The sequence below is a fragment of the Finegoldia sp. P3-F-LR genome (assembly GCF_052932165.1).
The window spans coordinates 1-44,795 of record NZ_JBRFJE010000017.1; the positions used below are offsets into that span (position 1 = coordinate 1).

The 44,795-nt window shown below is 34.1% G+C and carries 38 protein-coding genes and 1 pseudogene; 36 read left to right on the forward strand and 3 right to left on the reverse strand.

Features of this window, described 5'->3' with window-relative positions; genetic code table 11:
- Positions 1–130 precede the first annotated feature (130 nt).
- From ACU68U_RS07050 to ACU68U_RS07120, 15 genes and pseudogenes are all read left to right on the forward strand, one after another.
- Positions 131–2,230: a DUF262 domain-containing protein gene (locus ACU68U_RS07050; protein WP_446763025.1), complete on the forward strand. Its 2,100-nt coding sequence runs from the start codon at positions 131–133 to the stop codon at positions 2,228–2,230.
- Between the two features lie 12 nt (positions 2,231–2,242).
- Positions 2,243–2,662, forward strand: a pseudogene (locus ACU68U_RS07055) (DUF4268 domain-containing protein); the annotation flags it as partial.
- A 208-nt stretch (positions 2,663–2,870) separates the two neighbouring features.
- On the forward strand, positions 2,871–3,542 hold the full coding sequence (locus ACU68U_RS07060) for an MgtC/SapB family protein (protein ID WP_446763026.1): 672 nt from the start codon (positions 2,871–2,873) through the stop codon (positions 3,540–3,542).
- A 5-nt stretch (positions 3,543–3,547) separates the two neighbouring features.
- Positions 3,548–3,856 (forward strand): hypothetical protein, encoded by a 309-nt coding sequence (locus ACU68U_RS07065; RefSeq protein ID WP_446763027.1) that lies wholly within the window; start codon positions 3,548–3,550, stop codon positions 3,854–3,856.
- Between the two features lie 14 nt (positions 3,857–3,870).
- A complete protein-coding gene (locus tag ACU68U_RS07070) occupies positions 3,871–4,773 on the forward strand; it encodes a carotenoid biosynthesis protein (protein WP_446763028.1) in 903 nt (300 codons plus the stop codon).
- Between the two features lie 97 nt (positions 4,774–4,870).
- Complete coding sequence (locus ACU68U_RS07075) at positions 4,871–5,845, forward strand: aromatic acid exporter family protein (RefSeq protein ID WP_446763029.1); 975 nt, start codon at positions 4,871–4,873, stop codon at positions 5,843–5,845.
- A gap of 4 nt (positions 5,846–5,849) precedes the next feature.
- Positions 5,850–6,329, forward strand: a complete 480-nt coding sequence (locus ACU68U_RS07080; protein ID WP_446763030.1) for an NADH-quinone oxidoreductase subunit NuoE family protein — start codon at positions 5,850–5,852, stop codon at positions 6,327–6,329.
- Positions 6,330–6,412: 83 nt separating this feature from the next.
- Positions 6,413–7,219, forward strand: coding sequence for a pyrroline-5-carboxylate reductase (gene proC, locus ACU68U_RS07085; protein WP_274983742.1), 807 nt, complete (start codon positions 6,413–6,415; stop codon positions 7,217–7,219).
- Between the two features lie 324 nt (positions 7,220–7,543).
- The gene (gene purC / locus ACU68U_RS07090; RefSeq protein ID WP_094206209.1) at positions 7,544–8,242 is read left to right on the forward strand and encodes a phosphoribosylaminoimidazolesuccinocarboxamide synthase; all 699 of its coding nucleotides are present in this window, start codon (positions 7,544–7,546) and stop codon (positions 8,240–8,242) included.
- A 1-nt stretch (position 8,243) separates the two neighbouring features.
- Positions 8,244–9,590 carry an amidophosphoribosyltransferase gene (purF, locus tag ACU68U_RS07095; protein WP_094225105.1) on the forward strand — a complete coding sequence of 449 codons (1,347 nt, stop codon included), beginning with the start codon at positions 8,244–8,246 and terminating at the stop codon, positions 9,588–9,590.
- 8 nt (positions 9,591–9,598) lie between these two features.
- Positions 9,599–10,153: a phosphoribosylglycinamide formyltransferase gene (gene purN / locus ACU68U_RS07100; protein WP_446763031.1), complete on the forward strand. Its 555-nt coding sequence runs from the start codon at positions 9,599–9,601 to the stop codon at positions 10,151–10,153.
- Positions 10,141–11,646 (forward strand): bifunctional phosphoribosylaminoimidazolecarboxamide formyltransferase/IMP cyclohydrolase, encoded by a 1,506-nt coding sequence (purH, locus tag ACU68U_RS07105; protein WP_446763032.1) that lies wholly within the window; start codon positions 10,141–10,143, stop codon positions 11,644–11,646. Before purN ends, purH begins: the two co-directional genes overlap by 13 nt.
- Positions 11,647–11,661: 15 nt before the next feature.
- A complete protein-coding gene (locus ACU68U_RS07110) occupies positions 11,662–16,554 on the forward strand; it encodes a phosphoribosylformylglycinamidine synthase (protein ID WP_446763033.1) in 4,893 nt (1,630 codons plus the stop codon).
- A complete protein-coding gene (gene purB, locus ACU68U_RS07115; RefSeq protein WP_446763034.1) occupies positions 16,554–17,981 on the forward strand; it encodes an adenylosuccinate lyase in 1,428 nt (475 codons plus the stop codon). The genes ACU68U_RS07110 and purB overlap by 1 nt, the downstream gene beginning before the upstream one ends.
- Before the next feature lie 104 nt (positions 17,982–18,085).
- A complete protein-coding gene (locus ACU68U_RS07120; protein ID WP_446763035.1) occupies positions 18,086–18,748 on the forward strand; it encodes a TVP38/TMEM64 family protein in 663 nt (220 codons plus the stop codon).
- 332 nt (positions 18,749–19,080) lie between these two features.
- Here ACU68U_RS07120 and ACU68U_RS07125 read toward each other — a convergent pair whose 3' ends face one another.
- Positions 19,081–19,980 (reverse strand): selenium metabolism-associated LysR family transcriptional regulator, encoded by a 900-nt coding sequence (locus ACU68U_RS07125; RefSeq protein ID WP_094204309.1) that lies wholly within the window; start codon positions 19,978–19,980, stop codon positions 19,081–19,083.
- A gap of 346 nt (positions 19,981–20,326) precedes the next feature.
- Between ACU68U_RS07125 and ACU68U_RS07130 the strand changes: the two genes are divergently transcribed.
- The 6 genes from ACU68U_RS07130 (at position 20,327) to ACU68U_RS07155 (ending at position 24,812) form a co-directional block, all read left to right on the forward strand.
- Positions 20,327–20,728, forward strand: a complete 402-nt coding sequence (locus ACU68U_RS07130) for a DUF4418 family protein (protein ID WP_316445732.1) — start codon at positions 20,327–20,329, stop codon at positions 20,726–20,728.
- Positions 20,718–21,905, forward strand: a complete 1,188-nt coding sequence (locus ACU68U_RS07135) for an ABC transporter permease (RefSeq protein ID WP_316445731.1) — start codon at positions 20,718–20,720, stop codon at positions 21,903–21,905. The genes ACU68U_RS07130 and ACU68U_RS07135 overlap by 11 nt, the downstream gene beginning before the upstream one ends.
- Complete coding sequence (locus ACU68U_RS07140) at positions 21,906–22,565, forward strand: ABC transporter ATP-binding protein (protein WP_446763036.1); 660 nt, start codon at positions 21,906–21,908, stop codon at positions 22,563–22,565.
- 288 nt (positions 22,566–22,853) lie between these two features.
- Complete coding sequence (locus ACU68U_RS07145; RefSeq protein ID WP_154271990.1) at positions 22,854–23,096, forward strand: DUF2700 domain-containing protein; 243 nt, start codon at positions 22,854–22,856, stop codon at positions 23,094–23,096.
- 174 nt (positions 23,097–23,270) lie between these two features.
- A complete protein-coding gene (locus tag ACU68U_RS07150) occupies positions 23,271–24,224 on the forward strand; it encodes a DUF3137 domain-containing protein (protein ID WP_446763037.1) in 954 nt (317 codons plus the stop codon).
- A 9-nt stretch (positions 24,225–24,233) separates the two neighbouring features.
- The gene (locus ACU68U_RS07155) at positions 24,234–24,812 is read left to right on the forward strand and encodes a LemA family protein (protein WP_446763038.1); all 579 of its coding nucleotides are present in this window, start codon (positions 24,234–24,236) and stop codon (positions 24,810–24,812) included.
- 297 nt (positions 24,813–25,109) lie between these two features.
- Here ACU68U_RS07155 and ACU68U_RS07160 read toward each other — a convergent pair whose 3' ends face one another.
- Positions 25,110–26,018, reverse strand: coding sequence for a diacylglycerol/lipid kinase family protein (locus tag ACU68U_RS07160; protein ID WP_446763039.1), 909 nt, complete (start codon positions 26,016–26,018; stop codon positions 25,110–25,112).
- Between the two features lie 70 nt (positions 26,019–26,088).
- Here ACU68U_RS07160 and ACU68U_RS07165 point away from each other — a divergent pair, with 70 nt between their 5' ends.
- From ACU68U_RS07165 to ACU68U_RS07190, 6 genes are all read left to right on the forward strand, one after another.
- The gene (locus ACU68U_RS07165) at positions 26,089–26,394 is read left to right on the forward strand and encodes a hypothetical protein (protein WP_154271987.1); all 306 of its coding nucleotides are present in this window, start codon (positions 26,089–26,091) and stop codon (positions 26,392–26,394) included.
- The gene (locus tag ACU68U_RS07170; RefSeq protein ID WP_446763040.1) at positions 26,381–27,058 is read left to right on the forward strand and encodes a DNA alkylation repair protein; all 678 of its coding nucleotides are present in this window, start codon (positions 26,381–26,383) and stop codon (positions 27,056–27,058) included. Before ACU68U_RS07165 ends, ACU68U_RS07170 begins: the two co-directional genes overlap by 14 nt.
- A gap of 1 nt (position 27,059) precedes the next feature.
- On the forward strand, positions 27,060–27,539 hold the full coding sequence (locus ACU68U_RS07175; protein ID WP_392434177.1) for a pyridoxamine 5'-phosphate oxidase family protein: 480 nt from the start codon (positions 27,060–27,062) through the stop codon (positions 27,537–27,539).
- 198 nt (positions 27,540–27,737) lie between these two features.
- A complete protein-coding gene (locus tag ACU68U_RS07180) occupies positions 27,738–27,938 on the forward strand; it encodes a cold-shock protein (RefSeq protein WP_035108999.1) in 201 nt (66 codons plus the stop codon).
- 107 nt (positions 27,939–28,045) lie between these two features.
- Complete coding sequence (locus ACU68U_RS07185) at positions 28,046–28,267, forward strand: hypothetical protein (RefSeq protein ID WP_446763041.1); 222 nt, start codon at positions 28,046–28,048, stop codon at positions 28,265–28,267.
- Between the two features lie 121 nt (positions 28,268–28,388).
- Positions 28,389–28,901, forward strand: a complete 513-nt coding sequence (locus tag ACU68U_RS07190; protein WP_281683165.1) for a nitroreductase family protein — start codon at positions 28,389–28,391, stop codon at positions 28,899–28,901.
- 29 nt (positions 28,902–28,930) lie between these two features.
- Here ACU68U_RS07190 and ACU68U_RS07195 read toward each other — a convergent pair whose 3' ends face one another.
- On the reverse strand, positions 28,931–29,476 hold the full coding sequence (locus tag ACU68U_RS07195; RefSeq protein ID WP_446763042.1) for a TetR/AcrR family transcriptional regulator: 546 nt from the start codon (positions 29,474–29,476) through the stop codon (positions 28,931–28,933).
- 111 nt (positions 29,477–29,587) lie between these two features.
- On the opposite strand from ACU68U_RS07195, the gene ACU68U_RS07200 reads away from it, so the two are divergent.
- The 9 genes from ACU68U_RS07200 to ACU68U_RS07240 form a co-directional block, all read left to right on the forward strand.
- On the forward strand, positions 29,588–30,289 hold the full coding sequence (locus ACU68U_RS07200) for an ABC transporter ATP-binding protein (RefSeq protein ID WP_446763043.1): 702 nt from the start codon (positions 29,588–29,590) through the stop codon (positions 30,287–30,289).
- Between the two features lies 1 nt (position 30,290).
- On the forward strand, positions 30,291–33,644 hold the full coding sequence (locus tag ACU68U_RS07205; protein WP_446763044.1) for an FtsX-like permease family protein: 3,354 nt from the start codon (positions 30,291–30,293) through the stop codon (positions 33,642–33,644).
- A gap of 661 nt (positions 33,645–34,305) precedes the next feature.
- The gene (locus ACU68U_RS07210; RefSeq protein WP_446763045.1) at positions 34,306–35,094 is read left to right on the forward strand and encodes a DnaJ domain-containing protein; all 789 of its coding nucleotides are present in this window, start codon (positions 34,306–34,308) and stop codon (positions 35,092–35,094) included.
- Position 35,095: 1 nt separating this feature from the next.
- Positions 35,096–35,494 (forward strand): HIRAN domain-containing protein, encoded by a 399-nt coding sequence (locus tag ACU68U_RS07215; protein WP_154254838.1) that lies wholly within the window; start codon positions 35,096–35,098, stop codon positions 35,492–35,494.
- 9 nt (positions 35,495–35,503) lie between these two features.
- Complete coding sequence (locus tag ACU68U_RS07220) at positions 35,504–36,223, forward strand: Type 1 glutamine amidotransferase-like domain-containing protein (protein ID WP_446763046.1); 720 nt, start codon at positions 35,504–35,506, stop codon at positions 36,221–36,223.
- Positions 36,223–36,921: a YwaF family protein gene (locus ACU68U_RS07225; RefSeq protein WP_446763047.1), complete on the forward strand. Its 699-nt coding sequence runs from the start codon at positions 36,223–36,225 to the stop codon at positions 36,919–36,921. Before ACU68U_RS07220 ends, ACU68U_RS07225 begins: the two co-directional genes overlap by 1 nt.
- A 23-nt stretch (positions 36,922–36,944) precedes the next feature.
- Positions 36,945–37,379: a GNAT family N-acetyltransferase gene (locus ACU68U_RS07230; RefSeq protein ID WP_446763048.1), complete on the forward strand. Its 435-nt coding sequence runs from the start codon at positions 36,945–36,947 to the stop codon at positions 37,377–37,379.
- A gap of 741 nt (positions 37,380–38,120) precedes the next feature.
- The gene (gene faf, locus ACU68U_RS07235) at positions 38,121–40,013 is read left to right on the forward strand and encodes an adhesion factor FAF (RefSeq protein WP_446763049.1); all 1,893 of its coding nucleotides are present in this window, start codon (positions 38,121–38,123) and stop codon (positions 40,011–40,013) included.
- A gap of 878 nt (positions 40,014–40,891) precedes the next feature.
- Positions 40,892–44,795 (forward strand): InlB B-repeat-containing protein (locus tag ACU68U_RS07240; protein WP_446763050.1); only part of this gene is annotated, 3,904 nt, incomplete at its 3' end.

Here is a 44,795-nt window from a genome sequence, read left to right on the forward strand (position 1 = left end):
TAAATAGGAAGACTAGCTTCAAGGAGGGAGACTACGACCTCTATCTATACAATTATTATCCCATAAGAAAGTGGGATTGAGAATAAAATGTAGTAGTTATTACTACAACTATATTATACGAGGAGGTAGCATGAAAGGTTCAGAATGTAGATTAATAGAGTATATGGAAGGTTCCAAAAAACGTTTCATAATTCCGATTTACCAGCGTAACTATGACTGGAAGATAGAGAACTGCAAACAGCTTTTTGACGACCTTGTTAAAGTGATAAAAAACAAAAGAAAAAGTCATTTCTTTGGGAGTTTGGTTTCTGTTTATGAACCATCTGGAAGAAATACGGAGTTTCTTGTAATCGATGGCCAGCAAAGGCTAACAACGGTGTCATTATTGCTCTTAGCTATGTATAATCTTATTAAGTCTGGGATAGTAATTCCGAGAGACGGTTTCTTAGACAAGCAGATTTATGAGGATTTTTTGGTTGATAAATATCAGCCAGAGGAAACTCGTATTAAGCTAAAACCTGTAAAAAACGATCAAAAGGCTTTTGGTAAGCTGTTTTATGATGTTAATGAATACATTATGGAGTCAAATCTTACCACTAACTACAATTATTTCTATGAAAGAATCCAAAAGCAGGAAATAACGATTGATGAATTGTTTGATGCAATATGCAGATTGGAGATTATTAACATAACGTTGAACAATGAGGATAACCCTCAGTTAATATTTGAAAGCTTGAACTCAACTGGTCTTGACTTGAGCGAGGGTGATAAAATCAGGAACTTTATATTGATGGGCCTACCTTCAAAAGAACAAGATGAGTACTATGATAAATATTGGAACAGAATTGAAGAATGTACTAAATATGATGTTAGCTCCTTTGTAAGGGATTATTTGAGCATCAAGCAGCTGGCAATACCATCACAGAGAAAGATTTATATCAGCTTTAAAGAGTACGTTGAGCAAAAATCGATCGAAACAGAAGAGCTTTTGAAAGATTTACTGGCATATGCTAAACGATATGAAAGTTTGCTATGTGGTAGCACAAAGAATAAGGCTTTAGATGCATGTATATACAGGCTAAACAGATTGGAGACAACAGTTACAAGACCATTCTTCCTTGAAGTATTAAGGCTTTATGATGAAAATAAACTGGATATGTCAGAGCTTTCCGAAACATTTTTGATTACAGAAAATTATGTATTCAGAAGAACAATATGTGATCTACCGGCAAATGCATTGAGTAAAATATTTTATACGCTTCATAGAGAAATCACGAGATATGAAGGTAATGATCAGGAATATGTTGAGAAATTTAAGTATGCACTTTTATCAAAGAAGGAAAGAGCGCGCTTTCCTAACGACGATGAATTTTCTGAAAAATTTACAGAGAGACCTGTTTACCAAATGAATAGCAAGAATAAGGTTTATATTATGGAACGTCTGGAAAATTATTCTACTGCAGAAGATAAAGATGTATATGGCCATTGTGATGATGGGACTTATTCCATCGAGCATATTATGCCGCAACATCTGACTCCAGCGTGGGTAAGGGCGCTTGGTGATGACTATGAAGAAATTCATGAGACATGGATTCATCGAATTGCAAATCTGACTTTGACTGCTTATAACTCAAAATATAGTAACAGTACATTTGAAGAGAAGAAATCAATGAAGAATGGATTTGAAGACAGTGGCATTCGAATGAACACTTATATTGCCAAGAAAGATAAATGGACTTTGACTGAACTCGAAGAACGTAGCAAATATTTGATGGGAAGGGCTCTCGAAATTTGGGCCGCGCCGACAAGCAAATTTAAGCCGGCAAAAAAACAGATGGATTCATTTACTTTGGACGACGATGCTTCATTAAGCGGAAGATTAATTACAAGCTTCAGTTATAAAAATACAGAACAACCAGTTTCAAGTTGGGTAGAAATGTTCCAGAAAGTATTGCAAATTCTATATGCAGAAGACAGGAGTATAATCATAAAACTTGCCGTTTCTACAGAGGATAATGTTGCAAGACATTTTACAACGAATGAATCAGATTTCAAAAAGAGCGTTGAAATAGGAGATGGCATTTTCGTATGGACTAATTCAAGTACACAAAGCAAAATTTCCGTATTGAATAGAGTGTTTGAATTATATGATGCCGATCCAAGTGATTTGGTTTTTTACTTACGTGATGAAAATGAAAGTGTAGATAAAGAAACAGGAACGCGATATTAATTACGAAGAAAGTACTGGGCATATGCATTAGAAAAAATAAAAGAAGCTCATGAAGAGGGCAACTCTTTTGCTAACGTAAATCCATCAAAATCAAACTGGATTAGCGGTTTTTTTGGAATTAGCGGTTTTAAAATTAACTGCGTGGCTAACTTTGATTTCGCAATGGTTGAATTGTACTTAGGAAAAGTTAAGAAAGAAGAGAATAAAAAAGCTTTTGATATGCTTATAAGATATAAAGATGATATTGAAAAAGCACTTGGAGTATCCCTCGTTTGGAGTCGCGAAGATGATATGAAGACATCAAAAATTTCATATAAACTAAATAATGTAAGTATAAAAAACGAAACTGATTGGTTGCAGATGGCAAAGTTTCATGCAGAGTGGAGCAAAAAATTCTATGATGTTATAGTGCCATATCTGAGAAATTTTTAGGTAGATATAGTAATTGAGCGGATATTCTCTTTGGAGAAAATTCCATCCGAGATTTCTATGTTTACTTAATAAATAGCAAATAAGATTTTTTGAATTTTATAAAATAATAATCCACAGGACGATAGAAATATCGTCTTTTTTATTTTGGTTTTCTGTAAAATGACTTATTAACAACAATTATTGGGTATAAATATATGAGGAGGAATTTATGGATATTTTTTTAGTGGCATTTAAGTTGATTTTAGCTGCTGTACTAGGCGCTATTATTGGTGTAGAAAGAGAAATAAAGAACAGAGCAGCGGGTTTTCGTACTCACATTATTGTCAGTGTTGGAGCGTGTTTGATTATGCTGATTGGAATTGATGCAATCGGCGATATTTCTAGTGATAGGGCAAGAGATACTGCAAGGCTTGCAGGTCAAGTTGTGAGTGGAATTGGGTTTTTGGGAGCAGGTACCATTCTTCAAAAAAAGAATGGTGTTTCAGGACTTACTACGGCTGCAACTTTGTGGCTATCAGGAGCGATTGGGCTTGCTGTAGGGATTGGATATTATGAAGGGGCAATTATTGCAACTGTTATTTGTCTGATAACTTTGGTTTCACTTAAAGGAATCAGTGATTTAATCAACAAGAAAACTACAAAATCCTACTCAATGATATTTAATAATAACAATTTTGATCAAAATAGCTTTTATGATTTTACTTCAGAACAAGGGGTAGAGGTGAGAAAACTCGACATAATTGATGAGGATATGGATGATAAATCTATGATTGAGACAACTTTATCTTTTCATAAAAACTATGATACGGGTATATTTTTCAAGAAATTGAAATCAGATTATAATTTGCAATCGTTCAAATCAATTGACGAAAATGATTAGATATTATGAATAGAATTAAAAAACTTTTGCCATATTTAATGGTTAATATAATCTGTTTTTATTTGTTGACATTGTTAATGAAAGATACAGGAAGTGCAATGTTTATTTTATTATTTGTAATTCCTGTTATAACTTTTGTAACTGCAATATCATGTGGAAAGAAGACCTCTTTTGATTTGCTTTATCCTATTTTAGTTATGGTGATTTTCGCTCCATCTATATTTATTTTTTACAATGAAAGCGCCACAATTTATATATTTATTTACGGTGCGATTTCGTTGATGGGATTAATTGTGGGTAGCAGATTGAGATAAGAGTGGGGAAAATTATGAACTGGATTAATAGTTTTGAGATTTTATGCTATTTTATCGTATTTATCTTGGTTGTCGATATTTTGAAAAGCAAAAACTACAGGGAGCTTGGTCTTTTGATTTCGGGAGCTTTGGCAGGGTTTTGCTTGGAACTTTTGGCAGTGAGATTTACAGATATTTATCATTATAGCAATGATTTTTTCATAAGTATTGGTTTCTACCCCTATCAGTTTCCCTTTTTCGGAGGTCTGATGTGGGGAGGAATCAGCGTGTGTGCACTTAGAATCGCAAACAAGTTTTCAATCAGCAATATAATGAAGGCTTTGTTGAGTGGTTGGTTGATTGTAAGCATGGATTTGCTTTTGGATGTAGTGGCCATAAGGTTAAACGGAGGTTTCTGGGTGTGGGATGGGCGCCCAATCACTCTTGCTATCAATCATCATATGTTCATGAGCGTAATTTGGGTTAATTTTTTGGGATATATGTTTGAAGTGCCAGCAATTATTTTTATGACTTTGAAACAATGGGACAAATCTTTCGAAAAATCAGATTTTAACATCGGTAAATCGCTGTTGATAGGAATTTGTGGAGTATTGTTCGTAGCAGTGGCAAGTGCGATTTCTCTTGTTTTAGATAAAATCACTGATGAATGGTTTTCATGCATTGCTTTTTCGGTGATTTGGATTTTTGTTTTTATAAAATTGATATCAATTTTAATTAGTCATCACAAATCAATTACGTTCAAAAACAAAAAGGATTGGCCGCTGTTTGTTTTTTGGTTTAGTATATATGCTTATTGCATTGCTGCGCTTTTCAAACTTAATATTATGAGTGCCAATTTTTTATACGCGTTTTTTACATTTTTCATTATGATAATGACGTTGGTTTTGAGTTTGATAGATATTGAAAATAATCATTAGGCATCTACATTTGTAGGTGCTTTTATTGTGGCTAAAATTACCATTTGAAACACAAATTGGGTATAAATAATACAACGAAAGTATATAGGAGTTTATTATGAAAAAATCAATCGTATCTAGAACGATTAAAACGGCTTTGGCTTCACTTTTGGCGATAATTGTTTCACAAGAATTATCACTTGAATTTGCAGCTGCGGCGGGAATTATTGCAATACTGAATGTGTTTGATACGAGAAAAGCTACGATAGAAGGTGGCTTGAAGAGGACTTTGTCCGCAATAATCGCTCTTTTAATCGGAGGATTTTTATTTGAAAAATTAGGATACAAAACTTGGGTTTTCGGATTGTATTTGCTATTATTTGTGCCTGTGTCTTTTTTGTTAAGGATCGAGCTGGGGTTGGGACCTTCAAGTGTAATTGTGACACATTTGTTGGCGTTTGGAAGAATTGACTCAGCGATTATTTTGAATGAAATGGCACTAGTGTTTATAGGAACTGGATTTGCGATGCTAACCAATTTCTACGCACCTACAAGCCAAGATAGATTAAACAAGTTAATCGATAATATTGACGAAGATATGACGTTCATTTTGAATTTGTTCGGACAATCTCTGGTAACAAATTTAGATGTGAAGTTATACAAAGACAAGATTTCAAAACTTGATGAAGACATCGACAAGGCGATTGAAATTGCGATAATTGAAAATGACAATTTAATTGAAAATAGCAGAGATATACTGGACAATTTGCGTTTGAGAAATAGAGAGATGGATTTATTAGAAGAGATGTATCATGATTTGAAGACGATTCCTGCTGAATATTCAGATGGAAAGTACATTTCAGATATTTTAATTGAAACTTCTGAAAATTTGACAAATGGTGAAGAAATCACGAAAGTGAAAAATAAAATTGATTTTCTGAAAAATCATTTCAATATGATGAAATTGCCAGAAAATCACGAAGATTTTGCTATTCGTTCTGCAATTTTTCAAGTGTTCAGAAGTTTGGATCAATTTGTGGATATAAGTAACTATATTAACAATAAACTTAATAAGAAAAAAGGTAAAAGGTGATTATATGTGTGAAGAAAAGAATGAGGAGCTGATTTTCAAGGAAAAGCTTGGCGAGACTGTGGAGAGTTTTGGCAAGGGTAGCCAAGAGGGAGCGAAGGTTTCTATTAGAAATTGCCAGGATTTTTTTGGTTGTGTTTCGATTAGTCACCAAAAGCAAATAGCAGACGCTTTTGATATTGATGAAAAATACATCAAGACGATTATTAAATTCATTCCATCTATCAAAGAATCAAAGGTTGAATACGAGATTGTGTGCTGTTCGGGACCGAGATGTGCGAAGAACGGTTCGATGGAAGTGTTGATGACGGTGAAAAAAGAGCTTGGAATGGATTTTAATGAAACATCTGCTGATGGAAAAATTCGACTCAGAACTCAAAATTGTTTCAAAAAATGTAAAGATGGCCCCAATATTATGATTAATGGCAAATTCTATCACCACATGAATGCGGATAAAACAAAAGAAGTTCTGGAAAAAATCAAATAAATTCTAATTGGAGCTAGTTGATTTCTAGCTCTTTTTTTATGAAATCTGATAGAATATAGTTAAGAAAATCAAGCGAGGTATTTATGAATAAATTATGTTTTATTGGCGCTGGGAATATGGGATCTGCGATGATTTCTGGCGTTGTGAAATCTAAGTTAATAGATAGAGATAAAATTTTTGTTTCAAATAAATCTGAGAAGAAATTAAACGATTTGAAAGAAGAATGGGGAGTGAACACAACTACTGACAATAAGAAAGCTTGTGAAAATTCTGATGTTGTGATTTTGGCAGTGAAGCCACATATTATTCCAACAGTTTTAGAAGAAATCAAAGATGTTATTAATAAGGAAGCTATTGTGATTTCCGTTGCAGCAGGGGTTAATATTTCAGATATTGAAAAAATTTTGGGAAAAGACTACAAGATTTTGCGTGTTATGCCGAACACGCCATGTCTTGTCGGGGAAGGAATGTCTGCGATTTGTCCGAATGAAAATATAAATGATGATGATTTGAAAATCGTGAGAGATATTTTCAATTCGCTTGGAAAAAGCGAAGTAATCGACGAAAGTTTGATGGACTGTGTGATTGGAGTTAGCGGCTCATCTCCTGCATATGTGTTTATGTTTATGGAAGCGATGGCTGATGCAGCTGTACAAACGGGAATGAAACGAGATATGGCATACAAATTCGTGGCACAATCGGTGCTTGGCGCTTCTAAAATGTTAATGGAAACTCACAAACATCCAGGAGAATTGAAGGACATGGTGTGTTCGCCAGCAGGAACGACTATTAAGGCTGTGGAAGTTTTAGAAAAATACGGGCTTAGAAATGCTGTCATTCAAGCTCAGCTTGCCTGTGTGGAAAAATCACGTCAAATGAGTGAAAAATAATTTACAATGATTTTTATGATAATGTAGTGTATGAAATTGTTTGTTATTTTTTAACATTTCATGGTGCAAATTATAGGTCTGTGTGATATAATATATTGTAAATTATTTTAGTGGGGGCAAAATGATGAGCGTTATTGATATTTCAATAAATTTCATAAAAAAGCTTTTTGATTTGAGATTTACAAATCACGATCTAAGCCTTATCAATAAATTGAGAGGCAAATTGATAGCTATTTTTGCGTCCAATAAAAAAGTGTATAATTGTCAAAAAATTTAGGAGAATTCTATCTAGAATTCTCTATTTTTTTATTTTAGGAGGGTATTATGGAAAAATTGTACGAAGGTAAAGCAAAGGAAGTTTATTTAACAGAAAAGGCTGATGAATATATCATCAGATACAAGGATGATGCAACAGCTGGTAACGGTGAAAAGAAAGCTACAATTGCTGGTAAGGGTGAACTAAACTTAGCAATCACTACAATGATTTTTGAAATGCTTGAAAAAAACGGCATCAAAACTCACTACATTGAAACAATCAACAATACTGATATGAGAGTTAAAAAAGTTACTATCATGCCACTTGAAGTTATCGTTAGAAACATCACTGCAGGTTCTTTTGCAAAAAGATACGGCGTTGAAGAAGGAAAAGTTTTAAATCAACCAACTTTTGAATTATCATATAAGAATGATGATTTGGGAGATCCATTGATGTGTGAAGACCACGCAATTGCTCTTGGAGTTATCACAAAAGAAGAATATGACTATTTAAGAGAAGAAACTTTGAAAATCAACGAACTACTTAAAGAATTTTTCTTGAAAATCAACTTAAAATTAGTTGACTTCAAAATCGAATTCGGTAAGACTGATGACGGACAAATCTTATTAGCTGACGAAATCAGCCCAGATACTTGCAGATTGTGGGATAAAGACACTAACCAAAAATTAGACAAAGATATTTTCAGAAGAGATTTGGGAGATTTGACAGAAGGCTACAAAGAAGTTCTAAATAGAATGAGAGGCTAGGATGTGTGGAGTTATAGGGATATATTCTAAGTCCGAAGTTAATAAGAAATTATTTTTCGGACTTAACTCCTTACAACACAGAGGACAAGAATCCTGTGGTATCACCGTTAGTAACGGTGAAAACCTACATAGAGAAAAAGGCATGGGACTTGTTATCGATGTGTTTAAGGAAGAAAATTTGAATAATTTAGTTGGTAATGTAGGAATTGGACACGTAAGATATTCGACAGCTGGTGGTTCTCACGATTACAACACTCAACCATTGATGGCTTTTGCAAAGGGAATTGAAATGAGCTTGGCGCACAATGGAAATCTTATCAATCACCAAATTTTAAGAACAAGACTTGAAGAAGACGGCGTGATGTTCCAAACAGCGATTGACAGTGAAGTTATTTTGTATTTGATTGCTAGATATTACAAAGGGGACATCGTTGAAGCTATCAAAAAAACAATGAAACTTATCAAAGGAGCTTACGCAGTTGTGTTGTGCTTGAAAGATAAGCTTGTAGCATTTCGTGATCCTTTGGGAATTAGACCTCTTGTTATGGGGAAAAATGATGAAGATGTTGTGTTTGCATCTGAAAATGCAGCGGTGGAAATCGTCGGAGCAACTGAAATCAGAGATGTTAAACCAGGAGAAATAATTGTCGTAGACAAAGAAGGCGCAAATTCTTCGATGTATACAACAGATGAAGCACCACGTCATTGTTTCTTTGAATATGTGTACTTCGCAAGAGAAGATGCCACTTTAGATGGAACAAACGCATATAATTTTAGAAGAAGATGCGGAGAATATTTGTCACAAGAGTCTCCATGTGATGTTGATTTGGTAGTTCCAGTCCCAGATTCTGGAATTCCTTCAGCGATAGGATATTCACAAAAAACAGGAATTCCTTACGCACAAGGTTTGGTTAAAAACAGATACATGGGAAGAACTTTCATCAAACCAACTCAAAAAGAAAGAGAAATGGCTGTTAAGTTGAAATTAAATCCTTTGAGACATGTATTAAAAGGAAAGAGAGTTGTACTTATAGATGATTCCATTGTAAGAGGAACTACAAGTGCTAATTTGATTCAAAGAATTAGAGAAGCTGGTGCGACAGAAGTTCACATGAGAATCACATCGCCACCTGTAAAATTCCCTTGCTATTACGGAATTGACACGCCTTCAAGAAAGCATTTGATTGCAGCGAACATGGATATCGAAGCTATCCGTGAAAAAATCGGCGCAGATAGCTTAGCGTTTATTTCAATGGAAGGAATGGTAAAATCTAGCAGCGACAAAATCGACAAATTCTGTAAGGCTTGTTTTGATGGAGATTATCCAGTAGATCCGATAGTTATATAGGTGATTAAATGAATATTGCAGTTTTTATTTCAGGTACTGGTACCAATTTGAAAGCTCTGTTGGATGCAAAAAAAGACAATTATTTCAATAGCGATATTGTTGTTGTGGTTAGTAACAAAAACGCAGATGGTCTTAATTTTGCAAGAGATTTCAACGTGGATACTTTGGTTTCAAAAGATGACGAAGAAATCATCAATTGTTTAAAATCAAAAAACGTAGATTTGATTGTGTTGGCAGGTTTCTTGCCTAAAATTTCAAAGAGAATTATAAATGAGTTTACAATTGTAAATATCCATCCATCATTGCTTCCAAAATACGGTGGTAAGGGATGTTATGGAATCCATGTTCACGAAAAAGTTTTTGCTAATAAGGAAAAAACTAGTGGTGCAACTGTGCATTTCGTGAATGAAAAATTAGACGATGGAGATATTTTGCTTCAAAGATCTGTGGATATTTCTGATTGTAAATCGGAAGATGAGATAGCAAAGAAAGTTTTGAAAATAGAACATGGCATTTTGAAAGATGCTATAAAAAAATTGGAGGAGAGTTCATGCGCGCATTAATTTCACTTACGGATAAGACAAATGTAGCTAAATTAGCAAAAAGTTTACAAGAATTGGGATATGAAATCATATCTACAGGTGGTACTTACAAGGAAATCGAAAAATCTGGAGTAAATGTAATAGACATCTCCAAGGTTACAAATTTCCCTGAAATTTTGCAAGGCAGAGTGAAGACTTTGTCACCATACGTTCACGGTGGAATTTTGTATAAGAGAGATAAAGAAGACCACAAGAAAACTGTAGAAGAATTGAACATTCAACCAATCGATATTGTTGTGGTTAATTTGTACGATTTCCAAAACGCATTAAAAACAGGTGACCACGACAACATCGTTGAAAACATCGATATCGGTGGACCAACTTTGATTAGAAGTGCTGCGAAAAACTACAAGGATGTTTTGGTTGTAACAGATCCTTCTGATTATGACGAACTTATCGACAGATTGAAAAACGACAACGTGGACATAGCTTACAGAGAAAAACTAGCTATGAAGGCTTTTAGTTTGACAGCTTACTACGATTCTGTGATTTCAAGATATTTCCAAGAACAAGTTGGAGAACGTAGTGACTACAGAACTTTTGGTTTCAAAAAAGAAGAAGAACTTAGATATGGTGAAAACTCACATCAAAGTGCCAATCTTTACATAGACCCATTTGTAAACGGCAAATTGACGGATTGCGAAGTTATTCACGGAAAAGCAATGAGCTTCAACAATTACAACGATTTGAATGTTGCAGTGGAATTAGCTGACGAATTGGGAGAAAATTCTTGTGTTGCATTGAAGCACCAATCACCATGTGGAGTTGCAATTGCAGACAGTGTTTCTGAAGCATACCACAAGGCTTACTTGGCAGATTCAACTTCGATTTTCGGTGGAATTATCGCCATCAATGGAGTTGTAGATGAAAAATGTGCCGACGAAATGAGCCAAATTTTCTTGGAAATTATAGCTGCGAAAGATTTCGACGAAAAAGCACTTGAAATTTTAACCAAAAAGAAAAACATCAGACTTGTTAAGATAAAATTTGACAACGATTCAGTAAAAGAAGACATTAAGTATTTGAACGGAAAAGTTTTAATCCAAGACAAGGACTTCGGTGTTGACGAATACAACGTAGTTACTGACGAAAAACCAAGTGATGAAGATAAGAAAGATTTGGAATTTGCCATGAAAGTGGTTAAATTCACAAAATCAAATGCAATTGTACTAGCAAAAGATTCTCACACTTTGGGAATTGGTGGAGGACAAACATCTAGGATTTGGGCGTTAGAAAACATAGCCAACAATCACCCGGACGTTGATTTTACTGGATGCGTATTGGCATCAGATGCTTTCTTCCCATTTTCTGATTGCGTAGAATTTGCACACAAATTAGGAGTAAAAGCTATTATTCAACCAGGTGGAAGCATCAAAGACCAAGATTCAATTGACAAATGCAATGAGTACGGAATTAGCATGGTGTTCACAAAAAACAGACATTTCAAACATTAAAAATTGGGAGGTTTTATGAAAATTTTAGTTGTAGGTTCAGGTGGCAGAGAGTTCGCACTTGGACGTAAAATAAAATCTTTTGATGAAAATAGGAAAGTTTTCTTCGCTCCAGGAAATGCTGGAACTGAAGATATCGGAGAAAACGTAGATATTCAAGCAGATGATTTGCAAGGTCTGCTTGAATTTGCAAAGAAAAATGGAATAGACTTCACAGTTGTTGGCCCTGAAAATCCATTGTGCGACGGAATTTCAGATTTGTTCGAAGAAAATGGTCTTAAAATATTTGGACCTGTAAAAAAAGCCGCTGAATTTGAAAACTCAAAATCATTTACGAAAAAATTCTTGGAAAAATACGACATCAATACAGCTAAGTATTTGGAGAGCAAAGATTTTGATGAGTCTTATGATTTTGCAAATAAATTGTTGGAAGAAAATGGCAAAGTTGTCGTTAAAAGAGATGGCCTTGCAGCTGGAAAGGGAGTCTACATTGTAGATAATTCTGATGATTTGAAGGAGATTCTGCAAGATGTACTAGAAAAAGACAACATGGTTGTCATCGAACAATTCCTCGACGGATTTGAGATGAGTTTGTTGTGCTTTACAGATTCAAAGACGATTCTTCCGCTTCCAACTGCGAAGGATCACAAGAAGATTTTTGAAAGAGAAATGGGAGCAAACACTGGCGGCATGGGAACTTACGCTCCAAATGTCGAGGCAGAAGTATTTGTAGATAGAATCAAAAAAAGCGTTTTGGACAAAATTCTCACAGGATTAAAAGAAGAAAACATTGATTTCAGAGGATTGTTGTTCATTGGATTTATGATAACTGATGATGGAATTTACGTTTTGGAATTCAACGCGAGATTTGGAGATCCTGAAACTCAAGTCGTGCTTGAACTTATCGACAATGATTTGTTGGATATTATGATGAAAACAAGTGAAGGGAAATTATCCGATGTCGATTTGAAAATAAATGATAACAAGGCGCTTTGCGTTGTTCTAAGTGCTGGTGGATATCCGGAAAGTTATGACAAGGGTGATGAGATTACAATTTCTGATATGGACAGTGTTGTTTTCCATGCAGGAACGAAAAAAGTCGACGGCAAAATCGTCACAAACGGTGGCCGAGTACTAAATATTGTAAATTCTAAAAAGAATTTTGATGATGTTATTAAGGCTTGTTATGAAGATATAGAAAAGGTGGATTTTAAAAACATGTATCACAGAACTGATATTGGTCCTAGAGTTAAAAGAGTTTATGTCAGGAAAAAAGACGAATACGATTATGAATCTAAGGAAAAGAAAAAGCAAATTGAAAACTTACTTGGAATTGATTTGGATAAATTCGTAATTTACAAGAGATACGATTTGGAAATTAGCGATGATAATTTGGGAAAAATTGTCGACACTGTCCTTAGCGAAAAATCTGTAGATGATGTGTTCTATGGAGAAGATGCGTTGAAATTACAAGCTGATATGAAAAACGCAATCGCTGTGGAATATTTGCCAGGTCAATTTGATCAAAGAAAACAAGGCGTGCTTGACACATTGAGTTTGATTTTGGATGAAGATGTGGATTGTAAGACATCGACAGTTTACGAAATCGAAGGCGCTAACAAAGAAGATTTGGAAAAAATCGAAAAATATTTGGTAAATCCTGTTGACAGCCACAAGGTTAGTTTGCTTGGAATCCCAACAACTTTGAAACAAGAAAATCCTAAGAATTTGGAAAACGAAACATACAATGGCTTCAGAGATATGAAAGATGATGAGCTTCAAAAATTCGTCGACGATCACTCATTGGCGATGAATGACGAAGATTTGAAATGCATCAGAGATTATTTCAAATCAGAAGACCGAGATCCTAACGAAACAGAAATCAAGATTTTGGATACTTACTGGTCAGACCACTGTAGACACACAACTTTCAACACTTTTTTGGACATTGAATTCAATGCAAAAACAAAACTTGACGAAGCAATTCATAACAGTTTTGAAGAATATTTGAAAGTTAGAGAAGAATTAAAAATAGAGAAACCAATCAATCTTATGAGTTTTGGAACGATTTTATCCAAATACATGAGAAGCAAAAACGAGTTTGATGATTTGGAAATTTCATCTGAAATCAACGCTTGTTCTGTTAAAATCAAAGTTCGCGTGGAAGTTGATGGTGTTGACGAAACTAGAGATTATTTGTTGATGTTCAAAAACGAAACACACAATCACCCAACAGAAATCGAACCATTTGGTGGCGCAAGTACATGCTTGGGTGGAGCAATCAGAGACCCACTAAGCGGTAGAGCTTTTGTATACCAAGCTATGAGAATCACAGGAGCAGGAAATCCTCTTACTTCATTGGAAGATACGATGGATGGAAAGCTTCCACAAATAAAAATCACACAAGAAGCTGCGAAGGGATATTCTTCTTACGGAAACCAAATTGGTTTGGCAACTGGATTTGTGGATGAAATTTACCACGACGGATATGTTGCTAAGAGATTGGAATGTGGAGCTGTAATGGCAGCTGCACCAATTGATAATGTAAAAAGAATTGAACCAGAAAAAGGAGACATCGTAATCTTACTTGGCGGAAGAACTGGACGTGACGGAATTGGTGGAGCGACAGGTTCTTCAAAGAGTCACAAAGTTACAAGTATAAAAACAGAATCTGCACAAGTTCAAAAAGGTAACGCACCTGAAGAAAGAAAAATCCAAAGACTTTTCAGAATTCCTGAGCTTGCAAGTTTGATCAAAAAATGTAACGACTTTGGAGCCGGTGGAGTGAGCGTTGCGATTGGGGAGCTTCACGATGGTGTAGATATTTATTTGGACAGAGTTCCATTGAAATACAAAGGCCTCAAACCATTTGAAATCGCAATCAGTGAATCACAAGAAAGAATGGCATGTGTAATTGCTAAGAAAGATTTGGAAGAATTTGTGAAATATGCAGACGCAGAGAACATCGAAACGACTGTCGTTGCAGACATCACAGACACTAATAGAATGAGAATGTTCTACGATGAAGATTTGATTGCAGACATCAGCTACGATTTCATCAACACAAATGGTTCAGATAGAAACGCTGAAGTTGAAGTTGTATCAGAAGATGTTCCAGAAATTTTGACTGAAAAATGTTCTGATGCGAACAAATTCTACGACAAAGTTAAAATGCTTAACATAACATCTAAGAGAGATTTGATAGAAATGTTCGACTCCACAATAGGACGAAACACTGTCATCAATCCAATGGGTGGTAAATTGCAATTGAATCCATCACAAGCAATGGTTGCAAAGATTCCAACAATGGATGGAGTTATGAAAACTGTATCTATGATGAGTTACGGATTTGACGCTGATTTGTCGGAACAATCTCAATACTTGGGAGGATACTACGCAGTTGTAGAATCAATCAGTAAATTAATCGCGTTGGGTTCTGACAAAAACTTAATCAGATTGACATTCCAAGAATACTACGAAAAAATGCTAGACAAAAAGATCTGGTCCAAACCATTGAAAGCATTACTTGGTGCATTTACTGTTTCAAAACATTTCAAAGCAATGCCAATCGGTGGAAAAGACAGTATGAGTGGTAACTTCGAAGACATCAAGGTTCCACCAACTATGATTTCATTTGCAGTGACACACGAAGATGTGGACAACATAATTACGAATGATTTGAAAGGCAAAGGCAAAATAGGTCTTGTAAGAACACCTTACGAAGAAGACGGAACATTGAACCTTGAAAAATTGGAAGAAAATTTCGATTTTATCACAGAACAAATCAGAAACAAAAATATTATTTCTGCGATTGCATTGGATAAAAAAGGCTTGTTGGCTAATATTTTTGAACAATCTGTAGGAAACACTGGATTTAATATCAAATTTGATAATTTGTACAATCCAATGTACGGAAGTTTCGTAGTTGAATATATTGAAGACGACGAAAATATCGAACACATCGGTGATTTTGCAGATGAAATTATCGTAAATGATGTTAAATTAGATTCAGAAAAATTACTAGAAGGCTACACTACAGTTTTAAATAAAGTATTCACTCCAAAAGAAAAAATCGAATACAAATCAATTGAAAACAAAAAAATCGAACAACGTAGAATGAAATCCAAGAAACCAACTGACACACCTCACGTTGTAATCTTGGCAGCTCCTGGAACAAACTGTGAATGGGATACATTGAACGCATTCAAAGAAAATGGAGCAGATGGAGAAATTGTTCTATTCAAAAACAGAAACCAAGAAGATATATTGAATTCTATTGATGTTTTGGCTGAAAAAATTAGAAAAGCGCAAATATTTGCCATTCCTGGAGGATTTTCACTAGGGGATGAGCCAGACGGATCAGCTAAGTTCTTGGCAAATATTCTAAGAAATGAGAAAATAAGTAGTGCGATAGATTATTTGTTGAACGAAAACGACGGATTGGTAATTGGAATTTGCAATGGATTCCAAGCTTTGGTGAAGACTGGACTTCTTCCTTATGGAAAAGTTACATCACCACAAGAAGACGATCCAAACTTGACATTCAACACAAACAGAAGACACATTGCAACTTTTGTAGATACATTGTGCTTGACTAATAACAGTCCTTGGACAAATGGAATTGACTTGAACAAGACATACAGAATGCCGATTTCACACGGTGAAGGAAGATTTGTAATCAAAGAAGACAAACTCCAAGAACTTTTAGATAATGAACAAGTTTTCTCAGCTTACAAAATCTCTCCAAACGGATCAGACTACAATATCGAAGGAATTTTATCCAGAGATGGTAAGATTTTGGGAAGAATGTGTCACACTGAAAGAATCGCAGATGATTTGTACAAAAATATTTACGATATCGACAAGCAAAATATTTTTAGAAATGCAGTAGAATACTTCAAGGAGAAATAATGAACAACGATATTTACCAAAGTCCATTAAACACGAGATACGCAAGCCACGAAATGAGCCACAATTTCAGCTCTCAAGTTAAGTTTGAAACTTTCAGAAGATTGTGGTTAGCATTGGCGAAATCCGAAAAAGAATTGGGACTTAATATTACAGACGAACAAATAGAAGAATTGCAAACGCACATTTCAGACATCGATTTTGACAAGGCATCTGAATACGAAAAAATTCTTCGCCACGATGTAATGGCTCACGTGAAAACATACGGAGAAGTGTGTCCAAACGCAGCTGGAATTATCCACTTAGGAGCGACAAGTTGCTATGTAACTGACAACACAGACATTATAGTTATGAGAAACGCACTTGAAATCGTAGAGAAAAAGTTAGCGATTTTGATTAAACACTTGTCTGATTTTGCAATTAAATACAAAGATTTGCCAACACTTGGCTACACTCATTATCAACCAGCACAATTAGTGACTGTTGGAAAGCGTGCTACTTTGTGGATTCAAGATTTTCTTATGGATTTGGAAGAAGTTATTTACAGAAAAGAAAATTTAAAATTGAGAGGAGTAAAGGGAACTACTGGAACTCAAGCATCATTTTTAAAACTTTTCGACAATGACCACGACAAAGTAAAAGAATTGGAAAAGAAAATCGTAAAGGAAATGGGATTTGACAGCGCAGTTAGCGTTAGTGGACAAACATACACAAGAAAAATTGACTACCACGTGCTTCAAGTTCTATCATCAATCGCACAATCAGCTCACAAAATGACAAACGACATCAGACTTTTGCAAAACAGAAAAGAATTGGAAGAACCGTTTGAAAAAACACAAATCGGTTCATCAGCGATGGCTTACAAGAGAAATCCAATGAGATGCGAAAGAATTTCATCGCTTTCAAAATACGTGATGAGTCTGGTTCAAAACCCACAATTTGTAGCAAGTAATCAATGGCTTGAAAGAACGTTGGACGACTCTGCAAACAAGAGAATGAGTGTTCCAGAAAGTTTCATGGCTGTGGATAGTATTTTGGAAATAGCAATCAACGTTACAGACGGACTTGTTGTTTACGAAAACCAAATCAAAGCACACGTTAATGAGGAATTACCATTTATGGCGACTGAAAACATATTGATGGAAGCTGTAAAACGTGGCGGCGACAGACAAGAACTTCACGAAAAAATCAGAGAATATTCAATGGTTGCAGGTAGAAGAGTAAAAGAAGAAGGACTAGACAACAATTTATTAGAATTATTGGAAAAAGACGAAGCTTTTAATCTTGACAAAGACGATTTGAATTCACTTTTAGATGGCAAACTTTATATTGGAAGATGCCCAGAACAAGTGGTTGAATTTATCGAAGAAGACGTCAAACCAGTTATTTCAAAATACGACACAGAATACTCTGTTGATTTGAAAGTTTAAAAATATTAGAAATGCACATGGCTTAGTAGGCTGTGTGCATTTTTTAGTTGATTATATTAAATTTATACGATACAATGAATTCAAATATAATTAGTAGGTGAAATATGGAAAAATTTAAGAAAATATTTTTGATAGTCCTATTGATAGCATTGACAGTCGGATTAATGGTATTCGTTCCTTACGATTCAATTAGAAACTTGGTACAAAAATCTGGGCCATGGGGAGCAGTTGTGTATATTTTATTGTTCACGATTCTCCCGATCGGATTCTTTCCAGTGCCAGCATTAGCGTTAATCGGTGGAGTTAGTTTCGGGCTTGTTAAGGGAAGTATTTACACAGTTATTGGAGCATCGATGAACTGCTTGCTTATGTTTGAACTTTCTAGAAAAATCGGACACGATTATGTTGTTAAGATGATTAATGAAAAATTCTCCGAAAAAAATAGGGACAGAATACTAAATGCACCAGATTCAAAACTATTCACTCTTTTGTTTATTTGCAGATTGATTCCGATTATTCCATACAATCTTATAAATTACGGATTTGGATTGACGAACATAAGCCTGTCCAAATATATGTTTGCATCAATACTTGGAATAATTCCTGGAACACTTGTGTATTTGAATTTGGGGGATAAAGTGCTGAATGTAGGATCCAAGGAATTCTACCAAGCGATTATTTTGGTAGTAGGACTTACTGTTGTGAGCTTGATAATGGCTAAAATAATCGACAAAAAAGACAAGAAAAAGCAAACAGATTTGAAGTAATTTGATGATAAGGGAGTAATAGTTACGCTCCTAAAAAAGTAAAGTGAGTAAGTCCTAAAATATATCAAAGTATAACTCACTTCGTCTCGCTTACAAAAATTTGAAAATTCTAATCTCGAAATTCTAAAATTCAAAACTCGCTTGCGCTCAAACAGTTGAATTTTTACGAATTTCTCGATTGAATTTTATAAAATTTTTTTCAGAGGACTCGTCCATTATACTTTGATATCATTCATTATTATTTATATGACTTACTTCATCTTACTTAATAAAAACAAACACAATAAAACCGCAATGCTTACAGTATGAGCTATTGCGGTTATTTTTATGAATTAAAAATTCTCTTCTAAGTATTTTTTTGTGAATTTTACGAAATCTATAACTGGCTCTGAGAGTAAAGAGTTGGAACGATATACCAAATAGAAGTGACGTACCGATTCGAAATCGTCGATTTTGAAAGAAATCAATTGATTATTTGCAACTTCTTCTTCTACTGAAAGTTTACTCATAATCGATATCCCCATTCCACTTCGAATGCATTGCTTCAAAGTTTCTGTGCTATTTGCTGTTCCAATCAAATTTAGTGAATTCTTGCTGATTCCTAAAGCGTCTATCATTTTCATAGATTCTTTTAATGTTCCAGAACCTTGTTCACGAAAAATTATTGGTTCCTTTAAAATAGAACTTATCTTGACATTGTTTTTCTTCAATGCATTATAATAATCGTTATATGGTGTGACTACTACTAGCTTATCGCTTAGAACTTTTTCAAAGGTAAGTTCTTTATCCATTGTAGTCATGCCTACAATTCCAATATTGATTGAACCATTTATAACTCCGTCAATCGTAGTTAAACTATCTGATTGAATTATATTAACCAAAGTTTTGATGTGAGATTTGTGATATTTTGTTAAAAGAGAAGGCAGAATATATGTTGCAGGAACAGAACTTGCACCGATGTTAAAAGTAGTTAGACTTTTTTTTGAAAAAGAATCCTGCATGCTTTCCATAATCCTTGAAATAGCCTTAGCGTAGTTGTAAAATTCTCTTCCTTCAGGAGTAAGCTCTAACTTTTTAGTTGTTCTTTTTAATAATTCTGCATTAAGTTCATTTTCAATTTGTTTGATGTGGGTGCTTATCGTGGGCTGTGTAAGATAAAGTCTTTTAGCAGCTTCAGAAAAACTATCCCATTCCACAACAGTTATGAACGTTTCTAATTGTTTTAAATCCATAATATCTCTCTCTTCGTGGTATTTAATATATATATTTTATCATATACCTTTTATTTTACAAAATACGCAAATACTTTATAGTAATATACCCAATTGTAAATAAATTTAACAAATACATATTTACTTATAGGGAAAATCTATAAATAAAACACAATTAAGAAATGTCTATAATTCAATGTTTGTACGATGATTTTAAAATTTTAAATGATAAGAATATGCAAAAAGTTAAAAATACGGCGTTATTTATAGAAAATTTCAATTAATGAATAAATGATATTTATGATAAAATAATTTGTATGTAAAAAGTAAATAATATTAGAAACATTAAATATTTAAGAGGGAAAATATGAAGAAAATTTTGAAAATTTTACAATTGGTAGCGGCGATTATTTTAGCTTTAATACCAAAAGTCATCGCAAAACCATGCAAAGTAATGCCAGGCAAAATGCCAATGAAATGCTTTCACATGTCAAATGCGGTATTTGTAGTGGCAATAAGTATCGTGATTTTATTAGTCATCGCATACATCATTAAAGACGAAAAAATCGAATGGGGAATTAATATTGCAGTTCCAGTTTTAGCTATTGATTCATTCTTATTAGCAAAAGTTGTAATAGGAGGATGCAAAAACCATCATATGGCTTGTCAAATGAAGACAATTCCAGCAGTGTCAATCTGCTCGATAATCCTTGCAATAATTTCAATAGCTTATCTTGTGGTATTGAAGAAGAGTATCAATGAAAGATAAACTTTACCTTAAAAACTGGATGTCATCAAATCCTGTCAGAACTTTTATAATAGTTTTGATTATGGCGATAGTGTCTGCACTTTTGTTTGTAAGCATGTATTTTTCAATTGGACTTAACAATTCAATTGATAATATGAAACAAAGATTGGGCGCAGACATGATGATTGTTCCAGAAAAAAGCGGAAAAGAACAGGAAGCATTATTCGTATCTGGTAAACCTTCTGAGTTCTACATGAAAAATGATGTGCTTGATAAAGTACAAAAAGTCGAAGGAGTAAAACAAGCAGCTCCACAATTGTACATTGCGACACTTCAAGAATCTTGTTGTTCTTTCCCTGTCCAAGCTATAGGAATTGATTTTGAAAAGGACTTTACAATAAAACCTTGGATGAAACAAGATGTGAAGCAATTGAAAGACGGAGAAATTTTAATCGGAAATAATGTGAGTGTAGTTGATGCAGACACATTGACTTTTTTTGGCAATAAATACAAAGTAAAATCAAAATTAATGAAAACTGGTCTTGGATTTGATAATGCAATATTCATGAATTTTGATACGGCGAAGAAAATGCTACAAGATTCTATTAAAGTTCATCCACAAAAATACGTTCCAAATTCTGAAATATCTTCAATTTTGATAAAAAAACAAGATAATGCAGATAGTGAACAATTAACAGTTAACCTTATGAAATCACTTAGAGGTACACACACTATGGTTGTCATGAACAAAAACTTCGTAGACAATCTATCCAAAGAAATGTTCTCTCTTATGAAATATTTGAAAATACTACTAACATTTACATTGATAATGGCAATAATCGTATTAATTTCAATATTTACAGTTGATTTCAAAGACAAAGAAAAGCAAATGGCAACACTTAGAATACTTGGTATAACAAAGAGTAAGCTAAAATCCATTATCCTAAAATACTCAGTAGTACTATCATTTATTGGGGCAGTAATAGGAATTGGATTATCCATACTCACAGTGAAGCTATTCTCCGGTCAAATCGAGAAATCTTTGGACTTGGCATTTATGAGCGTTAATGCAAAAGAAATACTAATTATTTCGGCGATAACATTATTAGTTGTAGTAGTGATTGCCTTAATCACGCAAATATTCAACGTAATAAAAATATCCAAAGACGAATTAGCGCTAACATTGAGAGGTAATTAAATGGAAATATTGAAAATACAAAATTTATCAAAAAGCTACCTTATCAATTCCGATAGAAAAAACGAAGTACTAAAAAATGTAAATCTAATTGTAGATGAAAATGACTATATCGCGATAGTAGGAGCAAGTGGCGCAGGTAAAAGTACACTTCTAAATGTGATTTTAGGTTTTTTAAATTACGATGAAGGAAGCGTACAAGTTTTCTCCAAAGAAGTAAAAGATTTTACAGATGAAGAAATATCTGATCTTCGCTCCAAGAAAATATCATTTGTACCACAAGATTTGATAGTATTTCCAGCACTAACAGTTAAGGAAAACTTGGAAATGAAAGCAGACATTTCAGGCGTGGATAATTTTGATTATGAGAAATTCATCAAAAAATACGACATGGAAGAACTTCTTCAACTAAACAGCGCTAAGAACTTATCTGGGGGAGAAATCAAAAAATTAATGATTCTAAGGGCGTTAATTAATGTACCAGAGCTATTAATACTAGATGAACCAACAGCTAACTTGGACGAAGAATACGTCGACAAATTCTTGGACTTGCTCGATGAATTGAACAAAAAAACAACACTAATATGTGTAACACACGATTCAAGACTCAAAAACAGAGCGAAAAAAGTGTACAAATTATCGGGGAAGAATTTATCTGAATAAAATATAGCTGATCTTCAAAAGTTATAAGACTTAGAAGGTCAGTTTTTTTATTGCGATCATTGACAAGTTAATTTACTAAGAATAAAATCTAATTGAGAGAAAAGGTAAAATAAATGAAAATATTAGAAGCTTCAATGAAAGAGACACGTATACTCGCTAAAATGTCGACAAAAATATGTGATAACGAAATGTTGATGAATTAGAAGAAGAATTTAAAAAATTCTACAATTAGATTAAGAATCAAACAGGAATATTTGTTTTAAGAAAAATTTATAAATTGGAGAAGATATGGAAATATTTAAAATACTTTTACCATTGATTATAGTAGTGATATTAGTCCTAATCGTCATCAAAAAATCGAAAAAACAATCAGATAAATCCGATGATAATTATATGTCACTTGGAATGGCGTTAGGAATGATGCTAGGCGCGGGTTTCGGAACTGCTTTTGGGAAAGACAACATCGCGACTTTTATATCGATCGGTATGCTTTTGGGTATGGTTATAGGAATGAGCATAACAAAAAAATAAATTTATACGTAGAAGACACCAGTAAGAAGGTGTCTTTTTTTGTGTACACAATAAATATGTGTAAAATATTTGTAAAAATATCAAAAATTAGTATAAATAGCTTATTTTTCACGAATAATCGGGTATAAATATAAATAAATACACGTGCAATTAAAGTGAGTGAAAGGAAAAGCAGTGAGGAAAAAATACAGGGATAAATTTACCAATCCCGAAATCGTAAAACGAATTAAACAAATAGAAAATTCTCCACAAATGCAATCAAAACTACATTCAGTAAAAAATGGAATGAAGAATAACATCATTAATCCATTTGTATTAGTTATAGGTGCCATATTCGGATTTATTGCATTAAGAGCGATGCTAGATATTTATTCGCTTCTTGTAATGGCTGCTATAGTGTATTTTTGGAACAAATATTCAAAACAACGAAGAAATGAACTTGCAAACTCCTACATTGATAATTTCCTATTACCAGTGTTGAATGAAATCTTGCCGGATACAACAATTGATTATTCTAAGAAAATTGATGTGAAAGTAATGAAAAGGCTGGTTCCTGATTCTCAGTATTATTTTGGAAACTGCCACATAGTATTTGGTGATGATTACAAAACAGAGTTTTCTAATATGCAAGCATACACAGAAACTGAAGATAGCGAAGGACACACACGACGAATTATCGATTTTTGTGGACAGATTTTAATGGCGAAATTTGACACTAAAATAAATGGACACATAAGAGTAGTTCCCATAAAAAAAGGTAAAGTACTTGGGTTTAGAAATCATGGAAACTACGGCAAGAAAACAAAAATAGAAAAAGGAATTGAGACGGAATCCCTGGAATTCAACAACTCATACGCAATATATTCAACAGATGATTTCTACACAAGATTAATTCTAGATCCTAAAATTATAGAGTTATTGAACGATTGGAAAGAAAAAATGAGAGTGTGCTTATACATGAATGAACAATACATCTCCGTATCATTCGAATCGAATGTGTTTTTATTTGCATTACCACAAACGAAAAAACAAGTTGATGAATTGTCGCTTTCAACAGAATACGAAAAAGTTAGAGAAAAATTATCTGGATTTTACTCTCTAATAGATATAATAGGTGAAAAATTATAAGGAGAAATTATGGACAGATTTTTAAATTCGGAATTCACAGCAATTGGAATAATTGCATTAATCATTTTTATAGTATTAATTTGGTGGGTAAAAACATCGAATAGATTTAACCGATACAAAGTCGTTATAGACGAATCCAAGAAAAACGTGGACATAGCATTAGCCAAAAGATACGACACAATTTGTGAAATGATAAAAGTAGCCAAATCATACGCAAAACATGAAAGCTCAACTTTTTCGGATGTAATTAAACTTCGACAAAATGCAAATATCAAGGAATTTAATTCCGCAATACAAAACCAAGACCGTGAAATCAGCAAAATATTTGCACTTGCAGAAGCCTACCCGAATCTTAAATCGTCACAAGAATTCATCAATTTACAAGATGAAATCAGCGACGAAAATGAACAATTAGCCGCTGCAAAAAGAATCGTAAACAACAATATCAGCGTAATAAACCAAGAAATCGTGTCTTTTCCAAAATCAGTTGTCGCAAAATCTAAAGGGTTGAAAGAAATGGAATTTCTTAAAGAACAAAACATAGACGTTAAAAGGTCAATAAATGAATTCGACTATGATGTAAAATAATTGAATAGGTAAAAATATAGGGGATAACTTCTGGGATTGTAACGATCTTGGAAGTTTTTTTTGAGTAAAAAAAGAAGGGTAGTACAGAGAATAATGTATGAAATTACAAGTCTTAAGGTAAGAGATGTATATTTGTGGATGGAGAAAAATATGTTCCACAAGAAAATGTTGATTCATTAAAAAATCTTATAAAATAGCACACAAAAATCAGAGCTGATTAAAAAGCTCTGATTTTTTAATGAGTAATTTTAAATTCTCCTTTGTCACAGATATTGTATCATATCCGTGACAAAAACTTTATTTCTTCCTATAACCACAAACTCTCGCAAATCGCAATGCTTTTGGAACCACCTCAAAATCCAAGAAATCAGTCGTGAAGATTTCTCCATCGACATTGACCATCAATTCTTTTTCGAATTTGATACTTCCTTTAGTCAATTTTTGAAAATGAATAAGAGGATGTGACAGATGAGCACCTTTTTTGTATTTAAAAATCAAAGGAATTATCTTGTACAATGGCATTGTTTCTGCCAAGCACATTTCCAACACTCCATCGGTCAAATTCGCATATGGTGAAGGATTGAACCCTCCTCCGTAGAAACCACCATTGCAAATGGCACCTAAAAGATAATATCCTTTCAAATTCACATCTCCGTTTTCTCCGTTACTTGTACTAGATTCCATCTTGTATTTTGGGATTTTAAATATATTTTGAAAAACGGCAAGAGGATATGCATTTGCCCTGAGTTTTGGGTTTTTCTTCAACAAATTATACGCGGAATTTAAAATCACTGTATCAAAACCGAAACTGAGCACGTTCACACAATATCTTCCGTTGACTTTGATTAAATCGATATCGTCAATAACGGGCTTGATTGTGTTTTCGATTTTGAAGTTTGAATAATCGAAATTCTTAGAAAAATCATTCGCTGTTCCCGATGGAATAAGTCCCACGCTGAACTTAGCATTGATTTCTTTCATTTTATTTATTACTTCGTTTAATGTTCCATCTCCTGAACACACATACAAAACGACGTCCGAACAATCACAATATTTTTGAACGATTTCACAGGCGTGGTTTTTGTGTTCTGTTTTTATTATTGTACATTTCAAATTATTGCTTGAGTAACACTTCACAATTGAGTGCTCTAATTCTGAGAATGAGCCTGCTCCAGCCTTGCTACTCAACAAAAACACGTATTTCATTTAATCACCATTCATATTATAATATAAACATAAATTGCTGTACATAGAATTTTACAAAAAGGATGATGTCATGAATAAATTTGTTTATAATATAATTTACGTGCTGATAGTTGTAGGACTTATAGCATTATTCGAAAGAATTTTTAGAAATAGAAAAGACAATCCGACGCTCAACAAAATTTACAAAATATTAGTGGTGATTTTTTGGATAATTGCTACTATCGTCACAGTCTTGCTGTACTGGGCAGGTTACGGATATTTCAAACAAGGAAATTCGTCAGTTGCAGTAAAGCTTTTTGTATTTGGAATTTTGATGACGGTAAGCGTTGGATATAAGATTTATACTTTGATTGGAAATAAAAATGAAAATAATTAATGAACTTAAATCTCTACAAGATTTTAAATATCGTGATTTTCAAGCAAAACTAATTCCTAATATCGACAAGTCAACGATAATTGGAGTTAGAATGCCTGATTTGAGAAAACTAGCGAAAAAAATCGATGAAAAACAGGTACAAATTTTCATGGAAGATTTGCCGCACACATATTACGAAGAAAATATGCTTCATTCTATTTTGATTTCCAACATGAAAAATTATGACGATTGTGTAGATCACTTGGAGAGATTTCTTCCGTTTGTCGATAATTGGGCGGTGTGCGATTGCATTTCGCCGAAAATTTTCACCAAAAATACCGACAAATTAATCGAAAAAATAAAATTGTGGGCACAATCATTTCACCCTTACACTATTAGAGTGGCTATTTGTCTTTTGATGAAATATTTCTTGGATGATGAGTTCAAGGTAGAGTATTTGAAAATAGCGACTGATATCAGAAGCGAAGAATACTATGTAAATATGATGATTGCGTGGTTTTTTGCGACAGCATTGGCAAAACAATGGGACGATGTTGTATTCGTGTTGGAAGATAATTTGCTGGAGAGTTGGACACACAATAAAACCATTCAAAAAGCGAGAGAAAGTTTCAGAATTACACCAAAACAAAAACAATATCTAAAATCGTTAAAGAAAAGGAGATAAGATGCGAAGAAAAGATCGTGAAATCACAAGTTTTGATGAACAATTGAAGATAATTGATCAATGTGATGTGGTAAGGCTTGGACTTATGGATGATGACGGCTATCCGTATATTTTGCCGCTTAATTTTGGATACGAAGTGATTGACAATGAATTGGTTTTGTATTTTCATGGAGCGTTGGAAGGCTACAAATACGAACTCATCGACAAGAACAACAAGGCTTCTTTTGAGATGGATTGCAATCACGATTTGTATTCCAATAGAGAAATAGGATACTGCACGATGAATTATTCGTGCATAATGGGCAAGGGTGTAGTCGAATATGTGACAGATCAGCAAGAAAAATTCAAAGCACTAACTGTGATGACGGACAAATATCACGTGGAACATTTTGAATTCAATCCAAAAGCAATTCCGAGAACTAGAGTTTTTAAATTAACAGTTACATCTATGACTGCAAAACATAAAGAAATGAAAAAATAAACTTATAAAACACAAAGACTATTAATCAAAAATGCTTGACAGTATAACTTTTAAGTTGTATACTGAAAAAGTAGTAAGTAATTAAGGTAGTGAATCAAAGTTTTGTAAAATATTTTATTCTCTTAAATTAATTAGTTATCACAAAAAATAAAATTGTACAGTGGTACGGTTATTCTACGGAATAACAAGGAGGATATTATGAGTAACGGAACAGTTAAATGGTTTAATTCTACTAAAGGATTTGGATTTATAACAGGAGAAGACAACAAGGACATTTTTGTTCACCAAAGTGCAATCCAACAAGAAGGATTCAGAACATTAGAAGAAGGACAAAAAGTTTCCTACGATGTTGAAGCTTCTGAAAAAGGCGACAGAGCAGTTAACGTAGTTAAATTATAATACAACAAGGTTCAATCATTTTGGTTGGACCTTTTTAATTTTTAGAAAATGGGTATAAATGTACTGTAGGAACGTCGCAATATTTTTAAATCAAGAAAGGACACAAAATGGCAAACACAGAACAAAAAATTATGGATTTAATTCCAGAAGAATTGAAGAACAAAATACCAGGATTTTTACAAGGTAGTGCACTATCAGAAATAGTAAACAAAGTAAAAGAACAACACCCTGATCTTTACAAAAAAGTTGAAGAATCAGAAGGTCAAATCCCAGAAGATGTAAAACAAAAATTGACAGAAGTTTTCAACAACTTCATTCAACAAAAGTAATTAATAGGATATTCCAGTACGCGTGAAAATGTGTACTGGTTTTTTGTTTGTCAAAATATTACAAAATCTCATAAATGTGATATATTAGTATTAGATTTTTAAAAATTACGGGAGGAATAATATGGATTTTGAAGAAGTAATCAAAAATCGATATTCTTGCAAAAAATATAGCGACAAAAAGGTAGAAAAGGAAAAACTGGACAAGATTTTGGAAGCTGGAAGACTAGCTCCGACAGCGAAAAACTTACAAGAACATCACATTTATGTAATACAATCAGAAAAAAATTTGAAGAAAGTCGACGAAGTGACACCTTGTAGATACGGCGCAAGTACAGTTTTGCTTGTAACATTCGATAAGACAAACGTGTTTACATATCCTGGAGATAGAAGAGATTCCGGAATAGAAGATGCGACAATTGTCGCTACTCATTTGATGCTTGCAGCGAAAAATCAAGGATTGGAAAGTTGTTGGATTAATTTCTTGGATCCAGATATAACTCACAAGAAGTTCCGACTTCCTGCAAAAGAAGAAGTACTAATGATGCTAGATATCGGCTATCCTGATGAAGATTCTGAAATCAATCCACTTCACGACAAAAGAAAAGATTTGTCAGAAACAGTAACATTTATTTAAATCGCAAAACGACTCAGTCACATTAATGACTAAGTCGTTTTTTGATTGCTCACTTGGTAAAAATAATTTGCCAATTCTTCTGTACTTTCCACGCCGCCTTTTCTAATCCAATGTAAAATAATTCCCGAATTCAATGACAAAAAAACCTCCGTCGAATAATCTTTTGGCAAGAACGGGTGATTGTCAATCGAATGCTTCAACTCCGGAAGTGTTTCAATCAACGCCAACAAAAACTTCCTCAACATATCGTTGATATAATTGTAGCTGTTCATCGTCAACGCGTAAATAAAATCGAAATCATCCTTTACATAATCGATAACCTTTTTGATGATATCGTAAGAATATTTGCTGCCGACTTTTTCCGACATCAAAATCTCCTTCAATTCCTCGAAGATTTCCTCCACCAAATTATCCACCAAATCCATTTTATCATCGTAGTGCAAATAAAAAGTTCCACGATTGATGCTAGCCTCTTTTGTCAATTCGCTCACAGAAATATCATTCAAACTTTTCTCGTTCAACAAAATCGTCAACGCTTTTTTTAATTTGTCCCTCGTATCTGTTTCTCTAATCATAAAATCTCCTTAAATCAACAAACTGTTCACTATTGTTTTGTTACAATTCTACTTTTAATATAAAATAATTTATAAGATAAATCAACACATTGTTCATATAAGAGGTGAATCATGGCATACATTGAAATGAAAAACAGCTACAAACGCTATAAATCAGGACAATCCGAAATAATTGCAAACAACGACATATCGTTTGAAATAGAAAAAGGAGAATTGGCGATCATTCTCGGCTCATCAGGAGCGGGCAAATCAACCGTTTTAAATATTCTCGGAGGAATGGATACAAATGACGAAGGAAATGTACTAATAGATGGCAAGGATATTAGCACATTCAACGAAAAGGAGCTGACGAATTACAGAAGAAATGACGTAGGATTTGTGTTTCAATTCTATAATCTAGTTCCAAATCTAACCGCCAAAGAAAACGTGGAACTAGCATCTGAAATTGTAAAAGATGCTTTAGATGCAACGGAAGTCTTACAATCAGTTGGACTTGGAGAAAGAATCGACAACTTCCCAGCGCAATTATCAGGTGGGGAGCAACAACGTGTCGCAATCGCACGTGCAGTTGCGAAGAATCCCAAGCTATTATTGTGCGACGAACCAACGGGAGCTCTCGATTATCACACAGGCAAGCAAGTTTTGAAAATCTTGCAAGACATGGTTAGAAAAGAAGGCGCGACAGTCGTTATCGTTACGCACAACCAAGCGTTGGCTCCGATTGCAGACAGAGTTATTCACATGCACGACGCGAAAATTCGCAATATCGACTTGAACCCAAACCCACAAAATATAGAAACGTTGGAATACTAAAATGAAAAAGAAAACATTGAACAAGACGATTTTCAAATCGTTTATAGAATCTAAGGGACGATTTTTGTCGATAATGTTGTTGATGATGCTTGGATCCATGACACTTGTCGCACTCAAAGTCACAGGCCCCGACATCGACAAATCGGCTAACAAATACTACGAAGATTATAATTTGTCCGATATCAATGTCATCAGCGATTACGGAATCACGGAAAATGATGCGAAGGAAATCGACCAAATCAAAAACATCGCAGACGTTGAATATGGATATTTTTCAGATGCGACGATAGGTGACACGCCAACATCATTCAGAATATTTTCTAATACTAAAAACATATCTAAGTTTGAGCTTGTGAGCGGCAATTTCCCACAAAAAATCAGAGATATAGCACTTACTGACCAATACAAATCAAAATACAAAATTGGAGATAAAATCAAATTCAAAGAAAAAGACGAAGACAGCAAGATTTTGAAACAGGAAGACTTCACCGTGACGGGATTTGTGAATTCTACGGAAATCATCTCCAAGACAGCCTTGGGAAATTCCTCTGCGGGATCTGGAAACTTGGAAGGCTACGGAGTTGTAACAACAGACAACTTCGACACAGACGTCTACACCATTGCACGTGCGCGTTACAAAGATGTGCGTGGGCTTAACTTCACAGACAGTGAATATACAAGAAAAGTCGACAAACATCAGAAACAACTCGACGAGATTTTGAAAGACAACGGCAAACAACGACTCGAAGAAATCAAATCCAAGGCAAATGATAAAATCACAAAATCCAAGAAGAAAATAGAAGATGCCAAGAAAGAAATCGCAGATGCAGAGAAGAAATTATCCGACGGACAAAAGAAAATCGACGACGAAAAATCAAAGCTAGTATCAGCTAAAAAACAAATCGCAGAAAAGGAATCTGTCATCAAAAATTCAAAACACCAAATCGAATCGGCAGAAAGCCGCCTTCAAGCATCTAAGAAACAATTGGACGATGCGAAAATTCAGCTTGACAATGGACAAAAGCAATTGGATTCTAAGAAAAAAGAAGTCGAAGCAAACAGAAAGAAGCTATCACAAGCAAAATCGACCCTTGATGCCACGAAAGCAAAGTTAGATTCATCAAACGTCCAAATCCAACAAGGAAAAGTAAAGCTACAACAAGCAAAGCAAAACCTTGAACAAAAGAAAGCAGAACTAAAAAAGCAGGGAATAAATCCAGAAAATGTTCCAGAAATTCAACAGGCTGAAAGCTCAATCACAGAACAAGCTCAAGTAATACAACAATCCGAAGCTCAGTACAACCAAGGATTGGCGAAGTACAATCAGGGACTTCAACAATACAAATCTGGAATGAAAAAAATTGATGAATTTGATTCGTCACAAGCTAAACTTAACGAGAAGAAAAAACTCTACCAAAATTCTGTTGCGAAATACAACTCTGGACGCAATCAGCTCAACGCATCCAAAACAAAATACCAAAACGGAATTGCACAGCTGAATTCATCAAAAAGACAAATCCAAGAAGGATTGAACAAAATCTCATCGTCACAAAAAGAACTTGACGACAAGAAAAAAGAATTTGAAACAGAAAAGAAAAAAGCCGACGACAAAATCCAAGACGCAGAATCCAAAATTCACGATGCGCAAATAGAAATCGATGGATTGTCGTTGCCAGAATATTCGACATATACAAGAAGAACAATGCCAGGCGGCGACGGAATAAAAATGGTCGAAACGACATCATCGGGAATCACGAAAGTAAGTAACTTATTCCCTGTAGTGTTGTATCTTGTCGCAGCTCTTGTAACAGTCACGACAATGACACGATTTGTCCAAGAAGAACGAAACAACGCAGGAATTTTGAAGGCGTTGGGATATAATGATGCTGATGTAATCAAGAAATTCGTTTTATACGGGCTAATCTCCGGAGGATTGGGCACGATTTTGGGAACGCTACTTGGAACGTACGCACTTCCGTACATTTTGTGCACGTCGCTTTTGGCAAACATGACGATACCACCAGTCAAGTACTATTTTTCATTCAAAATACTTGGTTTATCGGTGCTTTTCGCGATACTTTGCAGCGTACTCCCAGCGGTTTACATCTCAGTCAAAGAACTAAGAGAAACAGCGGCACAACTATTGCTACCGAAACCACCGACAAAAGGCTCCAAGATTTTCATGGAAAGAATCACACCGTTGTGGAGCAGAATGACCTTCACGCAAAAAGTCACAGCTCGTAACATCTTCAGATACAAGCAAAGAATGTTCATGACGATATTCGGCGTTGCAGGATCCGTCGCGCTATTATTCGCAGGGCTTGGGATTTCATCCTCAATCAACGGCATCCAAACCAAACAATACGGACAAATCATCCAATACGATGCAGTAGTTGCGAAGAAGGATTTCGTTACAGAAAAAGAACAACAGAAAATCGACCGATTATTAAAATCAGACGACATTACAGGCTACATTCCAGTTCATTTTGAAAATATCACGAAAAACATCAAAGGAATTGACGACGAACAAACAATCACGATGCTTGTCACACACACGGACACATTTTCTCCGTACATCAATTTGGAACACAAAAACTCCGAAGATATGCTCAAAATAACAGATGATGGCATCGTCGTATCGCAGAAACTTGCCGATTTGATGAAAGCAAAAACAGGCGACACAATAACGCTAAAAGTCGCAAATCAAGATAGAAAATTCAAAATAGCACAAATCACCAAAATGTACGCCGGACACTTTATCTTCATGAGTGACGACTACTACAAAAAATCAGTTGGCGAAAAAGTCGACGACAACAGCTACTTTATCGCACTCAAGGACAAATCCAAAGCAAACGTTGAAAAAGTCACAGCGAAATTCATGGCATCAAATGGAATCAAAGCCGTGTCACAAAACACCAACGTCATCATACAAGTTGAAACCATGACCAACTCGCTCACGAAAGTAATGACAGTGCTAACTATAATGTCGCTATTACTTGCAATAGTAATTCTGTATAACTTAACCAACATCAACGTAGCTGAAAGGATCAGAGAATTATCCACGATAAAAGTATTGGGATTTTTCAACAATGAAGTAACCATGTACATCTATCGTGAGACAATCTGCTTGTCAATTATTGGAATAATCGCAGGAATATTTGGCGGGAAAATACTTCACAAAGTAATCCTCGAAAAAGTTGCACCAGCGGAAATATTCTTCAACCCAAACATCGAAGTGTGGGTATATATCTTACCGGTAATTTTAGTAATTGTTATACTCTACGCATTGGGAGTAATAGTCAACCACAAATTGAAAAAAGTAGATATGCTTGAAGCATTAAAATCAGTAGATTAAATAATGGAAGTAGAAAACCGTGTTTGCAAGGTTTTCTACTTTTTTTCAATTCCACATTTTCGCACCACACATACATCACACAGGGACAGGGAAACACAAAAACTCGTAAAACGCTCATCTGTCTACAAAAATTGATAAATTCATCGCTTATGAAACTAAAATCGCAAACTCGCTGACGCTCAAACAGTGCGATTTTTTAACGTTTCATTTCACTAGAATTTATTTCAATTTTTTCCGAATGATTCGCTTATTTACGATGTTTTTGGTTTGTTTCAATGCTAAATTATTCAGCAAACATTCTCCATCTACTTTTTTCTTCCCCGTTTTCGTAGCACATTCGTCTGGCTTACAAAAAATGGAAAATTCTAATCTCAAAATCCTAAAATTTGAAGCACGCTTCGCTTACGCGGTCAAATTTTGGGCGGATTTTTTCGATTGAATTTTGCACAATTTTTAACGTCTCATTTCGCTGAAATTTATTCCAATTTTTTCCGAATGATTCACTTATTTACGATGTTTTTGGTTTATTTACGAAAATCACAATCGCACGACGTATACTTTTTTTAACACCATCAAAACACTAACAACATTTCACCCTACATCCCCAAAAGCCCCAATATTGTGGTAAAATAAACTAAAGAAATTATCGGGGGAGAAGGCTATGATTAAAAAAATCGTTAAGGTGGATTACAATGACAAATACGACGATGAGCTGGACAAGCTCAGAGTATCTGTGTCGATGCTTTTACTTGAACGCGATAATTTATTGTTTCATGAATGCAAGAATATTGAAGCTGAATACGTTCTGAAATTCGGAAAGCTTGAATACAAGGTATATGAAGCGGAATGTGAGTATCGCAGGCTGAAAAGAAAGCTGGAATTAATTATAACTTCTCGTAATCACAATAAGCCTATCGATTTGGATACGATTGACGAACAACTTGAAAAAGAATTGGAGGAATTCTACAAGATACTTAACGCTAAGCTTGGAGAAATCGAAGATGCGAAAATTCGCCAAGGGTTACCGCGATTATCCGTTGAGGAAGATAAGGAACTAAAATCTCTCTACAGAAAACTAATTAAAAAACTACACCCAGACATGAATCCAAATGTCACAGAATACGAAAAGGAACTTTTCAACAAGGTTGTAGAATGCTACGAAAACGGGAACTTGCTTGAATTACAAATGATAGAAATATCATTGGAGGATAAATCAATCACAGTTGAAAATTCCCTTGAAGAAAAACAAAGACTCACCAAATTAGTTGACAAACTCACCTCACAAATTCAAGAAATCAAATCGACTTATCCATATATATTAAAAGAAACATTGGTAAACAAAGAAAAAACCATCGAACGATACAAGGAACTTAACGAAATGTTCGACAGGTATTCTTATGAAATACAAATATACACCGAAGAAATCGAAAACTTTCTGAAAGAGGAATAAAATGAGTGACATCATAAAAAAGAACAACGATTATTTGAGAATAAAATACACTGATGGACATGGCTTAGCTGGAATCAAACCGTTCCAACGTGATATTTTGCTGTTCGATACGCATATCGCAGGGACCACACACATCGAAGGAATGGACGAATTAGAAAAGCACATCCACATAGGAGATAGGCTGGAATTTTACAGACAACAGGACAACCCCTACGATGCTAACGCCATCGAAATCAGAAATGATATGAACGTAAAGATTGGATACGTACCAAAAGCTGACAACATTGTATTTTCACGATTAATGGACGCTGGAAAACTACTCTACGGCAAAGTAATATCCAAGGAAATATTGGATAATTGGGTCAAAATCCAAATCGAAATATATTTGCACGAAATATAGGAGAACGCAATGAACGTGATACTTACAAGCGACATAATGTCTCCTGACAAAAGACAACTTAACAGCCAAAATGGTTTTGTCGACAAAATCCACGAATACGTAGAGGATATCTACTGTCTGTACGTTCCATCAGATCCACACACACCACTTTTAACCAACACAATTAGCTCGCACCACAAAAGAGCCTTCGAAAAAAGTGGATTCACTGTAAAAGACTGGGAAGTACTATCCATTTACAAAAAATCAATCATACAACAGCTAATATCAAAATCTAACCTAATAATACTGGCAGGAGGTCACGTTCCCACACAGAACAAATTCTTCCATCACATACATCTTCAAAAATACATCAAAAACTACAACGGACTAGTGATTGGAATCAGTGCAGGGAGCATGAACAGTGCTGAAGAAGTATACGCACAGCCAGAAAATTTTGGCGAAGTCAAATCCACTCACTACCGTAGATTTCTCAAAGGACTAGGAATTGTGGATATATCTGTACTTCCACACTACAAAGAGATCAAACATCAACGAATCGACAACCAACGAATCATGGAAGATGTCACACTACCAGACAGCTACGGAAGAAAATTCTACGCCATAGAAGATGGAGCATACATCGTAGCCACAGAAAACATAATCTACGGAAATTGCTACGTCATAAAAGACGGCAAAATCAAAAAAGTATGTAACACAGCAGAAACAGTAAATCTACGAGGAGTAAATTAATGACAGAATTTTTCAGATACAACGAAGATGCCTACACCAATATCAACATAACATTACTAAGACTATCATTAGTCCTAGTAATTTTTTTGGCATACAAACTCAAACACAAAACCAACCTACTCAAACCGGCATTATTTGTTGGATTGTTTGGTCAAGTACTACTATTTGCATGGTACGCAGGAAATAATACACTTTTTATCAAAGAAGGATTGCCGCTGTTTCATTGCCGAATATCAGCAATCATGATGCTAATAGCTTACATTTTGCATAAGGACAAACTAATGCGCTACTTCGCATGGATGGGACTCATCGGAGCCATCATCGCATTTACATTCCCAGACCCATCCAAATACTTGTGGCCACACGTAACCAACCTTACCTATATCATCAATCATTTGCTATTAGGATATTGTGGAGCGACAATATTATTCACACAACAAACAACACTCAAACTAAAACATTCACTCATCATAACCACCATAATGAACGCATTGATCATGACAGTCAACCTAATAATCCACACAAATTACGGATACCTAGTACAATTTCCACAATCAGTACCAGTGAAATTCACACCAAAAGTCACATTCCTAATAATGACACTAATCATCACATCTTTGATTACAATTGCAGAAAAAACACACAACAAACTCGTACAAAACACACAAATAGAACCACAACTAACTATCCAACAATAATCGCACAACTATTAGGAGAAACAATGAACACAATCATCAAACCATTCGACACGCTTACAACACAAGAACTATTTAACATCTACAAACTCCGAGTCGACGTATTCGTAGTTGAACAACAATGCCCGTATCACGAAGTAGACGATATCGACACCATCAGCCACCACATATATTTGCAAAACGACAACTCAAAAATCTTGGCTTACTGTAGATTGTACAAAATAGAAGACACATTCCACATCGGAAGAGTAATCGCATCAGAAAGACGCAAAGGATACGGAACACAAATAATGAAAGCAGCGCTGAAATTTGCGGAGCAAACACTTCACGCAGATACAATAATCATAGAAGCACAAACCTATGCCAAAAAATTTTACGAAAAATTAGGATTCATTCAAACATCAGAACCGTTCGATGAAGATGGAATCCCACATATACAGATGAAATACATTGTACGTTAAAATACGACAACACACCAAGGACAAAAAACTTGGTGTTTTTCTTTGGAAAAAATAAAAATAAGAGAAAAAAATTACAAAAAAGTTACAAAAACAAATCTCATTTATACTAACAGTACCGATAGTGAACATCGAATAAACAGATACTTTAACATAAAAGCGTAAATACAAAGCATCTGACATAAATCAAACAAACTCAAAATCAAATAACATTGTGCTATAAGTACCACTGCTAGCAATAATTTTATAACGAAATTGACAGGTAAATATTTTCACAGATATCACAATATTCACATAACAACACTTCTAATAATTACCACACGAACATATAATAATATATAAAGAAAGAAATCGAAAAAAATTAGAACATAAAAATCAAAAACAAACTCAAAAAAATAATTTAAATTAAGCGAAATCTACCAATACAAACCAAGAAAAACCAAGAATAAATACATCTAATATCAAAAAAACATCAAAAATCCATTAAAAATATGTAAAAACACAAAAATTTCCCGAAAAAAGGTTGAAAATTTAATTCATTATAGTATAATAAAAGTTACATAGACACACGTTATCATGAAGTGAAAGTTTATTAAGTTATATTTTAGATAAATCAGCACTAAACTTTTATTAAAAAGCTTGATTTATTAAATTATTTGATTTAAAATATAATTACAAAGAAACAGTCATAAATGATACAAATATAAGTTTATGAAGGTTAAAAATTTTAGGAGGAATATACCAATGAAATTAAACAAAAAGTTATTGACAGCAGCATTAGCTGGTGCTTTAGTTGTAACAGCAGTTCCAGCTGGAACATTCGCTGAAAAGAATTCTAAAGAAAATTCTTACACTGAAGAATTAAACTTAACTAAACAACAAGCAGCTGCTAGAATGGATCAATTAGCTAAAAAAATCGCTGAACTTTCAGCTAGAAGAGCAGCTATTGTAACTCAAGAATGGAAAGCTGGAGAAACTTCTGAAGGTTTGATTGAAAAATTACAAAAAGAAGAAGCAGCAGCTAAAAAAGCTTATGAAGCAGCAAAAGCTAACTTCGAAGCAGCAGCAAAAGCATGGGAAGATGCAAAAGATGCTCAAGAAAAAGCTAGATTAGCTAAGAGAAAAGCTTTAGATGCTTACGATGCTAAAGTTGGCGAATATAATAAATTAGTTAAAGAAGCAGAAGCAGCTCGTGATGCAGCTAAAAAAGAAGCTAAAGAAAAATTTGAAGATACAATTGCTAGCGTAAATAGAAAATATGAAGTATCTCAAACAAATCTTGATAGAGCTGAAAATGAATTAGCTGCAGCTAAAAAAGCTTTAGAAACTATAGCTGATGAAGATGAAGATGTACCAGAAGGAACACAAGCACAATATGATCAAGCTAAAAAAACTGTTACAGACTTAGAAGCAAAAGTTGCTCAATTAAAAGTTGAAAGAACTAAAGCTCATGATGAAAAAGTTACAGTTGAATACACAGCTAAAGAAAACTTAGAAAAAGCTAACAAACAAGCAGATACATTGTTCCAAGCTAAACTTCAAGAATTAAACAAAAAATATAAATTAAATGATAACTATGGAGATGCAGCAGCTGAATTAACTCTTATTGAAAGAGCTAAATTAAAAGCAATCAAAGATTATGAAAATGCAAAAGCTAACGCTGAAGCAGCATTTGAAAACTATTTAGCAGCTAACAAAGCATATGAAGCAGCTTCTAAAGCATATGCAAAAGCTAACCAAAGAGCATACAAACTTACTGAAGAATTAAAATCAATTGAAAAACAATTAAAAGAAAACTATGTTAGAATTAACACTATCTTAAAAGATCAAAATCAAGGAATTAATTCTTTAGCTGGCAAATTAGATGCTGACATGATCAAAGAAATCGAAAACTTCGCTGAATTAAGCAAGAGTGAACAAGCAGAAGCTATTGCAAAATTACAAAAAGAATTAAACAAACTTAAAGAAGAATACGATAAAACTAAAGACGAAATCAAAGAAGTTAAATCAGTATACACTTACAAGTTTGCAGTAAAAGATACTGCTGGTAAAGGTGTACAAGGTTTGTCATTAACTTTCACTAACATCGAAGATAGTACAAAAGTTTACGTTGGAACTTCTGATGAAAACGGAGACATCGTTGTTAAGGGTATTGCTGAAGGAACTTACAAAATTGCTGTAACTCACGTTCCAACAGGATACAAAGTAGTTCAAAAAGGAAAAATGGTTTCTGAAGTTAAAAGTTTATTCAGACCAGAAGCTGAAGTAAAAGCTGAAAACAACGCTGAAGAAGCTAAAAAAGACGAAGCTAAAAAAGATGCTACAGTAGAAATTCCTGAATATGTAACTATCAAGGGTGGAAAAGAAGACAAAAAAGACGACAAAAAAGACGAAAAAGTTATCGATGGTGGAACAATCGTAGTTGAAAAAGAAAAAGACAACAAAGACGAAAAAGACAACAAAGATAACAAAAAACCAGAAAAAGCAGAAAAAGAAAACAACAAAAAACCAGCTAAACCAGCTAAAGAAAAGAAAGCATTACCAAAAGCAGGTGCAGCAGCTGAAGCAGCTACAATAGCAGCAGCAGCAATGGCTACTATGGGTGGAGCTTATCTTTCACTTAAAAAACGTAAATAATTTACGCAAATAGATTATACTAAAAAGATTTAGAGAGGACGTAAGTCCTCTCTTTTTTTTAAATTAAATAGACAGCTAGCATAATTCTTTTTAATTCAATAGATAGCTAACATAATTCGAAACAAATACTCGCATTAAAATTATTCTGATAAAAAAGCTAAAAAATAATAAAAATTCATATTCCCAAAATCATCTCTAAAATTTCATCAAATCTATTGTCACATTTTATCTAAACAAATTTAAATTCTGCGATAAATTGATTTGATTAATTTGTTATGTGATTTTAAACTAAAGAATTTTTTAAAAAGTTATAGTGAATTTGATTTTATTCCATTATTTTTTAATAAATTAAATGATTATTTAAAATTTTTAACCACAATCATAGAAATCATAATTTCTGAGTCGTTTCATTACTATTTGCAATTTACATAATCAAGAAAATAAAAGTATAACAATACATAATTTAGTATGATAAGAATAAATGCTCATAAGTTATCATAAGATTGTTTTTTAACAAGCAATTACAATAAAACGAAGAAATTCAACGAAATTTCTATTTGTTTTATTTACTATCATTTGGGTTGCAATTTTTGTTCATTGTGATAAAATATCCATACGAAGAATTGTTTTCTTAATTAATGTGATGAAAACTTCTGAACGAATCATTCTTCTTGTACATTAGTTTTCAAGCCAATTCCCGGGCTCTGCATTATTTAAAAAATAAAATTCTAAGTTCACAACTGTTGTGGTTTGATTTTTGAAACGGATTTAAAATGAAAATATTACAAAAAAGTAACACTTTTTTGATATGAAATTTTATTTTTGTTACAGAAATTAACCAACCAACAGAAAAAATTATAACAAGAAAGGAAAACGTAATGAATAACAAAAAGATTTTTGAAAAAATCATTACCGAAAAAAGAGCCAAAAGCTCTAACGAAAGACCAAAATACGGTCTTAGAAAGCTAACAGTAGGTGTAGTTTCATGTCTTTTAGGTTACATGATGTTCTTCACACCAAATGTTGTTGCAGCTGAAAAAGTTGAACAACCACAAGCTGTAGAAGCTACAGTTGAATCAACAGAAGTTGAAAACACTGAAAACGTTAAAGAAGAATCAGAACAACCAAAAGAAGAAGCTGCTGAATCAAAAGAAGCTGTTGATACAACAGAAGCTGAACAACCAGTTTCTCATGTACAAGCTTATTCTTCAAAAGCAACAGAAACAAATGCACAAGACAGAACTGTTAGAACAACTGCTGAAAAAACATCTGAAACAGCAACAGAAGGAAAAACAGAACAAGCAAAGCAATCGGATAGTTATGTACCTGAATTAGAAGCTATTAAAGTAGTAAAAGGTCAAAGTGTAGAAGACTACAGAAAAGCTTTTAAGAATCTTCCAGAAGATGCAACTATCAAAGTAGAAACTCCAGCAGATACAACAACAGACGGAGAAAAAATCGCTACAATTCAAATTACTTTTGCTGACCAATCAACAAAAAAAGAAATCATCACAGTAAAAGTATACGAAACACAAGAAGAACTTGATAAGTCAGAATTTGAAGAACTAGAATTTAGTGAACTAGGCGATAAACAACCAGTAACAGCTCCTAATGAAGCATCAGAAGAATTTACTGAAGATAAGGCTAAAGAAAACTGGGACAAAGATGTCCAAGATAAGAGCCGTTGGGCAATAGGAAAAGACCAAAGACTAGTTAGAGTAGGTTATAGTGACCCTATTAAAATGAGTGACATAGACTACGACGGAGTTTTTGAGGATGCTGATGGTAATACAGTTATAAGACTTGTTTATAAAGAAAGAGAAAGTGCTGAAACTGTAGTTTGGTACAGAGCAAGATTTAACTTTGGAGAATTAGACCAGTTTATAGACTATGATAAGTCCTATGTAGTCGGTTCAAGTCTTACAGGAAATGAAAAAGGAACATATAATCTAATCCCTGTTAATGACAGAAAAGAAAGAGAAATTAATCTTTCTGACGCTAGGGGCGACATAACAGCTGCTAGGTATAACCTACCTATCAACCTTGTCTTAAAAGACAAGATGAAAGTAGCAGACCTAGTAAAGAAAAACTATACTGTCCAAATGAGGTTAACTGATAAAGACGGCAAGAGGATATATGCCTACGCTCCTAAGAAAACTTCTATGGACTACTCAACCTATACCAAGACAACATCAGTAGCCCTTGAAGATAATATCAATAACACCTTCCTAAAGGGTGGTAAACAAAAAGATGGGAATAATGCAACAAGTCAAGAGACATTCTTCTCAGAATTTATTGCAAACCCTAAAGAATACAAGGATGAGTCCCAACTAGGTATAATTAGGACCCAATATTACGGAGATAGATCAGGTTTGAATGCTTCTCCAACAACAGGTGGCCAACCAATAGGATTTACACAAGTATTTGACAAAAACCTTGTTAATTACTTAAAAGCAGATGATGCTGGAAATATCGCCTATGTCAACCTCCTAACAACAGGTAGAGAGGTGTCACCATACGCACACAGATTTGGTATTAAGAAGAGTGATATAAACTACACAAAAGACGGAAAGAGTGCTTACATTGTTATAGCTCCAAATGCCTACCAAAAAGATGGCCTTAACAAAGTAGAAGTCGAAAAACATGACCAATACACAATGCTACAAGGCTTCTATATCTCTTCAATAGACTATGTAGTGGATAAGACAAAACTTGCTGAAACTTTTAATGAAAATAAAACCAGAAAACTGGACTATTCAATGATGTCTGGTTGGACAAACCCTAATAACGAAGGCTGGACTGTTTATGAAAAGAAATATGAAAATGGTTATGTAGCTAGAAAAGGCGAATCATTCTTAGTAAATACAACCACTATGCCAGAAGGTGGCCAAATTATGATTAAGATTGGCGATTCTGACCAAGCTATAATCAGAAAGCAACAAGGTTACTACACTTATAAAGCTGGCGGTACCGACAATGCTATAGAAAAAATAGAAACAATCTCTAAAAATGGAATATTTAAATTTACATTAAGAGAAGGCGCTACTATCAAGGCTGGCGATACTCTTAAAGTTTATATGCCTTACACAGCTGACCATAAAGATCCAGTAAACTTTATGGAAGTAAGTAATGGTACCGAAAGAGATCAAGGCGCAGCTACTTTAGATTTAGACTATGATAAACAAATTTTAACAACTCATATTTTTAAAGACTACAAAGTAGACAGAGGCTATTATAAGGTTAGATATACTCCTAAAGGAAAGACTGAGGAAGCTTCCTTTGAATTTAAAATAGTAGGCAAGAGCATAGTAAAATGGGAAGAAACAGATAAAAAAATGATAAAGGGATTGCCTAATAGAGCAGTAACTAAAGCTGAGGGCAATTTCCAAATAGATTTAACAAAAGTAGAACCAGGTACAGATATAATTATAGAATCTTATAATTCAAATGGAGAACTCCAAGCAGGTGAAACTTCATCAATTAGATACTCAAATCTAGCCAAGATTGACCAATATAAGGACCTAACTTGGACAGACTCATCTGATAAATTATCTATCCTATCAATAAATAAGTCACTTTATAAACCTTACCAAGTTATCTTTACAAATGATTATGTAGAAGGAACTGATGATTTCTATAAAGATCCTCATGTAATGCCAACAGATAATGCTAACTTCATGACTAATACATCCAAAATCCAAGGTTATACTAAGTATGATGGTGGATTAATAAGGATGCGTACTGAGCTTATAAATAATGAAGCACTACTAGGTAAGGCACAAGCCTTAGCTGATGAATATGATGATAAGGGAAATCTTACAACTGACAATAGTTCTAATATAGACCTTAAAGGTGAAGGTTATAGGGTATACAGATATGATATTGACTTAAATACCCTAGGAACAATCGGAGCTGGAGCTATAGCGCCAAGAGATGCTGCAGGAGAAGATAATTCTCACAGTCTAAAATTACTAAAAGATAAGAAACTTTATTTCAACGCATCAGACGGATCATCACTACCAACTGAATTAGTTGAAGCAAGAGTAAGAACAAGAGTATTATTTGATACAACAGAAGGACAATTTGAAGATGCAAGCAAAAAATCAATAAGAATTGCCCCAGACAACGTAAAATATCTTGACGATGAAGGATATGTAGCTAATGGATTTACTGGTGCCAATGTAGCAGCTGGTACAGGTGATGAATTTGTAAAAGATCCAACAGCAGAAGGAAAAACATTCTTAGGTTGGGTAACTGAAGCAGGTAAAGCTGAACTTGGAGCAACAACTGTTAAATCAGCTGCCTTCAACAAACTTGATGCTTCAATGAAATTCACTTCTGAAACACCTATAACCACACACCTAGTAGTTTACGCAATTTATTCTAATGAAAAACTAGTAACATTTGACGCTAACGGCGGTAAATTTGCTGACGATTCAACTACAAAGACAGATGATATAAGCGATGGAGTAAACAAACCAGCTGATCCAAAATTAGAAGGAAAAGAATTCGTTGGTTGGGCAAAGACAGCTGATGCTAAAGAAGCAGATGTTATCGATGTAACAAAATTAACTGAACCAACAACAGTATATGCTGTTTGGAAAGACGCTGATGAACAAACATCAGCAGAACCAACAATTACTGAACCAAAAGCAGGAGATACAAGTGTAAGTGGTACAGGAGTTCCAGGAGCAACAGTTGTATTAAAAGATAAAGATGGTAACAAGATTGGTGAAGCAACAGTTGATAAAGATGGTAAATGGACAGTTGACAATATTCCAG

Bases quoted from the DNA above. Each gene is read 5' to 3' on its own strand.
- ACU68U_RS07050 (WP_446763025.1), top strand. From the start codon at position 131: ATGAAAGGTTCAGAATGTAGATTAATAGAGTATATGGAAGGTTCCAAA.
- ACU68U_RS07060 (WP_446763026.1), top strand. From the start codon at position 2,871: ATGGATATTTTTTTAGTGGCATTTAAGTTGATTTTAGCTGCTGTACTA.
- ACU68U_RS07065 (WP_446763027.1), top strand. From the start codon at position 3,548: ATGAATAGAATTAAAAAACTTTTGCCATATTTAATGGTTAATATAATC.
- ACU68U_RS07070 (WP_446763028.1), top strand. From the start codon at position 3,871: ATGAACTGGATTAATAGTTTTGAGATTTTATGCTATTTTATCGTATTT.
- ACU68U_RS07075 (WP_446763029.1), top strand. From the start codon at position 4,871: ATGAAAAAATCAATCGTATCTAGAACGATTAAAACGGCTTTGGCTTCA.
- ACU68U_RS07080 (WP_446763030.1), top strand. From the start codon at position 5,850: ATGTGTGAAGAAAAGAATGAGGAGCTGATTTTCAAGGAAAAGCTTGGC.
- proC (WP_274983742.1), top strand. From the start codon at position 6,413: ATGAATAAATTATGTTTTATTGGCGCTGGGAATATGGGATCTGCGATG.
- purC (WP_094206209.1), top strand. From the start codon at position 7,544: ATGGAAAAATTGTACGAAGGTAAAGCAAAGGAAGTTTATTTAACAGAA.
- purF (WP_094225105.1), top strand. From the start codon at position 8,244: ATGTGTGGAGTTATAGGGATATATTCTAAGTCCGAAGTTAATAAGAAA.
- purN (WP_446763031.1), top strand. From the start codon at position 9,599: ATGAATATTGCAGTTTTTATTTCAGGTACTGGTACCAATTTGAAAGCT.
- purH (WP_446763032.1), top strand. From the start codon at position 10,141: ATGCGCGCATTAATTTCACTTACGGATAAGACAAATGTAGCTAAATTA.
- ACU68U_RS07110 (WP_446763033.1), top strand. From the start codon at position 11,662: ATGAAAATTTTAGTTGTAGGTTCAGGTGGCAGAGAGTTCGCACTTGGA.
- purB (WP_446763034.1), top strand. From the start codon at position 16,554: ATGAACAACGATATTTACCAAAGTCCATTAAACACGAGATACGCAAGC.
- ACU68U_RS07120 (WP_446763035.1), top strand. From the start codon at position 18,086: ATGGAAAAATTTAAGAAAATATTTTTGATAGTCCTATTGATAGCATTG.
- ACU68U_RS07125 (WP_094204309.1), bottom strand. From the start codon at position 19,980: ATGGATTTAAAACAATTAGAAACGTTCATAACTGTTGTGGAATGGGAT.
- ACU68U_RS07130 (WP_316445732.1), top strand. From the start codon at position 20,327: ATGAAGAAAATTTTGAAAATTTTACAATTGGTAGCGGCGATTATTTTA.
- ACU68U_RS07135 (WP_316445731.1), top strand. From the start codon at position 20,718: ATGAAAGATAAACTTTACCTTAAAAACTGGATGTCATCAAATCCTGTC.
- ACU68U_RS07140 (WP_446763036.1), top strand. From the start codon at position 21,906: ATGGAAATATTGAAAATACAAAATTTATCAAAAAGCTACCTTATCAAT.
- ACU68U_RS07145 (WP_154271990.1), top strand. From the start codon at position 22,854: ATGGAAATATTTAAAATACTTTTACCATTGATTATAGTAGTGATATTA.
- ACU68U_RS07155 (WP_446763038.1), top strand. From the start codon at position 24,234: ATGGACAGATTTTTAAATTCGGAATTCACAGCAATTGGAATAATTGCA.
- ACU68U_RS07160 (WP_446763039.1), bottom strand. From the start codon at position 26,018: ATGAAATACGTGTTTTTGTTGAGTAGCAAGGCTGGAGCAGGCTCATTC.
- ACU68U_RS07165 (WP_154271987.1), top strand. From the start codon at position 26,089: ATGAATAAATTTGTTTATAATATAATTTACGTGCTGATAGTTGTAGGA.
- ACU68U_RS07170 (WP_446763040.1), top strand. From the start codon at position 26,381: ATGAAAATAATTAATGAACTTAAATCTCTACAAGATTTTAAATATCGT.
- ACU68U_RS07175 (WP_392434177.1), top strand. From the start codon at position 27,060: ATGCGAAGAAAAGATCGTGAAATCACAAGTTTTGATGAACAATTGAAG.
- ACU68U_RS07180 (WP_035108999.1), top strand. From the start codon at position 27,738: ATGAGTAACGGAACAGTTAAATGGTTTAATTCTACTAAAGGATTTGGA.
- ACU68U_RS07185 (WP_446763041.1), top strand. From the start codon at position 28,046: ATGGCAAACACAGAACAAAAAATTATGGATTTAATTCCAGAAGAATTG.
- ACU68U_RS07190 (WP_281683165.1), top strand. From the start codon at position 28,389: ATGGATTTTGAAGAAGTAATCAAAAATCGATATTCTTGCAAAAAATAT.
- ACU68U_RS07195 (WP_446763042.1), bottom strand. From the start codon at position 29,476: ATGATTAGAGAAACAGATACGAGGGACAAATTAAAAAAAGCGTTGACG.
- ACU68U_RS07200 (WP_446763043.1), top strand. From the start codon at position 29,588: ATGGCATACATTGAAATGAAAAACAGCTACAAACGCTATAAATCAGGA.
- ACU68U_RS07205 (WP_446763044.1), top strand. From the start codon at position 30,291: ATGAAAAAGAAAACATTGAACAAGACGATTTTCAAATCGTTTATAGAA.
- ACU68U_RS07210 (WP_446763045.1), top strand. From the start codon at position 34,306: ATGATTAAAAAAATCGTTAAGGTGGATTACAATGACAAATACGACGAT.
- ACU68U_RS07215 (WP_154254838.1), top strand. From the start codon at position 35,096: ATGAGTGACATCATAAAAAAGAACAACGATTATTTGAGAATAAAATAC.
- ACU68U_RS07220 (WP_446763046.1), top strand. From the start codon at position 35,504: ATGAACGTGATACTTACAAGCGACATAATGTCTCCTGACAAAAGACAA.
- ACU68U_RS07225 (WP_446763047.1), top strand. From the start codon at position 36,223: ATGACAGAATTTTTCAGATACAACGAAGATGCCTACACCAATATCAAC.
- ACU68U_RS07230 (WP_446763048.1), top strand. From the start codon at position 36,945: ATGAACACAATCATCAAACCATTCGACACGCTTACAACACAAGAACTA.
- faf (WP_446763049.1), top strand. From the start codon at position 38,121: ATGAAATTAAACAAAAAGTTATTGACAGCAGCATTAGCTGGTGCTTTA.